We start from the raw sequence: 47,264 nt of genomic DNA, 5'->3' as shown, positions 1-47,264 counted from the left end.
GCCCGGCAGGGGGAGTGGTACCGAAGGGGGCGTCGGGTGACGTGAGCGGGGATGGGGAGGGTGGCCTGGGCGTGTGGGTTGCTGTGCGGGGTGGAGTGCTTGGTGTGGGCGCGCGGCGTGTGATGGCGCGCGGATCCCGTGACGTGGGCGCTCGGCCTTCGCGGACGGGCGCGCTGCGTGACGCGGGCGTAGGGCCTGCCCCGCCCCTGGTGGCCGCTGTGCCGGTGAGCTGTCCCGGGGCCGCGCCCGTGACACGCCTCCCGTCTGCCGGACCGACGCCTGTCGAGCACCCCCGGCACTTCCCGCATCATGCTGCGAGGAGCGCCGAATGAACCTGCCTCCCACCACCGCCTCCGAATCCGCCGGTCCCCCCGGCCGACGGCCGGCCGCCGCACGCCCTTCCCTGCTCCCGCCCGTCGTACGCCGCACCCTGGCCCCCGCTCCCGTACGCCACGCCCTGCTCCGCTGGCTCGTCCTGGCCCTGGCCGTGGCCGTCTGGCAGTCGGTCGCCCGGGCCCACGGCAGTGTCTACTTCCCGCCGCCCGCCGAGATCGCCCGGCACGCGCGCGACCTGTGGTTCTCCGGCCCCGCACGGCACGCCTTCCTCACCGAGGACGCCGTGGCCGACATCCTGCCGAGCCTCGGCCGGATGGCCGCCGGGTTCGGGATCGCCGCCGTCGCCGGGATCGCACTCGGCATCGCGGTCGGCCGCTCGCGGCGGGTGTACGCCCTGTGCAACCCCGTCCTGCAGTTCGCGCGTGCCGTCCCGCCGCCCGCCCTGGTCCCCGTCTTCGTCGTGATCCTCGACTTCGGTGCGCCGATGCAGATCGCGTCGATCGTCTTCAGCGCCGTCTGGCCGGTGCTGATCAACACGGCCGAAGGGGCCCGCGACACCGACCCGTTGCGCATCGAGGTCGCCGCCGTCCTGCGCCTGACTCCCACCGAACGACTCCGCTTCCTGATCCTGCCCTCCGCACTGCCCCGAATCTTCGCCGGCCTGCGCCTGAGCCTGTCGCTCTCCCTCATCCTCATGGTGTTCTCGGAACTGCTGCCCGGCACCGCCAACGGCATCGGCTTCACGCTCACCGACGCCCAGTCCCGCTCCGACCTGCTCACCGTCTGGGCGGCGCTGGCCCTGCTCGGCGCCCTCGGCTACCTGCTCAACACCGGCCTGCTGGCGGTCGAGAAGCGGCTCGTCGGCAGAGGGAGGACGACGACCGTATGACCCGTACGCCCGCCACCACCTTCGCCGAGGGACATCCATGCTCCGCCTAGACGCGGTCGGCCGGTACTACGGCGACCACCAGGTCCTGCACGACATCACCCTCACCGTGCCGGACGGCCAACTCCTGTGCGTAGTGGGCCCGTCCGGCTGCGGAAAGTCCACACTCCTGCGCACCATCGCGGGCCTGTTACCGGCATACGACGGCACGATCACCTTGGACGGCACCCCCGTGCGGGGCGTCCCCGACAACCTGGCCGTCGTCTTCCAGGACTACGCCCGCTCCCTCTACCCCTGGCTCACAGTCCGCGAGAACGTGGCGCTCCCGCTGCGCCGCCGAGGCCTGCCGAGAGCGGAACGCCGGGCCGAGGCCGACCGCATCCTGGCCCGGGTCGGCCTCACCGACACGGCCCGCCGCCACCCCTGGCAGCTCTCGGGTGGCATGCAGCAACGTGTGGCGATCGCCCGTGCCCTGGTCTGCCGACCCTCCCTCCTCCTCATGGACGAGCCCTTCGGCTCCCTGGACGCCCAGACCCGCGAGGACCTGGAGGACCTCCTCCTGGAGGTCCACCGCACGGACGGCGCGACGATCGTCTTCGTCACCCACGACATCGACGAGAGCGTGTACCTGGGCGACCGCGTCGTCGTCCTCTCCCCGGGGCCCGGCGCGAAGGTCGTCCTGGACCTGCCGGTCCAACTCCCCGGCACCCGGGACCAGATCACCACCCGGGGGCTGGCGGAGTTCGTCGCGCTGCGGTCGGAGGTGGGGCGGGCGGTACGCAACAGACCCAGCCCGTCCGGAGTTTGAGGACGAGGCCCCTTCGGGGGCGAGGGACCGCGCCCGCCCCATGCCGCCGTCGCTCACCCCATGCGCACGTCCTGCCACACCAGCCGGTGATCGGACGTCGGCACCGTCGTCCCGTCCCCCACCAGCCGGTACAGCGGGTCGTCGGACGTCGGCCAGAACACACCGTTCGCGCCCGGTATCAGCCCTCTGGACGGCAGGACGTAGTCGACACGCAGATTCCCGGGAGCGGTGTCGCCGAAGTCGGAGGTGTCGTACGCCGGGTCGCCGAGGTGGGAGGCGTTGGCACCGCCCTGGAGCTTCGCGGCCTCCACGCCGCCGGCGCTGGCCGGGGGAGTGGCCGGGAGGTTCACCGCCGGGTGGTCGAGCAGCTGCCGTATGGCGTGGTCGTAGCTGTCGCCGTCGTACGGATCGGCGTTGTTGTCGCCCGCGATGACGAACCGAGCCCCGGGCCGCAGCCCGCCGCGCACGCCCTTGTCGTCGTAGAGGTAGGAGCTGCGCCTGCGCCCGCCGATGTAGTCGGCCCACAGCCGGATCTCGTCGTGGTTGCGGCGGCCGTTGCGGTCCTCGGTGCCGTCGAAGGTGGGCGGGGTCGGGTGCGAGACCAGGAAGTGCACGGTGGAGTGTCCGATGCACACCGGCACGTCCCAGTGACTCTTCGACGACAGCCGGAGGATCGCGCGGGCCTCGTCGCTGTAGTAGCCCGGGGGCATGATGTGGCCCGGCATGTCCTTCCACAGGAAGCGCTGGAAGGTCCGCACCGCGCGCGTGTCGATCGGGTACTTCGACAGGACGACCATGCCGTACTGCCCGGGGAACCAGCCGTAGCCGTACGCGTCCTGACCGTACGCGTCCGAACCGGGCGTCGTGACCGCGCCGTTCTTCCCGTCGAGGTCCACACCCGTGGCGACGCCCGTGTTCACCGGGCCGGTGAAGTGGTACGGGAAGCGGATCGGCTTCGCTCCGCCCTGGCCGACGGACAGGTAGTTGCGCAGGAACAGGCGGACCGCCTGCCCCTGGTCGTCGTAGTCGAACTCGTTGATCAGCAGGATGTCCGGGTCGACCCGCTGGATGGTCTCGGCGGCGTTGCGCGCCTGGGCGTTGTCCGGCGTGGACAGGTCGCTGATCAGCGCGCCCTGGGTGGAGCGGTTCAGCGAGGCGTTGAACGTGGCGAACCGTACGGACCGGCGGCCGTGCCGCTCGGCCGCCGAGGCCGGGAACGCCGCGGTCGTGGCCAGTGCCGCCCCGGCGAGAGAGGCGAGCGCCGTGCGGCGGGAGAGAGATCCGGTGTGGTTCATCGAAGCTCCGGAGAGGGAGAGGAAGGGAGAGGAAGGGAGAGGGAGCGAGGAGGAGGGGGACACAGGGGAACACGTGAGGCTCGAAAAGTCTGCGCGCGTAGAGGTGAACGCCACAAGGCCCCGCGAGAACTCCCGGATTCACCCGCGATTCACGCGATGGTGTGATCATGTCCCGCGCGGTGGATGCCTGTTGGGGCCCGGGGGTAGGGCCCGGCCATGACGCAGCAGCCCTTCGAACTCCCGCACTTCTACATGCCGTATCCCGCGCGACTGAACCCACACGTGGACGAGGCGCGTGCCCATTCAGCCGAGTGGGCGCGCGAGATGGGCATGCTGGAGGGATCCGGGATCTGGGAGCAGGCCGACCTGGAGGCTCACGACTACGGCCTGCTCTGCGCCTACACCCACCCCGAATGCGACGGCCCCGCGCTCTCCCTCATCACCGACTGGTACGTGTGGGTCTTCTTCTTCGACGACCACTTCCTGGAGATCTTCAAGCGCACCCAGGACCGCGCCGGCGGCAAGGCCTATCTGGACCGGCTGCCCCTGTTCATGCCGATGGACCTGTCGACCCCGATGCCCGAGCCGCAGAACCCGGTCGAGGCGGGTCTCGCCGACCTGTGGACGCGCACCGTGCCCTCGATGTCGGCCGACTGGCGCCGCCGTTTCGCCGTCGCGACCGAGCACCTTCTCAATGAGTCCCTGTGGGAGCTCTCCAACATCAACGAGGGGCGCGTCGCCAACCCCGTCGAGTACATCGAGATGCGCCGCAAGGTGGGTGGCGCCCCCTGGTCTTCGGGTCTGGTGGAGTACGCGAGGGCCGAAGTACCCGCGTCCGTCGCCGAGTCGAGGCCGCTGCGGGTCCTGATGGAGACGTTCTCGGACGCCGTGCATCTGCGCAACGACCTGTTCTCCTACCAGCGCGAGGTCGAGGACGAGGGCGAACTCAGCAACGGCGTCCTGGTGCTGGAGACCTTCTTCGGCTGCACGACGCAGGAGGCCGCCGACACCGTCAACGACGTCCTCACCTCCCGGCTCCACCAGTTCGAGCACACCGCCCTCACCGAAGTCCCCGCCCTGGCACTGGAAAAGGGGCTCACCCCTCAGGAGGTCGCCGCGGTCGCGGCGTACACCCAAGGGCTGCAGGACTGGCAGTCCGGCGGCCACGAATGGCACATGCGCTCCAGCCGGTACATGAACGCGCGCGCCGAATCCACCGCGCCCTGGAAGGCTCTGACCGGTCCTGGCACCTCCGCCGCCGACGTCGGCGCGCTGCTCGCGGCGGCCGGCGCCGAACGCCTGCGTGCCTACACGCACGTGCCCTTCCAGAAGGTGGGCCCGTCCCGACTGCCCGACTTCTACATGCCCTTCCAGGTGGAGCTCAGCCCGCATCTGAACGCCACCCGAACCCGCCTCACCGGGTGGGTGCACCGCATGGGCATGCTCCAGGAGGGCGTCTGGGACGAGGACAAGCTCGCCGCCTACGACCTCCCGCTGTGCTCGGCAGGCCTCGATCCGGACGCCACACCCGAGGCCCTCGACCTCAGCGCCCAGTGGCTCGCCTGGGGCACCTACGGCGACGACTACTACCCCCTCGTCTTCGGCCACCGCCGCGACCTGGCCGCCGCCCGGCTGACCACGCAACGCCTGGCCGCCTGCATGCCCCTCGCCGGCGAGGAGGCCACCGTCCCGCTCAACGGCATGGAGCGCGGACTCGTCGACCTCTGGGCCCGTACCACGGCGGAGATGACCCCCGAGGCACGGCGTGGCCTCAAGGACGCGGTGAACGTCATGACCGAGAGCTGGGTGTGGGAACTGTCCAACCAGCTCCAGAACCGCATCCCCGACCCGGTCGACTACCTGGAGATGCGCCGCGCCACCTTCGGCTCCGACCTCACCCTCAGCCTCTGCCGGATGGGCAACGGCCCCGCCGTCCCGCCGGAGGTGTACCGCAGCGGACCCGTCCGCTCGCTGGAGAACGCCGCCGTCGACTACGCGTGCCTCCTCAACGACGTCTTCTCCTACCAGAAGGAGATCGAGTACGAGGGCGAGATCCACAACGCGATCCTCGTCGTCCAGAACTTCTTCGGCATCGACTACCCGACCGCGCTCGCCGTCGTCCACGACCTGATGACCCAGCGCATGCAGCAGTTCGAGCATGTGGCCGCGCACGAACTGCCCATCGTGTACGAGGACTTCGGGCTCTCGGACGAGGCGCGCGAGGCCATGGGGAACTACGTGGTCGACCTCCAGAACTGGCTGGCGGGCATCCTGAACTGGCACCGCGAGGTCGACCGCTACAAGGCCGAGTACTTGTCCCGCCGCGCGCACGGCTTCCTGCCGGACCGCCCGCCGGCCGTACCCGTCCTCAGCTGACGTCCCGCACCCGCGCTGTGGTCTCCTCGGCGAGCTCTCGTACGCCGCTTGCGGCGTTCTCCGAGAGCTCGCCGAGTATCGCGTCGGCGGTCGGTAGGAGCGCGCGGGCCACTGCAGTGCGTGATCGGTCATGTCACAGAACGTAACAGCGGCCACTGACAACGGACTTGCGGCCTCCCTACCAAGACCTACCGGCGCACGGCCCGGACGTTCAACGACGGCCTCGGCTTCACCGTCGCCGAGGGCAGCCACGAGCAGTGGAGCTTCCTCAACCTCGCGCCGATCGTCCACCCCATGCACATCCACCTGGCCGACTTCCAGCTGCTGGGCCGGGACGCCTACGACGTCTCGGGCTTCGACCCGGCGGTGGGCTGAACCCGCAGTCCGATCCGGCACGACGCCGGCACGCCGATCCCGCCGGCGCCCAATGAACTCGGCCACAAGGACGTGTTCCGGGTGCCGGGGAACCAGCTGCTGCGCGTCATGGGCAGGTTCGACGGGGCGTACGGCCGGTTCATGTACCACTGCCACCTCCTCGAGCACGAGGACATGGGCATGATGCGGCCCTTCGTCGTCATGCCCCCGGAGGCGCTCAAGTTCGACCACGGCGGCCACGGGGAGGGACACACAGGCTGACGCACAAGGCTCGCGCCCGTACCCGGACGACCGGACTACCGGGCGCGGGCGCGAGCCGTCGCCGGACGTCGTGTTCCTTGCCGTGACGCCTATGGCTTCCCTGTCTTGACCACTGGTCAGTCTCACTCGATCGTGGCTCGTTGTGCGCCGGTGCGCAGGGTAGTCACCAGCCGGAGGCGATCCGATGGAACAGACTGCGTTGCGACCCAAGCCCATGCCAGGTCAGCGGCCCGGCGACGGTGCCAGGTCCGACCACGGCGCACGGCGCCCGCACGCCGCGCCCCACCGCCGCGGCCAACGGCTCGCGACCTTTCTGGCCGCCTTGATCGTCGGGACGGTCCTGGTCCTGTCCGGGGTGGGACTCGGCACGGTGGGGGCCACGGTGATCGGCATGAGCAAGCTCGCCGAGCTGCAGCGGCAGACGGGGCAGGGCGCCCCGGGAAGCCCGGCACCCTCGGCGGACCGCGGTTCCTCGGCCCCGTCGTCCCCCACGCCGGCCTTGTCGCAGGCTCCCGCCGCCGCGACCCTCGGCGTGGAGGCCGTGGACGCCGAGAAGGTGGGTGCCCTCGTCGTCGGCGTCCATGTGCCCGGCCCGGGATACGCGGCCGGCCTGATCCGGGGCGACCTGATCCTCGCGCTGGACGAGACCCGCGTCGACGCGGCCGCCGATCTCGCGCGCGCCGTCGCCGAAGCCCGCCCGGGCAGCGAGGTCACCCTGACGGTGCGCCACCGCAGCGGCGGCTACCAACAGCTGACTGCGGTCCCGGGCGTCGTCACCTGACCACCTCGCATCCCCTGAGGGAGTATGCGAAAACCACTGGTCACCTTCCGCCGACAGGGCCACGATGACCCCATGCCGACCACCCTCATCGCCTTCCTGGGGGCCTGCACCCTCGTCGCCGCCTCGCCCGGCCCCAGCACCGTGCTGATCATCAAGCAGTCGCTGCACAGCAGGCGCTCCGGATTCCTGACCGTGCTCGGCAACGAGACCGGCGTCTTCCTCTGGGGTGCGGTCGCCGCGTTCGGCCTGACCGCGCTGCTCACGGCCTCCGAGATGGCGTACGACGTGATGCGGATCGTCGGCGCGGTCGTGCTCGTCGGCTTCGGCGTCCAGGCGCTGCGGCAGGCGCGCCGCGCCAAGGGGACCCGGGACGACGCGGAGGACGCATGGCAGGGCACGCAGAAGAGTGGCTGGGCCTCCTACCGGGGCGGGCTGCTGCTCAACCTCGCCAACCCCAAGGCGGCCGTCTTCGCGATGTCCTTCCTCCCGCAGTTCGTACCGGAGGGCGCCCCGCACCTGCCGGCCATGATCGGCCTCGCCGCGCTCTGGGCGATCTACGAAGTCGGCTACTACGGCCTGTACGTGTGGTTCGTGGGCCGGCTGAAGAACGTGCTGTCCCGCGCGGGTGTGCGCCGGCGCCTGGAGCAGGTCTCCGGAGGAGTGCTGCTGCTCCTGGGTGTCCGCATGGCACTGGAGGGCTGACGCCATGCCCGACCGGCCGTACGGAAGATCCGCCGAAAGCCCCGCCGACCGGCTCGCGCCGCCACCTCGGTCCGGGCAGGATGCTGACCGTAGTCCTTTCACGCGCACAGGGAGGCCCGGATGACCGGCACCGCACCCGCGCCCTTCACCGCCGACGACTACCGGGGCCGTAGGGAACGTGCCGCGCGGGCGGCAGCGGACGCCGGACTGGCCGGCCTCCTGGTGGCCCCCGGCCCGGACCTGGTGTGGCTCACCGGCTACGCGCCCCCCGCGGAGACCGAGCGGCTCACCCTGCTGGTCCTCGTCCCCGGCCAGGACCCCGTCCTCGTCGTCCCCGCCCTGGAGGCCCCGGACGCCGCGAAGGCCGTCGGCATGCCCGGCCTGGCCCTGCGCGACTGGACCGACGGCAAGGACCCCTACGCCGCCACCGCCGCCCTCCTCGACGCGAGCGGCCGGTTCGGCATCAGCGACAACGCCTGGGCGATGCATCTGCTGGCCCTGCAGAAGGCGCTGCCCGGCACCTCCTACGCCTCCCTCACCGACGCCCTGCCCATGCTGCGGGCCGTCAAGGACAGAGCCGAACTGGAGCTGCTGGCGGCCGCGGGTGCGGCCGCAGACGCAACGTTCGAGGAGATCCGGAAGGTTCCCTTCGGCGGCCGGCGCGAGTCCGAGGCCGCCGCCGACCTCGCTCACCTGCTGCGCCGCTTCGGACACTCCCAGGTCGACTTCACCATCGTCGCCTCCGGGCCGAACGGCGCCAACCCGCACCACGAGGTGGGCGACCGCGTGATCGAACGCGGCGACATGGTCGTCCTCGACTTCGGCGGCCTGAAGGACGGCTACGGCTCCGACACCTCCCGCACGGTCCACGTCGGCGAACCCACCGAGGAGGAGCGCCGGGTGCACGACCTGGTGCGCGAGGCCCAGGAGGCCGGCTACCGCGCCGTACGGCCCGGCGTTGCCTGCCAGGAGGTCGACCGGGCCGCCCGCGCGGTCATCGCGGAGGCCGGGTACGGCGAGTACTTCATCCACCGCACCGGGCACGGCATCGGCGTCACCACGCACGAGCCGCCGTACATGATCGAGGGCGAGGAGCAGCCCCTGGTGCCCGGCATGTGCTTCTCCGTGGAGCCCGGCGTCTATCTGCCCGGCCGCTTCGGGGTGCGGATCGAGGACATCGTGACGGTCACCGAGGACGGCGGCCGGCGGCTCAACGACACGACCCGCGAGATGGTCATAGTGGACTGATCCGGTGACCGATCCCGGAGCAAGGAGCCCCCGTAGACCCCCGAGCGACAACGGCGCGACCATGACCCAGGCACCGACACCCACCGCGGACATCGTCCGCCGACTGGTCCGTTCCCTGCTCAAGGACGGCGTGGACGACTCGGCCGGCCCCGAGGTCCGGCCCGCCGCCGCGGGCGCCGAGCCCGCCACCTGGTGGGTCGGCACCCGCCATGTGCTGCGCCTCGCCCCCGACCGCGCGGCCGCCGCCCGCCAGCGCCGTGAGCTGCGGCTGCGCGACCTTGTCCGTCCGCACGTCTCGGTCGCGGTGCCGACGAGCGTCGCGTACGGGGAGTGGGCGCCCGGGCTGACCTACACCCTGGACAGCAAGGTGCCCGGCGGGGCGGGCGGGGAGCACGACGTGTCCGCCCTCGGCGAGGCCGACCTGGCCGGGCTGCTCACGGGGCTGCGCGAGGTCCCGGTACGGCAGGCCGAGACACTCGGCGTGCCGCGCGCGGCGCCGCGCTCCTTGGAGGCCCTGCGCCGCGCCGCCGAACGCGCCGCCGCGCGCCTGGCCGAGGCCGACGAGTTCGACGCCGCCCGCCTGCGCCAGCTCACCCAGCCGGCCGCCGTACAGCTCGCGGCCCAGCCCGGCACCGCGGTCCTCGTCCACCACGCCCTCACCGGCGACCACCTCGTCGTCAGCGTCGACGGCCGGGTGCGCGGCGTCCTCGGCTGGGCCGACACCGTCCTCGGCGACCCCGCGGAGGACATCGCCGGCCTCGCCCTCGCCGTCGGCTCCCCGGCCGCAGTCCGCGCCGCCACCCTCGCCGGCTACGGCGCCCGCCCCTGCCTGCGTGGCCTCTGGCTCGCCCGCTGCGACTCGCTCGTCCGCCTGGCGGACCGCCTCGACGGCAAGGGCGAGACGCCGCTCCCGCTGCTCAGGGTGCAGCTCGGGCACGCGTGGGAGGCGATCCTGCTGGAGCGCGTGACGGAGTTCAGGGAGGACGAGGGGAACGAGGCGGACGAGGAGTTGTAGGGGCGGACACAGCTGACGCAGCGGACGCAGAGGTGCACGCGCGGACGCTCGCGCCCCCCCCCGGGCCCCCGGAACCTCACGCCCCCGCGCCCCGCTCACCCCTGCAACAGCACCACGCCCGACTCCCCGGGCACCTGCAGCACCCCGTCCGCACCCGGCGCCTCCACCGGCTCCCACGCGGCCAGTACGGTCCCCTCGCGGGGCCCCAGGGGGATCGCCGCCGGTTCCTTGGCGAGGTTGACGGCCACGCGTACGTCGCCGCGCCGGAAGGCCAGCCAGCGCTCCTGCTCGTCGTAGGCCACCTTGGTGTCGGCGAGGTCGGGATCCGTGAGGTCGGGCTGTTCGTGGCGCAGGGCGATGAGGCGGCGGTACCAGGCCAGCACGCGCGCGTGGGGCTCGATGTCGGGCTCGGACCAGTCGAGGCAGGAGCGGTCCCGGGTCGCCGGGTCCTGCGGGTCGGGCACGTCCTCCTCGGCCCAGCCGTGTGCCGCGAACTCCCGCCGCCTGCCGCGTCGTACGGCTTCGGCGAGCTTGGGATCGGTGTGGTCGGTGAAGAACTGCCAGGGCGTGCCCGCGGCCCACTCCTCGCCCATGAACAGCATCGGCGTGAACGGTGCGGTCAGCGTCAGCGTGGCCGCGCAGGCCAGCAGGCCGGGGGAGAGGGAGGCCGCGAGCCGGTCGCCCTGGGCCCGGTTGCCGACCTGGTCGTGGGTCTGGCTGTAACCGAGGAGACGGTGCGCCGCAACGCGGGTACGGTCCAAGGGGCGCCCGTGCCGCTGGCCCCGGAAGCTCGAGTACGTCCCGTCGTGGAAGTAGCCGCCGGTGAGGGTCTTGGCGAGGCCCGCCATGGGGGCGCGGGCGAAGTCGGCGTAGTAGCCCTGGGACTCGCCGGTCAGCGCGGCGTGCAGGGTGTGGTGGAAGTCGTCGTTCCACTGCGCGTGCAGACCGACGCCGCCCGCCTCGCGCGCGGTGATGAGCCGGGGGTCGTTGAGGTCGGACTCGGCGATCAGGTACAGCGGCCGGTCGAGGTCGGCGGCCAGGGCGTCGACGGCTGTCGACAGCTCCTCCAGGAAGTGGCACGCGCGTGTGTCCACCAGTGCGTGCACCGCGTCCAGACGCAGCCCGTCGAACCGGTAGTCCCGCAGCCAGGCGAGCGAGCTCTCCACGAGATACGCGCGCACCTCGTCCGAGCCGGGCGCGTCCAGGTTGACGGCGGAGCCCCAGGGCGTCTGGTGGGTGTCCGTGAGGTAGGGCCCGAAGACGGGCAGATAGTTCCCGGACGGGCCGAAGTGGTTGTGCACGACGTCGAGAACCACGCCCAGGCCCAGTTCGTGCGCCCGGTCGACGAAGCGTTTCAGCGCCTCGGGCCCGCCGTACGGCTCGTGCACCGCCCACAGCGAGACCCCCTCGTACCCCCAGCCGTGCCGCCCGGGGAAGGGGCACAGCGGCATCAACTCGACATGGGTGACGCCCAGTTCGACGAGGTGCACGAGCCGCTCGGCGGCAGCGTCGAGCGTGCCCTCACGCGTGTACGTGCCCACGTGCAGCTCATACAGCACCGCACCGGGCAGTGGCCTCCCCGCCCACTCGGTACGCCACTCGTAGCGCCCGTGGTCGACGACCGCGCTCAGCCCGTCCGGACCGTCCGGCTGCCGGCGCGAGCGCGGATCGGGCAGCACGGGGCCGTCGTCGAGCGCGAAGCCGTACCGTGTGCCGTCCCGCGCCTCTGCCTCCCCCCGCCACCATCCCGCGCGATCGGGATCGCGCTCCAACGCGCGCGTGGCGCCCTCGCAATGGAGCGTCACACGGTCGGCCTGCGGTGCCCACACCTCGAACTGCACGGACGGTTCCCCTTCGTCTGCTCACCGTGATGTAGCCCGTCCATGGTGCTTCAAACGAGATCAATCCGCTTCTGAATCCTCCCTTTTGCGGCAGGTGTCGTGGCCGATGTCGTCGATCATGCCTGCGTGGCGGCGGTTTCCCCGTTTTCTGGACACCGGGGGGCCACTGACCGACAATCAGCTCCGTGACGTCGTCTTTCGAGTTCAATACCTACCCCGCGCGGCTCTCCGACGCGGAGCGCGACAAGGCGCTGAAGGTGCTCCGTGACGGCGTCGCCATGGGCCGGCTGTCGCACGACACGTTCGTGCGACGCATGGAACTGGCCCTCGCCGCCCGCCGTGTGGACGAGCTCGCCGTGCTCACCGCCGACCTGCCCGTCGAGAGCCGCCTGTCACGCCTGGTGTTCGGCTCGGTCGAGGCGATCTCCGGCTTCACCGTACGGCTGCGCAGGGCCTGGCAGTCCGAGCGGCTGCCCAAGCTGCTGCTGCCCCACCCCGCGACCGGTCATCCGCTGCGCATCGGCCGTGACCCCGCCAATGGGCTGCGGCTGACCCACGAGACGGTGTCCCGGGTGCACGCCGAACTGAGCCACCAGGCCGGCATATGGGTCCTGCGCGACCTCGGCTCCACCAACGGCACCACGGTGAACGGCCGACGGGTCATCGGCGCCGTAGTGGTCCGCGAGGGCGACCAGGTCGGCTTCGGCCGGATGTCGTTCCGGCTCGCCGCGAACTGAGCCGAACCTTAGCTCTGGCCTTGGCCTTACTTGATGCGTTGACTCAAGTCCCTTTGCCCTCTGTGGTGTTGACGTAGTCGTCAACTCGTGACTGACTGTGCGTACACCGTGCACACCAGGTGAATCGACGGCACCACATTGTGGAGGTGTGCCCTGCCGCCACTCCTCCGCTACCCGACCGTCGACGAGCTGGGCGCCCGGGCGGCCGCGCTCGTCGCCCGCCGCCCTCGTGACGCGCGGCTGCGCCGCGTCGGGACGTCCCGCGCGGGCACACCGCTGTGGCTGCTGTCCGTCGGCCATGGCAGCCGCCAGGCCCTCGTCGTGGCCGGCCCGCACGCCAACGAACCCGTGGGCGGCGCCACCGTGCTGCGGCTGGCCGAACGGGTGCTGGCCGACCCCCGCCTGCACGAGGGTGCCGACGCCACCTGGAACCTGCTGCTGTGCCTGGACCCCGACGGCCTGCGCCGCAACGAGGGCTGGCTGCACGGTCCGTACGCGCTCGGCGGCTACTTCCGGCACTTCTTCCGGCCCGGCTTCCTGGAGCAGCCCGAATGGCTGCCCGACGGCGCGGACGCCGCCACGCTGCCCGAGACCCGCGCCCTGCTCGACCTCCAGGACGAACTGCGGCCCTTCCTCCAGTGCTCACTGCACGGGGTCGACGTCGGCGGCGGCTTCGTCGAGCTGACCCACGACCTGCCCGGCCTCGCCCAGCGCGTCGCGCACACCGCCGCCCGCCTCGGCATTCCGCGCGAGCTCGGCCCCTACGACACCCTGTACTGGCCGGAACTGGGACCCGCCGTCTACCGGATCCCCAGGCCGCGCCGGGGCGATCTGGCCGCCGCCATCACCGAGGCGGCCGTTGAGTCGACCTGGTTCCATCCGCACCGGCACGGCACCGTCACGGCGGTCGTCGAGGCCCCCATGTGGGGGGTGCCCGCGGTGGAGGACGGCGCCCCGCACGCCGATGAGGAAACGGTCCTGCGCATGGTGAGCCACACACTGCGTCACGACACCGGCGTCCTGGAGCGACTGCTGGCGCGCCTGCGGCCACACCTTCCCGCCGGACCGGAAACGGCCCGGCTGTTCGCCCCGGTCGACGACTATTTACTGGTCTGCCCCGGGCTCGCCGACACCTGGGACCCCGACCTCGAGGACCCGGGCGGCGAACGGCCCCTTCCGCCGCTCAGCACCGCCCACCTGGCCGCCCTGCGCATCGCCGGGCGGCGCCTCGCCCTGCGGACGGCGGGACTGCTGCACCAGCTCGTGACGGGCGCCGGGCGCGACCCGGCCCGGGTGCTGCCGGAACTGGACCGGCTCCTCGACGAGTGGTGCGAGGACTACCGCGACGGCTGCGGAGCGCGCTGGATACCGGTCGCGCGCCAGGTGGAGTACCAGTCGCGGGTGGTGCTCGCCGCGTTCGAACTCGCCGCGCGGTACGCGCCCGCGGGCTCTCGTTCGGGTGAGTCGGGGTGGAATGCCGGGGCCGCCGTGCCGATGCATCGGGAATGACGCGATGCATCACAGCCGTACGCGGCACTCTGCTCACGGCAGCCGCCGCCCTTGCCCTCGGCGCCGCCGCGCCCCAGGCGACCGCCCAGGACTCCGGCCCCGGCAACTGGCTCTTCGTCACGGTCACCCGCGGCGAGACCCCCCACAGTGAGGCGCCCGGCAGGCTGCTGCTGTGCGATCCGCCGCAGGGGCACGGCAAGGCGGCCGAGGCCTGCGAGCAGCTCGACAGGGTGGGCGGCGACATCGGCCGGCTCCGGCAGAAGGACGCCTTCTGCCCGATGATCTACGCGCCGGTGACCGCCCACGCGCGCGGATGGTGGAACGGACGCCCGGTGGAGTACCGGGAGACGTTCTCGAACGGATGCGGGATGTCGGCGCGGACGGGCGCGGTCTTCGCGCTGGACGGCTGACCCCGCCTCTACCGCACGGTGCTGCACGCGCGTGTGCCGTAGGCGTGGCTCACGTCTCTCGGTCACGTGCGTGCAGCGCTGCCGCGACGACCGTCCGGGACTGGTGCTCGACCTGGTGCTCCAGCGGCACCCAGCGGGCCCGGAAGCGCTCGGCGAAGGCGTCGCTCCAGGTCGCCACGAGGCGTTCGAGCGGCGGGGCCGCGCTGTCGCCGGTCTCGTGCAGGACACGCCGCAGCATGGCCGCCGCCCGCAGCGGCAGCCGCCGCCCGAAGGCGTCCACGCTCCCGACGTACGCCATGGTGCCGTCGGCGGGCGGCGTGTGCATCCAGTCGGCGGCCAGCCCCGGCACCAGTTCCAGCGACCACTTCGCGGCCCTCAGCAGGGGCCCGTCGGCGCCGTCCAGGCGGGGGAGCGCCTCGCTGAGCACCCGCTCCACCTCCAGCGCGTCCCGCAGCAGCCGGGCCGCCAGCCGCCGCATCGCCCTGGCCGGGGCGGGATGCGGCGCCGGGTCGTCCACCAGGTCGCTCGCCCACATCGGCACCTCGACGACCGCGGTCAGGCCGCCGTACCGGTGCACGCGATACCAGGTGCTGCTGCGCGCGTCGTCCGGCATGCTCGGATACGCCGCGCCCGCGCCCGGCGCCGGCATCACGTGCACCCCGGGTCCGGCCGCGGGCCAGCCCGCCGCGTCCGAGGCGCCGGTCTCCACCGGGATGTGCAGCTCGGCCGCGGACTTCGCGAACGGCTCGGCGAGTCCGGGGACGTCCTTCGTCAACTGCACCCAGCTGCCGCCCAGATCGGTGCCGTGCAGGGTCACCTGGAGGTAGGGGCGCAGCTCGTCGATGACCCGGATCAGCGCCCGCGTCTCGGGCGGCAGCCGGTCGGGCGGCAGGGCGGCCGGTGCCCACTCCGGCTGCTCGGGGGCTGCGGGCCTGAAGAAGCCGAGGTGGTAGTCGAACAGGCTGCGGGGTGCCGGGGTGACGTGCAGGCTCGCACCGTCGGGGTCCGCGCACAGCAGGAAGTGCCAGGCGGTGTCGGCCCGCAGCTCCCGGTCGTGCAGGACGCGTTCGGCGACCGCGAGAAGGGTGGAACTCCCCGTCGGTTCGTTGGAGTGCGCTCCCGCGACGACCAGTACGGCGCGTCGGGCGTGACCGATGGACAGCAGATGGAGGGGTCTGCCCGCCCGGGAGGCCCCCACCTGTCTGAGTACGCACAGGTCGGGCCGGTGAGCGGCCAACGCTCGGGCGGACAGGATCAGTTCGGTCAGCGTGGGGTAGCGCAGCTCCGGCAGGAGACTCACCCCCGTCACGTCCGCCCGGCTTCGCAATCCGCAGTACCCCATGGTCTCGTTTACCTGTCAAGGATTTCACGGGGGAGCCTCCAGGGGGCGCCCAGTTGCATTTGCCGCCGGAAGGTGAGGAGTGGCAGGCGGCAGGGGGAGTGCGAGCCCCGTCCTGCCGGGGCGGCGGGCCCTGTTTCACCCCTTTCGTCCCGCTTTCGAGCAGCAGGGCAGCCGCCGGCAGCCCGGGCGCGAAGAGGGCATCGACGCTCGTCACCACGCGCCGGCCGTCGTGCACGAGCCCCGGGAGTGTGCGCGGGCCCGAGCCGGTCGCCGGCAGGACGCCACGCGCGCGGGGCCGCCGTACGCGCCCGAGAGCGTGCTCCATGGGCACGCCGTACGACATTACGGCCGCTCGGCCCGCTCACATCGACTCCTCCACGCCGACCCGCTCCAGCAACGCCACGGGCAGCTGCTCGAACAGTTCCTCCACACGCGCGTGCCCGCTGAACTCCCGCTCCGGAGACAGCGCGTCGGCCCACCGCCCCGGCGGCAGCGGCAGCAGCGTGTCACGCCAGCCGCCGGACCGCGCCAGCCGCAGCGACAGCCGCGTCACGGCGGTGACCACCTCACCGGAGCGCACGAAGGCGACACAGTGCGCGGCTGACGGCCCCTCGGCGCTCAAGGGCGCGTACGACGCCGAGTCACCGAACACATCGGGGCGCCGCCTGCGAAGCCGTAGCACCGACGCCGTCAACGCACCCTTCTCGCCCGGATCCTCGTGCGGGAACCGCACGGCCCGCCGGTTGTCGGGGTCGACCAGCGCCCGGTACTCGCCCTCGGTGCCCTGGTAGACATCGGGGACGCCCGGCATCGTCAGCTGGGCCAGGGCCATGCCCAGCGTGTTCGCCCGGATGTGCGGCTCCAGGCTGCCCCGGAGAGCCGCCACGTGCGCGTACGGCGCCCCACACGGCCCCGCCGCGACGAACTCCGCCACCGCCTCCTCATACGGCGGCTCCTGCTCCGTCCAGCTCGTGAACAGCCCCGCCTCGCGCACATGCTTCAACAGGGCGCCCTGAACGCGGTCGACGGCCGCGTCGCCCAGCCCGAACACCGTCTGCCAGGCCGCCCACGCCAGTTGCGCGTCCGGTACGCCCTCGCCGTCGCGCGTCACCTCGGTCAGGACGTCCGCCCAGCGCTCCGGGCACTCGGTGAGCACGGCCAGCGCGGCCCGTACGTCGGCGCTGCGCTTGGTGTCGTGTGTCGACGCGACCGTCCCGGTCGCGGGCCAGTCGCGCTGCACGCGCGCGCAGTAGGCGTGGAATTCGTCGGGCGAGACCGCGGGGCTCCCCGGGTTCCCGCCCACTTCGGTCGCCGACAGCAGCGGCACATACCGGTAGAACGCCGTGTCCTCCACGGACTTGGCCCGCAGCGCCGACGCCGTCTGCGCGAACCGCGCCCGGAACTCCACGTGGTCCGGCCCGCCCCCGGCCCGCCCGAGCACCAGGTCGCGCACGACGTCGACCGCACCGGCCTCCTCGGGCACGACGAAGGCGAGCCGGGCCTCGGCCGCGGCCTCCTCGGTGACGACGCGGGCCGCGTCACCGGAGGCGTACGGCCGGTAGACCTCCAGCCGGACGAGGAGTTCCTGCAGCGCGGTGCGCAGCGCCCAGGGCGCGCGGTCGCGCAGCGCGGGCTCAGGGGACGTGACACACACGCGGTGCGCCACGCGCGTCAGCCGGTCGATCTCGGTGGCCAGCTCGTGCGTGAGCACCTTGTACGCCGCCCGCCGCACCGTCGCCGCCCAGTCGCCGCCCCGGTCCGTCTGCGGGGCCGCGAACCGCCGGTACTGGCCGAGGAGTTCCCCGAACCCCGCCGGGTCGGTGAAGAGGCCGTCGATGTACCGCAGGGCGTCGTAGCCGGTGGTGCCCGCGACGGGCCAGGAGGCCGGCAGGTGCTCCCCGTCCGACAGGATCTTCTCCACCACGGTCCAGCACCCGCCGGTCGCCTCGTGGAGGCGCTGGAGATACGCGTCGGGGTCGGCGAGGCCGTCGGGATGGTCGATGCGCAGCCCGTCGATCACGCCCTCGTGCAGGAGCTGGAGGATCTTGGCGTGGGTGGCCTCGAACACCTCCGGGTCCTCGACCCGCACCCCGATCAGCTCCGAGATGCTGAAGAAACGCCGGTAGTTGAGCTCCGTACGGGCCAGCCGCCACCACACCGGCCGGTACCACTGGGCGTCCAGCAGCTGCGGCAGCGGCAGCCCCTCGGTGCCCTCGCGCAGCGGGAACACATGGTCGTAGTAGCGCAGGACATCGCCGTCCACCTCCAGGCGGCCGAGCTCCTCGCCCAGCGGACGCCCCAGCACCGGCAGCAGCACCTGGCCGCCCTGCGCCTCCCAGTCGATGTCGAACCACCGCGCGTACGGCGACTTGGGGCCCTCGCGCAGTACCTCCCAAAGGGCGCGGTTATGCCGCGGAGCCATCGCCATGTGGTTGGGCACGATGTCCACCACCAGGCCCAGGCCGTGCTCGCGCGCGGTACGCGCCAGCGCGCGCAGCCCTTTTTCGCCGCCCAGTTCCTCGCGCACGCGCGCGTGGTCCACGACGTCGTAGCCGTGCCCCGACCCCGGGACCGCTTCCAGGACGGGGGACAGGTGCAGGTGCGAGACGCCGAGCGAGGCCAGATACGGCACGGCTGCCGCAGCGGCCGCGAACGAGAACGCCGGCTGCAGCTGCAACCGGTAGGTGGCGGTCGGCACCATCGGGTCAGGTCGCTCAGGGGTCATGGAAAGCTACGTACCCGCCCTGCCGCGCTTCGTGTCATCGTCCCCTCCACGTGGGCCCCCGAGCGTGCCTAGCTTCGAGCGATGGGGAAAACGGGGACGAGTGGACGAGGCGGTACGTCGGCGACCTACCGCGAGGTGATCGGCCTGACCGGTCCGCTGCTGCCGGTCATGTCCTTCCTGGCACGGCTGCCGACCGCCACCATCCAGTTCGGCAGTGTGCTGCTGGTCGCGCGGACGAGCGGTTCGCTGACTGCCGCGGGGCTGACCGGTGGCGCGCTCGCCCTCGGGCAGGTGGCCTGCGGCCCGCTCGTGGGCCGACTCGCCGACCGGCACGGCCAGCGGACGGTCGTGCTCACCTTCTCCCTCGCCAACGCCCTCGCGATCATCGGGTTGGTCACCGGAGCGCTCGCGGGGCTGCCGACGGCGGTGCCGGCCGCGCTCGGAGCGGTGGCCGGGGCGACGGTGCCGCAGATCGGACCCATGGCCCGAGCGCGTCTTGTCGCACTCGCACGTCGTGCCGGGGCTCGGGAGAGCACGGTGGGCGCGGCGCTCTCCTTCGAGAGCACGTTGGACGAGATCTCGTTCGTCCTGGGGCCGGCGCTCGTCGGTCTGGCGGCCGTGACGGCACATCCCGGGTACGCGCTGGGTGGCGCCGCGGTGCTGGTGGCCTTGTGCGGCACCGGCTTCGCGCTGCATCGGACGGCGGCGGCGACATGGTCCGGGCCCGTCGCCACGTCGGCGGAACGACGGACCGGTTCCGTCCGGACGCGCGCGGGGCGACGAGACGGTGCCGTCCCTACGCCCCCGGGACGACGGTCCAGTGCCGTCCCTACACCCCCGGCGCGACGGTCCAGTGCCGTCGCGACGTCCTCCACGCGACGGACCGGTGCCGTCCCGACGTCCCCAACGCGACGATCCGGTGCTGTCCCAACGCCCCCAACGCGACGATCCCGTCCCGTCCCGACCCCCATCCCCCCCTCCATCCACGCCCTCCGGGCCGCCCTCGCCCTCCAAGGCGCCATGTTCGGCGCCTGCCAAGCCGGCATCACCGCCCTCACCCAGCGTCTCGGACAGCCGGATCAGGCAGGCCTCGTGTACGCCGCCATGGGAGTGATGAGTGCTGTCGCCGGGCTCTCCATGGCCGCGGTGGCCGCCCGCGTCGGACTGAACGCCCGCTGGCGAGCCGCCACCGCGGCCGCATTCCTGCTCTCGCTCCCCCTCCTGTGGACCGACAGCCTTCCCACCCTGTACGCCGTCGTCACCGTCCTCGGCCTCGCCTACGCCCCGCACCTCATCACGGTGTTCGGGCTGACCGAGCGTGTGGTGCCGGCGGAGCGGCTCGCGGAGGCGATGGCGTTCGCGACGAGCGCGCTCGTCGGAGGGCAGGCTCTCGCGGTCGCCGTCACCGGCCGCCTGGCCGAGTCCTACGGCCCCGCGGCGGCCTTCGGGGCGGCGAGCCTCGCCGCCGCGCTCGCCTGCGCGACAGCGCTGACGGCGCGCCCGGCGTCGTACACCGGACGCGCCGCCGCAAGCCACCTCCACGCGCGCGTGCCCGACGAGACCGGGCAGGCACGCACCGACACGCTGTCCTAGACGGGCCGCTGCAGCACCGTCATGCTGCGGTCCACCAGCGTCAGCCGTTCCCCGGCCTGCACCTTCGCTCCGGCCCCCGGCGGCACTCCGTCCGGGCGGGCGGTGTCGACGACCACCTCCCACTGGCGGCCGTGGTTGACCGGCACGACGAAGTCGAGGGTCTTGGGGGAGGCGTTGAACATCAGCAGGAAAGAGTCGTCGGTGATGCGTTCCCCGCGCGCCCCCGGCTCCGAGATCGCGTTGCCGTTGAGGAACACCGTCAGCGCCGACGCCTGCGTCCGGTCCCAGTCCCGCTGGGTCATCTCCTTGCCCTGCGGTGTGAACCAGGCGATGTCCGACAGGTCGTCGTGGGTGCCCTCCACGGGCCGCCCGTGGAAGAAACGTCGCCTGCGGAAGACCGGATGGTCCCGCCGCAGCCACACCATCGCGCGCGTGAAGGCGAGCAGCTCACGGGGCAGCGCGTTCGCGCCCTCTCCGACCGAACCGTCCTCCGCGCCCGCGGCGCCCTCCTGCGGCCACTCGATCCACGCCAGCTCACTGTCCTGGCAGTAGGCGTTGTTGTTCCCGCGCTGCGTGCGTGCGAACTCGTCGCCGTGGCTGATCATCGGCACGCCCTGGGACAGCATCAGCGTGGCGATGAAGTTGCGCATCTGGCGGGCGCGCCGCTCCAGCACGGCCGGGTCGTCGGTCTCGCCCTCCACCCCGCAGTTCCAGGACCGGTTGTGGCTCTCGCCGTCCCGGTTGTCCTCGCCGTTGGCGTGGTTGTGCTTGTCGTTGTACGAGACGAGGTCGTGCAGGGTGAACCCGTCGTGGCAGGTCACGAAGTTGATGGAGGCCAGCGGGCGCCGCCCGTCGTCCTGGTACAGGTCGGAGGAGCCCGTCAGCCGGGAGGCGAACTCCGCCAGCGTGCGCGGCTCACCGCGCCACAGGTCCCGTACGGTGTCGCGGTACTTGCCGTTCCACTCGGTCCACAGCGGCGGGAAGTTGCCCACCTGGTAGCCGCCCTCGCCCACGTCCCAGGGCTCGGCGATCAGCTTCACCTGGGAGACCACCGGGTCCTGCTGCACCAGGTCGAAGAACGACGACAGCCGGTCCACCTCGTGGAACTGCCTCGCCAGCGTGGCCGCGAGGTCGAAGCGGAAGCCGTCGACGTGCATCTCGGTGACCCAGTAGCGCAGCGAGTCCATGATCATCTGCAGGACGTGCGGGGACCGCATGAGCAGGGAGTTACCGGTGCCCGTGGTGTCCATGTAGTAGCGCGGGTCGTCCGTCAGGCGGTAGTACTGCGGGTTGTCCAGGCCCCGGAAGGACAGCGTGGGGCCCAGGTGGTTGCCCTCGGCCGTGTGGTTGTAGACCACGTCGAGGATGACCTCGATGCCGGCCTCGTGCAGTGCCCGCACCGCCGACTTGAACTCCAGGACCTGCTGGCCGCGGTCGCCCCAGGAGGCGTACGCGTTGTGCGGGGCGAAGAAGCCGATCGTGTTGTAGCCCCAGTAGTTGTTCAGGCCCATGTCGACCAGACGGTGGTCGTTCACGAACTGGTGGACCGGCATCAGCTCGAGCGCCGTCACGCCCAGCTCGGTGAGGTGCTCGATGACCGCCGGATGCGCGAGGGCGGCGTAGGTGCCGCGCAGTTCCTCGGGCAGCCCCGGGTGCCGCATCGTGAGGCCCTTCACGTGGGCCTCGTAGATCACCGTGTGGTGGTACTCGGTGCGCGGCCGCCGGTCGTCGCCCCAGTCGAAGTACGGGTTGACCACGACCGACGACATCGTGTGCGGCGCCGAGTCCAGGTCGTTGCGCCTGTCGGGTTTGTCGAAGTGGTAGCCGTACACCTCCTCGCCCCAGCGGATCGAGCCGCTGACCGCCTTGGCGTACGGGTCGAGCAGCAGCTTCGCGGAGTTGCAGCGCAGACCGCGCTCCGGGGCGTACGGGCCGTGCACCCGGAACCCGTACCGCTGACCCGGCATGACGCCCGGCAGGTACGCGTGCCGTACGAACGCGTCGCTCTCCCGCAGTTCCACCGCCGTCTCCGAGCCGTCGTCGTGCAGCAGACACAGCTCTACTCGGTCCGCGGCCTCCGTGAAGACCGCGAAGTTGGTGCCGGCGCCGTCGTAGGTGGCACCGAGTGGATATGCCTCTCCAGGCCAGACCTGCATGGACACGACTCTTTCAGCTGGAGCGCGCCGTCGGGGGCGCCTTGGCGTCGAGTCTCCCCGAAAGTGATGGAACCACCTATGACTTACGTCCCTCTTACCGGTCGACCAGTGCATACGAGGTATGCCGAAACCAGTGGGGCAGACACGTACTCCCGGGGACGTACGGGGAGTAGGGGGAAGATGTGCGCAAGATAGTGCACCGCCATCTGGGCAAGGTGGTGGCAGGTGCGGCCATTGCGGTGGCCGGAACGGCCGTGATGGTCGGGATCACCCTGCCGGGGACGGCGGGGGCCGACGACACGGCAGGAGACAACGCGAGCCAGGCCGCTCAGCAGGCGGCCCAGGGACAGGGGGCCGCTGCGGTGCCTCCGGGCGTCGTCGAGGAGGCCCCGAGCGAGGGTGACAAGGGAACGGGCAACGACCCGCTGACCGACGACGAGATGGACCGGGCCGCGAAGCTCGCGGCGAGCCCGCAGATGCGCAACGCCGGCGAGAACGTCGAGGGCGACCGCGGTCCGCAGCGCGTCGGCGTCGACCTTGCCGAACCGGAGGCCGACGAGCTGGACGCCCCGAGCGCGCCGCGCCGGGCCGAGGTGACGTTCTACGACTACAAGGCCGACGCGCTCGTCACCAGGACGGTCAACCTCGACACCGGGAAGATCGAGCAGACCGTCACCGAGCACGGCGTCCAGCCGCCGCTGAGCCGTGCCGAGTACACGGAGGCGGCCAAGCTGCTGATCGCCGACCCGCTGGGCGCGGGCATGAAGGCGGACTTCAAGGACGCCACCGGCAAGGAGCTCACCTCCCCGGACCAGCTGCTGCTCAACGGCGCCGTGTACCGGGCGGCTCCGGGCGCCCAGCCCGCCGTACTCGACAAGTGCGGCGAACACCGGTGCGTGCGGCTGTTCCCGAAGGTCAAGAACGGGCCCTGGATCGACGCCCGGTCCTTCGTGATCGACCTGAGCGCCCGCAAGGTCGCCAAGCTCGACATCGGCTGAGCGGCCGTCCGTTCACCTTTCCAACCCACACCCTTGTACTTGCACCTCCCGTAAGAGGAGTCACTTCTTCATGCGCGTGAACAGAATGAGCCGTGCCCGTAAGGGCGCGGCCGTGGGCCTGTCCGTGGCCGCTCTGGCCGCCGGTGCGACGACCGGCGCGGGGCCGGCCAACGCCCAGCCGAGGAACGCCGCCGCGGCGGCCGCCGAGTGCAGCGCCAACTACCGCATCGAGCAGAAGCTCACCGGCGGCACGACCTGGCGGATGTGCTGGCGTTACGACGGCAAGGCAGGGCTCGTCCTGGAGAACATCTCCTACCAGCCCAAGGGCGAGACCAAGCCGATCAAGGTCCTCAACAGCGCCAGGCTCGGCCAGATCCACGTCCCGTACGACGACGGCAGCGTCGAGTACGACGACCTGACGGGCTTCGGCTTCGCCCAGGGGCTGATGAACCTGGCGCCCGGTGAGTGCCCCGGCGGCACCATCAAGACCGTCAAGGTCCCGGAGGCCTGGCAGGACCCGAACGTCAAGGGCCTGTGCACCACCACCCGCGCGCGCGGCCACGCCTACCGCATGCAGGGCGACACCGCGAACAAGGTCTACCAGGCCCAGAGCAAGGACCTGCTCGTCTACACGGTCAACCAGGTCGGCTGGTACGAGTACATGACCGAGTGGCGCTTCCAGGACGACGGCACGGTCACCATGAACGTCGGCGCGACCGGCAGCCTCTCCTTCGACGACTACGACGCCGGTGACGGCCGTGGCTGGCCCATCGGCAAGGGCAACGCGGCCAAGGCCACCAGCCACAGCCACAACGTCTTCTGGCGGCTCGACTTCGGCCTCGACGGCTCCTCCAAGAACCGGATCGAGCAGTACGACTCGGCCGTGACCGCGCCCGCCGCCGGTGACCAGGCCTCGAAGATCAAGACGACCCGCACCAAAATCACCAAGGAGCTCGCGGGCGACGCCAAGGCCTACCGCTGGTGGCGCATGGTCAGTGCGACCGGCAAGAACAAGGACGGCCACGCACGGTCGTACGAGATCGTCCCCGGCGCCACCACGAAGTACCCGGGCCGCAGCTTCACCAAGCACGACATGTACTTCACCGAGTACAACAAGTGCGAGAAGTTCGCCACGAACAACCCGGGTTGCGCGAACACCCATCCGAAGAATGTCGACAAGTGGGTGGGCGGCCAGAACCTCACGCATCCGATCGTGTGGATGAACGTGGGCTTCCACCACATCGCGCGCGACGAGGACCAGCAGCCCATGCCGGTCCACTGGCAGGGATTCTCCATCGTCCCGCGGGATGTCACCGCTATGAATCCGCTCACTCCCAGCGAGCTCGCCTGGCAGAACGGGCACTGGCGGCCCCGTAGTTGAGAAACGACCCTGTCCATCCGGCTGCACCGCCGACCGCTCCCGGAGTACCCTTCCTTGATCGTTGGGACGGGGAGTGCTCGGGGGAGCGGAAGGCGGTGCGCGGGTGGGCTCGGGAGGGCTGGAGTTGCCCCCTGGTGACGAGAGTCACGAGGGGAACTCCACAGACGTCCCACCCGGTGCGGTGTCCCTGGCCAGGCCGATGGAGACCAACTCCATCGGCCCGGAGCTGGACTGGGACACCGACGCCTGGCGCGAGGTGCGTACGCGCGCCCAGCGGGCCGGCCGGGCCTACATCTGGCTGAACCTCGTCGAACAGCGGCTGCGCGCGGTCGTGGCCGCTGTTCTGCGCCCCATCTATGAACCCGTCCACGGCGACGAGTGGGTCGTGGCCGCGGCCGGACCGGCCGGCCAGGAGTGGGTCCAGCGCGCGGTCGCCGTACGCGAAGTCAGCCGCCGCAAGGGCTACTTGCTCGACCCGGCCGACGACAACGTCCTCAGCTTCCTCACGCTGCCGCAGCTGCGCGAGCTGATGGTGCAGCACTGGCCGTGCTTCGAGCCGTACATCGACGACCGCCGGGACGTCGAACTCGCCCTGGACGAACTCGAAGTGACCCGGAACGTCGTCTCGCGCAACCGCGCCCTGTCCGAGGCGGTCCTGAACCAGGCCGAGCGGGCCTCGGCACGTCTGCTCGAGATTCTCGGCGCGGGCGGAGACGTACCCTCCGCGCGCCGGCTGCCCGTCGACGCGGTCGAGGACCTGGTCGGCGACCGGTACGCCGACGTGGTCGCCGTGCACCCCGACCGGGTACGACTGCTGCGCCAGTTCCCGGCCGAGGACATCTTCGGCGGCGCACGCCGGCTCGACGCCATCGGTATCGGCCTCAACCTGCTCGTACAGAACTTCTCGGGGCGACGCCTGGTGCGCCTCGCCGAGTCCGGCTGCCGGGTGCGGCTGCTGTTCCTGAACCCGGCCTCCAGCGCGGTGAAGCGGCGCGAGCGCGAACTCGGCATCAAGCGGGGCGAGCTGAGCCGGGCCGTCGAGATGAACATCCTGCACATGCGCCGGGTGCGGTCCCGGCTGCGGGATCCCGGTGCCTTCGAGATCCAGGTCTTCGACGAGACGCCCCGCTTCACCGCGTATCTCGTGGACGGCGACGGCTCCGACGGCATCGCGATCGTGCAGTCCTATCTGCGGCGCACACGAGGGCTGGAGGCGCCGGCCCTGGTGCTGCGCAACGGCAGCAGGGTGGTCAAGTCGGAGGAGATCGACCCAAGTGGGCTTTTCCCGACATACCGCGAGGAGTTCGAGCTGATGTGGGCTGATTCGCGGCCGGTGTCCTGAACTGTCCCCCTGCGGAAGCGCTGTCGCGTCGCGGAAGCGGAATGCGGTCCTCTGATTGTCAGTGGCGCATGGGAGGGTGGAGACCACTGGGGGAAAGCACCACCAAGAAGGGGGACCGCCCATGGGCTGGCACCGGGAGCTGCTGATCGGCTTCGACCTGGAGACGACCGGGACCGATCCGCGCGAGGCGCGCATCGTCACGGGGGCCGTGATCGAGGTCAGGGACGGGCAGACCCTAGGGCACAAGGAGTGGCTGGCGGATCCGGGCGTGGAGATCCCGCCGGACGCGGTCGCGGTCCACGGCATCAGCAATGAGCGTGCGGCCGCCGAGGGCCACCCGGCCGACCAGGTGGCGGACGCCATCGCCGACGTCCTCGTGGCGTACTGGAGGACAGGCGTACCGGTCGTCGCCTATAACGCGGCCTTCGATCTGAGCCTGCTCTCCGCCGAACTGCGGCGGTACGGACTGCCGTCCCTGCGCGACCGCCTGGGCGGCCTGGATCCCGCCCCGGTCATCGACCCGTACACCATCGACCGCTGGGCCGACCGCTACCGCCGAGGCAAGCGCAACCTCGAAGCGGTCTGCCGGGAGTACGGCATCTCGCTCGACTCCGCGCACGACGCCTCCGCCGACGCGCTCGCCGCGGCCCGGCTGGCCTGCGCGATAGCCGCCCGCCACCCCAAGGTCGCGGCCCTCGGCCCGGCGGAGCTGCACCGCCGCCAGATCGAGTGGTACGCCGAGTGGGCGGCGGACTTCCAGAACTTCCTGCGCCGCAAGGGCGATGCGACAGCGGTGGTCGACGGGACGTGGCCCTTGCGGGAGCATGCCGACGAGACGGTCTGATCCCGGGCGGGACATGTGCCGGTCCTGGGCGGGGCTCGGTGCCGACCGTCACGCGGTCTCGCCGGGCGGGCCGCAGGCAAGTCAGGGCGTGGCTGCTCGTCATCCGAGTTCTGCCGGGCGGTGTCGTCCACCACGCCGCTGCGGGGAGCTGCCGTTGGCCGCGCACCGGTCCACCCCCTGCGGCGTCCTGCGTCACGTCGTCGCAGGGCTCGCGATGCGCTCGATGCGGGGCTTGGCCAGCCGCTCGTAATCGGCGCCCGAGATGCACAGCGAGCGGTCGAGCCGGGCCGCGTTGAAGTACAGCTTCGGCTGGGCCACGACATCCGGATCGGCGACCAGTTCGAGGTCGGGGTCGAAGCTGAACGGCAGGACGGTGCCGGGGACGGCGCGGGCCAGCCGCTCGGCCGTCTCCGGCTCGCTGAAGCCGACGTAGCGCGCGGCGAACAGCGCCCGGACGGCGTCCAGATCCACCCGTCGGTCTCCGGGGACGACCGCGAGGACGTGACGCGTTGTGCGGCGGTCCACCTTGACCCGCAGCACGATGCACTTCGCGGCCTCGGAGGCCGGGTGCCCGCGCAGCGCGCAGACGGCCTCGGTGGCGCCCTCGGGCTCGTGGTCGATGAGGCGGTGGTCGACGGAGGAGGAGTCGAGCAGGGAGATCAGGTGGTCGTAAGTGTCGTGCTGGGTGGGTTCGTGCTGGGTGCCGTCGTCGTGGGTGTCTTCGTCGTGGGCGCGGTCGGACATGCGGAGTCCTTGTCTGCGGAGCCCCCGTCGAGGGGGTGGGCCGGGAGATGGGGTGAGGCGTGGGGTGAGGGAAGCCGGGGTTCCGGTGCGCTGCGGTGCGCCCGTTCCACCGCCTGCCCCCAGTACGTGCCGGCGACCATCAGGGCCGCCCCGAGGCCGGTGAGCGCGGTGAGGTGCTCACCGCCGAGCGCGATGCCCACCGCGACGGCCCAGACCGGCTCCGTGCCCAGCAGCAGGCTGGCCCGGCTGGCGGAGGTGCGCTGCACGGCCCAGGTCTGGGCGAGGAAGGCGAACACACTGCAGAACAGGGCGAGATAGACCAGCTGGGCCCACGTGGCCGGGGCGGCGTGAGCCAGCGCCGGCAGGTCGTGGGCGGCGGCAGGCAGGAACAGGGCCGTGCCGACGAGGGTCTGCACGGTCGTCAGGTGCAGGGGGCGGATCGCCCGCCCGGTGGTGAAGCGGCCGACCAGTACGACATGCCCGGCCCGGATCAGCGCGGCGCCGAGCATCAGCAGGTCGCCGAGGCGGGGCGCGTGGAAGCCGTTGCCGGACATGAGCAGCCCGACCGCCAGGACGCACACGCCGGTCGCGGCGAAGAAGGAGCCGGGCAGCGTGCCGCGGTGGCCGCCGCGATCGAGGAGCGGGGTGAGGACGATGGTCAGGCTGATGATGAGCCCGGCGTTGGCGGCACTGGTGTGGGCGACGCCGTACGTCTCCACGAGCAGGACCGCGGCCTGGGTCAACCCCAGGGGCACACCGGCCCGCAGTTCGGCCCGCGTCCACCGGCGCGGCCCGCGACCGCGGGAGGCGACGACGCCGAGGCAGGCGAGCGCGGAGAGGGCGTAGCGGGCGAACAGCACCAGCAGGACGGGGAGCGCGGCAGTGGCCGTCTGGGCCGACAGATAGCTGGAACCCCAGACGAGCGCGACAAGGAGGAGTACCGCATCGGTACGGCGGAAGTCGGACACGCACCCACGGTGCACCGAAGGCGTTCCTGAAGCCCAGTACCACTTTCTAAAACGATCATTTAGAAGCCCTACATCGTCCCTACACTGAGGCGATGGACGAACGCCAGCTGAGGATCCTGCGGGAGCTAGACGAACTGGGCAGTGTGACGGCGGTCGCCGAGGCGCTGCTGGTGACGCCGTCGGCGATCTCCCAGCAGCTACGGCTGCTGCAGCGCGCGATCCCGGTGCCGCTCACCGAACGCCAGGGGCGTCGGCTGGTGCTCACCGACGCCGGACGGGCGCTGGCGGGAGCGGCCGTCGAGGTGGAGACGGCGCTGGCGCGGGCGCGGCACACGGTCGAGGAGTTCCTCGAGCGGCCGGACGGCGAGGTGTCGGTGGCGGCGTTCGACAGCGCGGCCACGGCCTTCTTCCCGCTGCTGATCCGTGCGCTGGCCGGGCCGGGCAAGCCGGTGCCGAGACTGGCCGACGAGGACGTACCGCAGGAGGGCTTCCCCCGGCTCACCCGGGAGTACGACATCGTCCTGGCCCACCGCCTGGAACACGCCCCGCCGTGGCCGGACACGGTGACCGCGACGACCTTGCTGCGCGAGCCGCTGGACGTGGCGATGCCCGTCGATCACCCGCTCGCGGCCAAGCGCCGCGTCACCCCACGCGACGTGGCCGAGGAGCAGTGGATCACCGTGCACGACGGCTTCCCGGTCCTGGCGGTCATCGAAGCCATCGCCGCCGCGGCCGGACGCCGACTCCATCTGGCCCACCGCATCAACGAGTTCGCGGTGGTGGCCGAGGTCGTGGCGGCCGGCGGGGGCCTGGCCCTGATGCCACGCTGGACGATGCGCCCGCATCCGGCGCTGGCCCTGCGGCCCCTCAGCGGAGTCCAGGCAAGACGCCACATCGACGCCCTGTACCGCCCCGAGCGCACGGCCAGGTCGGCCGTCCGTGCTGTACTGGCCGAGCTGGGCCGCGCCGCGCGCAGCGTCCAGAGCCGAGAAACCGGCGATACGGTGACGCCCTGAAGGGCGCGGGGCTGTATCGATCTGCGGCTCCGCCGCGTGGGCGCGACCAGCCACGTCGGACCCGCAGTCGCCCGGCAACGACCAGTCCCCCGGACCATAGGCGTCAGAACGAATACCACCGCACCGACTCGTCCCCCTCACGCAAAGACGCCACCCGCCGCTCGAACTCCACCAACGCCTTCGGATTGCTCGGCGCATGCTGAGCTACCCACGCACAACTGGCGGTCTCCCGAGCCCCCCTCAGCACCGAGCACCCCTCCCACTCCCGCACATCCCAGCCGTACGCCTCGACGAACGAGTCGTAAGCCGCCGCAGGCAACCCGTACCGATCCCGCGAGAGCGCCATCACCACCAGGTCGTGCTCCCGCAGATCCGCGGAGAAGGTCTCCAGGTCGACGAGAACCGGTCCGTCCGGGCCGACGTGGACGTTGCGAGGGAGGGCGTCACCATGAATCGGCCCCGGCGGCACATGCGGCGTCAGCCTCGCCGCAGCCGCCGCGAACCCGTCCCGCCGCTCCCGCAGATACGCCGCGTCGGCGGGATCGATCGCGTCCCCCGCCAGCCGCAGCCACCGCTCCACGCCACCCAGCAACTCACGGGGCGGCAGTTCGAAGGAGGGCGCCGGCAACGCGTGTACGACCCGTAGCAGTTCGGCCAAATCCCGTGGCTCGGCGGGCCGTACCTGATCGGGCAGCCGGTGCCACACGGTCACCGGGTGCCCCTCCACCAGCAGCGCCTTGGGCTCGGCCGCCCGCACCGCCGGTACGTCCGCCTCGGCCAGCCACACCGCGATATCCAGTTCGCGCCGCGCCCGGTCCAGGAGTTCGGCGTCACGGCCCACCTTGACGACCAGGTCACCGGCGGCGAACACCGCGTTCTCGCCCAGGGCGAGCAGTCGCGCGTCCCGCGCCGGGACGGGCACCACTCCCGCCGCGGCCAGTACGTCCCGCGCCCGTGCCTCGTCCATCGCCCGCCTCCGTGTGGTCGTACGCCTCCGTGGACGGCGTCGGATTCCCGCCATCCGCCGCTCAGTCTCGCATTCGCACAGGTCGGACCGCGTGCGCACGGCCTTGACGGGGCAGAGCGCCTTCACGACCATGACGGGGCCATCCCGAGCAGTGCAAAGGGGCTGATTCCGTGACAACGGTGACGGAGGCGGAGAGATCCGTGAGACGTGCGCCGGGCGGCACGAGGCGGCGGCGCGTCACGGATCACGGCGCCTGGTTTCTCGTACTCCCCGCGCTGATCCCCATCCTGATCCTGAGCGTCGGCCCGCTACTCTACGGCGTCCTGCTGTCCTTCACCGACGCCCAGTCCGGACGGACCCAGCCCACCCAGTGGATCGGTGGTCTCAACTTCCGGGATCTGCTGCACGACACGCTGTTCTGGGAGTCGTTCCGGATCGGCCTGGTGTGGGCCGTCGGCGTCACCGTGCCGCAGTTCCTGCTGGCGCTCGGCCTCGCCCTCCTCCTCAACCAGGACTTACGGCTGCGCTGGCTGGCCCGCGCCCTCGCGATCGTCCCGTGGGCGATGCCCGAGGTCGTCGTCGGCGTCATGTGGCGGCTCGTCTACAACCCCGACGCGGGCATCCTCAACGAGACGCTGCGCGACCTGGGCCTCGGCGACGGCCGCGACTGGCTCAGCGGGCTCGGCACCGCCCTGCCCGCGGTGATCGTCGTGGGCATCTGGGCGGGCATGCCGACCACGACGGTCGCCCTGCTCGCCGGCCTGCAGAACACCCCGCGCGAACTGCATGAGGCGGCGGCCGTGGACGGCGCCGGCGCCTGGCGCCGCTTCCGCACGGTCACCTGGCCCGCACTCAGACCGGTCGCCCTGTCCATCACGGCGCTCAACCTCATCTGGAACTTCAACTCCTTCGCCCTGGTCTACGTCCTCACCAGCGGCGGCCCCGGCGGCCGCACCCGCCTGCCCATGCTGTTCGCCTACGAAGAGGCCTTCCGCTACGGCCAGTTCGGCTACGCGGCGGCCATGGGATGCGTGATGGTCGCGGTGATCTCGATACTCCTCGCCGTCTTCCTCGTCGGCCGGCTCAGGGGAGGCGACGACGCATGAGGACCAGCCGAACCGGCCGTATCGGCCAGTACGTCGCCCTGCTGGCGTACCTCGTCTTCCTCGCCTTCCCCTTCCTCTGGCTGATCTCCACCGCCTTCAAACCGCCCCGCGAGCTCGGCAGCCTGCACCCCACCTGGATCCCGAAGGACCCCACCCTCGCCAACTTCCGCCAGGCCTTCGACGAACAGCCCCTGCTGCACGCCGCCCTCAACTCCCTCATCGCCGCACTCGGCGCCGCCCTGATCGCCGTACTGCTCGCGACCCCGATGGCCTACGTCATGGCCCGCCGCCGCACCCCGCTCGCACGGGCGGCGACCGGCTGGGTGGTCGTCAGCCAGGCGTTCCCGCTCGTGCTGGTGATCATCCCGCTGTTCCTGGTGCTGAAGAACCTGCGGCTGATCAACTCGGTGCCGGGGCTGGTCATGGTGTACGTGGTGTGGGCGCTGCCGTTCGCGCTGTGGATGCTCGTCGGATACGTCCGGGCGGTGCCGCCCGAGCTGGAGGAGGCGGCCGCGGTCGACGGGGCCGGGCGGGTGCGGACGCTGGTGTCGGTGACCGCGCCGCTGCTGGCGCCGGGGATCGTGGCGACGGCGCTGTTCGCGTTCGTCACGGCGTGGAACGAGTTCTTCTTCGCGCTCGTTCTGCTGAAGACCCCGGAGAAACAGACCCTGCCGGTCGTCCTCGCCCACTTCATCGGCGCGGAGGGCGTCGCGGACCTCGGCCCGCTGGCGGCGGCCGCCTTCCTGGCGACCCTTCCCTCACTGGTCGTCTTCGCGATCATCCAACGGCGTATCACGGGCGGCATGCTCGCCGGGGCGGTGAAGAGCTGATGCGTACGAGAGTGCTGTTGCCCCTGGTCGTCCTGGCGCTGCTGCTCGCCGGGTGCAGCGGCGACGACGGTGGCGGCTCCGACGGACGTGTCACCCTGCGCTTCCAGTCCCTGGCCTGGCAGGAGGAGTCCGTCGAGGCCAATCAGGAGCTGGTGAAGGAGTGGAACGCCTCTCATCCCGACGTCAAGGTCGAGTACATACCGGGCAGTTGGGACAGCGTCCACGACCAGCTCCTGACCTCCTTCGAGGGCGGTGAGGCGCCCGACATCATCCACGACGCCTCGGACGACCTCGCGGACTTCGCGTACGGCGGCTACCTCGCCGATCTCACCGACCTGCTGCCCGAGCGGCTCAAGTCCGACATCCCACGGCGCAGTTGGGACACGGCGACCTTCGGCGACGGGATCTACGGCGTCCCCTTCCTGCAGGAGCCGCGCGTCCTCATCGCCAACGCGAAGTGGCTGAAGGAGTCCGGCGTACGGGTCCCCACCCCCGAACGCCCTTGGAGCTGGCCGGAGTTCCGCAGGATCACCGAACAGCTCAGCGGCGACGGCAAGTACGGCGTGGCCTGGCCGCTGAAGGAACCCGTCTCCGCCACCCTCAACCTGTCGCTGTCGGCGGGCGGACAGCTCTTCCACCGGGGCGCGGACGGCAAGGTCACCATCCGGTTCGAAAAGGCGGACGAGACCGTGCCCCGCACGATCCACGACCAGGCCGGCACCGATCACAGCGCCTCGCCCACCACCCTCGGCAGCGGCGGCTCGGACACCCTGCCCGGCTTCTTCGGCGGCAAGTACGCGATGGTGCCGCTCGGCTTCTCGTACCGCCAGCAGATCGTCCAGCAGGCGCCGAAGGGCTTCCAGTGGCAGGTGCTGCCCGCCCCGGCCGGCGCCGACGGGCTCACCCAGGGCGTCAGCCCGCAGACCCTGTCCATCGCCGAGGACAGCCCGCACAAGAAGGAGGCCGCCGAGTTCATCGACTTCCTGCTCCGGCCCCCGAACATGGTGCGGCTCGCCCTGGGCGACTGGATGCTGCCCACCGGCACCCAGGCGCTGAAGGACCCCGCCCTGCACACCACGAAGGACGGCTGGGCGACCGGGACCGCCCTCGCCGCCCACCTGCGTTCGGCGCCCGCGCAGTCGGTGCGCGGCTACCCGGAGTGGAAGGACAAGGTCGCCACCCCCGCGCTCCAGGAGTACTACAGCGGGGCCATCGGCCTCGGTGAACTGCGCGAACGCCTGGAGGAGGACGGCAACTTGGTGCTGGCCCGCTACCAGCGCTGACCATAATCAAGTTGTACGAGACGGTTCGTCTCGCTTACGGTGTGGCTCATGACCAGTCGCCCCGCCCACATCGCCATGTTCTCCATCGCCGCCCACGGCCACGTGAACCCCAGCCTCGAAGTCATCCGCGAGCTCGTGGCGCGCGGGCACCGGGTCACGTACGCGATTCCGCCCCTGTTCGCCGAGAAGGTCGCCGAGACCGGTGCCGAGCCGAAGCTCTGGAACTCGACACTGCCCGGACCCGATGACGACCCGGCGGCGTGGGGCACCACCCTCCTGGACAACGTGGAGCCCTTCCTGGCCGACGCGATCCAGGCCCTGCCGCAGCTGATCGAGGCCTACGACAGCGACGAACCCGACCTCGTGCTGCACGACATCACCGCCTACCCGGCCCGCGTCCTGGCCCACCGCTGGGGCGTCCCGTCGATCTCCCTGTCGCCGAACCTCGTCGCCTGGACGGGCTACGAGGAGGAGGTCGCCGAGCCGATGTGGGCCGAGCCGAAGAGGACCGAGCGCGGCCGCGCCTACTTCGCCCGCTTCCAGGCCTGGCTGGAGGAGAACGGCATCACCCTGCACCCGCATTCGTTCTACGGCCACCCCGAGCGCTCCCTCGTGCTGATCCCCAAGGCGTTGCAGCCGAACGCCGACCGGGTCGACGAGAGCGTGTACACCTTCGTCGGCGCCTGCCAGGGCGACCGTTCCGCACAGGGGGACTGGCAGCGGCCGGCCGGCGCCGAGAAGGTCGCCCTCGTGTCGCTGGGGTCCTCGTTCACCAAGGAGCCGGCGTTCTACCGGGAGTGCGTCAAGGCCTTCGGCGACCTGCCGGGCTGGCACCTGGTGCTGCAGATCGGCAAGCATGTCGACCCCGCCGAGCTGGGCGACGTACCCGACAACGTCGAAGTGCGCTCCTGGGTACCGCAGTTGGCGATCCTCAAGCAGGCCGACCTGTTCGTCACCCACGCCGGCGCCGGCGGCAGCCAGGAGGGCCTGGCCACCGCCACGCCGATGATCGCCGTACCGCAGGCCGTGGACCAGTTCGGCAACGCGGACATGCTCCAGGGGCTCGGCGTCGCCCGCCACATCCCCGGCCAGGAGGCGACCGCCGAGGCCCTGCGCACGGCGGCCCTCGCCCTCGTCGACGACCCCGAGGTCGCCCGGCGTCTGCAGGAGATCCAGGCGCAGATGGCCCAGGAGGGCGGCACCATGCGGGCCGCCGACCTGATCGAGGCCGAGCTGACCGCCGTACGCGACGCACGAGAACACGCGTAAGTGAGTGTTTTTGATCCTGAGCTCGGATGACCGCATGGTCGGCCGCGCGGTGTAACCGGCCAGGTTGCGGCTGTCGGGCTTGGAAACTCGGTATCGCTGTCACCGGTGACCAGTTGAAGATGGTGGCATGGACGTGCAGAAGGTGACCTTGCGGAAAATGACGCCGTCGGAGTACGAGGTGGCGACTGAGCATCGTGAAGCCGAGACGGCTCGTGAACTCGGCAAGTTCATGCCCCAAGAGCTGGCGCGAGAGCGGGCTCATCAGGGCACGGCTCAGTTCCTTCCGGACGGGCTCGACACGGCTGGTCATCATCTCGTGGTGGCGGAGAACGGTTCAGGCGAGGTTGTGGGGAACGCATGGATTGGCCCGGATCCACGTCAAGCTTCTTCGGGCACCGCTAGCTCAGCCTGGCTGTACGACATCAACGTCTTCGCGCCGTTCCGGCGCCGCGGATACGGATCCGCCATCCTCGCCGCTGCCGAGGAGCTCGTTGCCCACGAGGGCATGACGTCGCTCAATTTGAACGTCGCTGGGGACAACGAGGGAGCTATGGCCATGTATCAACGCAATGGCTATGGAGTGTCGTCAATGTACCTATCCAAGAGCGTGCAGCGATAGATCAGCCGGTGGGTGTCCGCTTCTTCGTCCAGTCGGAGACGGGCTTCTTCCGGGTCAGCCGCCTGGCCATGAGGGTGATGAGTGCCCAGTTCAGGTGTGCTTCGCTGTGCTGGGGCAGGCGTTCGTAGTCCCTCGCGTTGCGGCGGGCGTTCATGATCCAACCCAGGGTGCGTTCGACGCGCCAGCGGCGCGGTAGGACGACGAACCTCGTTGCAGTTCGGCGCCCGTCCGGCGAACTCCCAAAGCATGTCTCGTTGGTGACGCAGTCGCCTGCTCTGCACAGGCCGTCCCCGGCCACTTCCGCGTTGTCATGGCCACCTGGACGGGAGCTCTGGTCCATGAGCGCTATGTAGAGGCCTTCGGGTTTCCGCCTGACCCTGTGCACGTGACTGCCACCCGACCGGCTCTGGGCTGGCGCGGTCCCCGTGGCCGGAGTGGTGTTCAACATGCTGTTGGCTGTGGCGACCGCGGGGTGGCTGCGCCGGAAACACAAGCTGAGGTCCACCGAGTCCAGCGAACTGCTGGGCTACTCGAGCGCAGGCGTGTGGATCGGCCTGCTGGTCATGTTGTTTCCGCTACTGACGGAGCTGTCCACAACCGGCTAGGTGCGCGACGCCAAGGCCGCCGTACACACTGGCGAGCAGCCAGCAGAGACATGGTGGAGGAGGACACCCGCTGCCAGTTCGCTCTGGGGGACGAGGCTCTGGAGCTGGAACCGCTTCGCGGGCACGGCGGTCACATGTCGCTCGATGAAGGTGACCAGGTGTGCACGCGAGACACCGACCCGGCCACCGCGGCCGCGTTCGACTACGCCCCGGCGACCTTGGCGGCATAACGGAGCGATGCGGCAGCTTCTTCGACACTGCGACGCTGCGTCCGTGGCAGCATCCGCTTTCATCAGTGCCAGTTGAGGGAGGATTGTTGAGCAGTGACAACGGGAGGGGCGGGGTATGGCTGACGATGAGGTGCCGGACGATCTGACGCCGGCCGAGCTGGGCATGTGGCAGGCGTTCCGTAACGGGTCCGTGTACGACCTGCGGATCGGGGATGCGGAGCAGGACGACGCCAACGGCCAGCCAGCCTGGGGGTCTGAGCGCACCGTGCGCGCCAGGATCGTCGCTCTTGTGCTGCTGAGCGGTCCACCTCCACTCCCTGGTAGAGCCGCAGCATTGAAGCTCACAGGGGTACAAGTTTCCGGCCCGCTCGACTTGTCGAACTCGCAGATCGACGTTCCTGTCGAGCTGTGCGGCTGCCGTTTCGAGAAGCCTGTCCGTCTCGTCGACTCCCACATGCGCACGGTCATTCTCAGGGACTGCGCGATACCTGCCCTGGAGGCGGCCCGGCTCGTTACGACGGGAGACCTGCAGTTGAGCGGCTGCACGGTCTACGCCGGCATTTCCATGCCCCAGGCGCAGATCGGCACTGACCTCACGGCCAACCTGCTACGCCTGCACTCCGACGACCGGGCCAAAGCGTGGAACGGCGACGGAATGAACGTCGCGCAGGACCTCAACGGCGAGGGGCTCAGTGCCAACGGGGAAATCTCGCTGAGAGGTGCACGCATCGGCGGACAACTCAGCTTGCGTGGCGCTTGGTTACGGCACCGGTACAGTCGGTGGGCGCTCAATGCCCTCCGGCTTGTCGTTGAGGAGAGCCTGGTCATCTCCGCAATGGCGGAGCTGGACCCATCCGAGGCGGGTGCCAGAGTCCCGGCCCGCATGATCCGAATGCGGCGGCCCGAAGTGCACGGCGGGATCATGTTGGACGGAGCCACCTTCGGCAGCAGCCTCGTCGTGGAGCATGTCAGGCTCCATCTCGCCGATGATCAGGAGGTGTCGCTGCGAAGCATCCAGGCACCCGAACTGCGCTTCATGCCAGAACGACCGGAGGGCGGCCGCATCATCCTGGCCAATGCCACGGTGGGCCGTCTGGTCGACAGGGCGGACAGCTGGCCTGGCCCGGGCAGGCTCGATGTGACGGGCTTCAGCTATGAGACTCTCGCTCCTGGAGGTCCGTTCCCGTTGGCTGCCCGCCTGGCTTGGTTGGCCGATGCGACCCCCGAGTACTCACCCGAACCCTACGACCGTCTGGCAGCGTCGCTTAGGGTCGCCGGCGAGGACGTTTCCGCCAACGAGGTTGTCCTGGCCAGGCTCCGTCGGCGAAGAGAAACCCTGCCACTGGTGCTACGAGCGTGGGACGGCTTTCAGGACATCGTCCTCGGATACGGCTACCGCCCCGCACGGGGGTTGTTCTGGCTCGTCTCACTGTGGGTAGCCGGATCGCTATGGTTCGCCTACTATCCGCCTCCCCCACTGAGTGCGGAGCAGGCGCCGCACTGGCAACCCGCCATCTACACCCTGGATCTCCTTCTGCCCGTTCTCGATCTCGGCCAGGAGGCAGCGTGGCGTACGTCTGGTGCCTCCCAATGGATAGCTCTGTCGCTTGTCATCCTTGGCTGGCTCCTGGCCACCATCCTCACAGCCGGCGCGGCAGCCGTCATTCTGCGTCGCAACTGAGCTTGTTCTTTGAGGTCTTGTCGGTCTGAGGTGTGCTCACCGGTGCGCCTATGTCTCGTCCAGTGCTGCGGCGGCTGTGTCAACGAAGGGCCTGATCAGCCGTATGTAAGAGCGCAAGGTTTCTTGGAACTCGCGACGGTTCTCTCTGCTGGCGTTCTCGGCCGTGGCCGCCAGCGCGGTGCCGAGTGTGCCCGACATGATCAGCAGGTTTGATGCTGCGACTTGGGCTGCCGGGGGGCCTTCCAGATCGATCAGTGTCACTGCCCGGCGCAGTCGCTGATGACGGTCGCGGTGAGCGGCCAAGGCAGCTTCGTACTCGGTGGTTGAGAGACCGTTGACTCCGCGAAGCCCGTCAGCGACGGCCTGGGCGTGGTCGATGAGGTCTAGGTAGGCGGCCCGTCGGGTCTGCCGGATACCTTCGCGGCGCTGAGCGGCCGACGCGTCATTGACTTGGATCCGAGCAGCGTGGGCGTTGCCTCTGCTGGTCAGCCAACTCGCCAGTGAGCTGGCCGTGATCGCAGTCACGCTAGTGAGGGCGGCGACGATCAGCGAGTTGTCAGGCACATCGAGGAGTCTCTCCGAGAAGATCCGCGACAGCCACTGCTTCTGTCATCAATACGTACTTGCGCCCCTGTGTTGTGCCCGCTTTGGTCTCGAACGACTCCGAACATGATCACCCGAACGGGCTTTTGCCGGACGCTGGGGCGGCCTTCGTCCGATCATGTGCTCCGACCAAGGTGCACCGATCGAGACGAAGGCCGTGAAGGTGAGTCTGCTGCCTGGCGCCGGTCCCGGGGAGGCGTTCGTGCCGGCGTCACGCTTCCGGGACGACTTGTTCGACTGCCTGACCGCGCGCGGGGACGAACTGTTCGAGCTGGTTGACGCGTTGCTGTGTGCGGATGGTCCGGTGATCTCGCCGGTGGACCTGACGCTGGTGGCCGAGCACCGGCGCGGGCACGGCGCGATGTGCGAGGCGTTGAACCGCGGGAACGTGGACGTGCCCCGGCTGCGCCAGGTGCTGGCTGGTCTGCCGATGCCCAGGGCCGCCGACGGGCGCCTGGTCCTGGCGGTCGACGTCAGCAACTGGCTCCGCCCCGACGCGCCGACCAGCGCGGACCGTCTGTTCTGTCACGTCTATGGCCGCAGCGGACGGTCCTCGGACCAGTTCATCCCCGGCTGGCCGTACTCGTTCGTCGCCGCCCTCGAATCGGGCCGGACGTCCTGGTGCCAGCTCCTGGACGCCGTCCGTCTCGGGCCCGAGGACGACGTCGCCGAGGTGACCGCTGCCCAGGTCCGCCGTGTGGTCACCGACCTGATCGAGATGGGCCGCTGGCATTTCGGCGACCGCGACATCCTCATCGTCTTCGATGCCGGCTATGACGCCCCGCGCATGGCCCACCTCCTCGACGGCCTCCCGATCGAGGTGCTGGGACGGATGCGCTCCGACCGCGTCATGCGACGGCCGACGCCCTCGCTGAAGGAGTACGCCCTGTCCTATCCCCAGGGCGGGCGACCGCCGAAGCACGGCAAGGAGTTCCGCTTCGCCAAGCCGGAAACCTGGGGCGAGCCGGACGCGGCCACGACGCAAGTCACCGACCGGTACGGCACCGCCCGCGCGATGGCCTGGGACCGCATCCACCCCCGGCTGACCACCCGCTCCGCTTGGATCGACCACACCGGCGAACTCCCCATCATCGAAGGCACGCTGATCCGCCTCCAGGTCCATCGCCTGCCCGGCGGAGGCGACCCGCTCCCGCTCTGGCCCTGGTCGTCCGCCACCGGCCTGCACAGCGAGGACGTCGACGTGCGCTGGCAGGCGTTCCTACGGAGATTCGACCTGGAGCACACCTTCCGGCTGATGAAACAGACCCTCGGCTGGACCCGTCCGAAGCTGCGAACCCCCGAGGCCGGCGAGCGCTGGACCTGGCTGATCATCGCCGCGCACACGCAGATCCGCCTCCTGCGCGGAGCCACCGCCGACTTGCGGCGGCCGTGGGAGAAGCCCGCCGAGCCCGGCCGGCTCACCCCAGCCCGAGTCCGCCGGGGGTTTCGGAACCTCCGCCCGCACCTGCACTGTCCGGCCCGTGCACCGAAACCCTCAACTCCCGGCCCTGGGAGGCCACTTGGATCGAAGAACCGGCGGCCCACCACCCGCTACGACGTGGGCAAGGCCGTGAAACGCCCCGAGAGCATCATCGAACGAAACCGACCCAGACCTTAAAGAGCAAGCTAAGGACCCACAGGACCCACAGGAAACCCAAAGGGCCCACCGGAGAACTCGTCAAAGAAGCAGGGCCCGTTGGCTCCCCCGGAGTCAACGGGCCCTGCTCGTCGGGCGGGATGGGGTCAGACGGGCACCCGCTCGCCCTCGTCGTCCCGGGCCGCGCTCCGCGTCACGGCCTCGGGTGCCTCGTCGTGCGTCATGTCCGGCAGCCGGTTCAGCCACTTCGGCAGGTACCAGTTGCGCTCGCCGAGCAGAGCCATCACCGCCGGGAGCAGCACACCCCGGATGATCGTCGCGTCGATGAGGACCGCGGCCGCGAGGCCGACGCCCATCTGCTTCATGGACTGCATGGACAGCGTGCCGAAGATCGCGAACACGGCGACCATGATGACCGCGGCGCTGGTGACGACCCCGGCCGTGGTGACCACGCCGTGCTGGATCGCGTCCTTCGTCGTACGGCCGCGCAGGCGCGCCTCGCGGATTCGCGAGACCACGAAGACGTGGTAGTCCATCGACAGGCCGAACAGGATCACGAACAGGAACAGCGGCAGCCAGGTGATGATGGCCCCGACGCCCTCCGCGCCCACCAGGGACGCGCCCCAGCCGTGCTGGAAGACGCCGACGAGGATGCCGTACGCCGCGCCCACCGACAGCAGGTTCAGCACGATCGAGGTGATCGCGACCGTCAGTGAGCGGAAGGACAGCAGCATCAGCCCGAAGGCGAAGACCACGACGAACGCGAAGACCGGGACGACGGCTCCGGCCAGCTGGTCGTTGAAGTCCTTCGAGCCGGCGACCTGTCCGGTGATCGGCGCCTCGACGCCGTCCACCTTCCCGAGCGTGGCCGGGCGCACCTCGTCGCGCAGCTTGTCCAGGCTGGCGCCCGCCTTGTCGAGGTCGGAGCCGCCGACCAGCGGCACGTACACGAAGGCGACGTTCTGGTCGTCGTGCAGCTTGATCTCGACCGGGCCGCGCGAGGCCCCCGAACTGACCGCCCGCTCACGGAAGTCGGCGAGCGCGGAGCGCACCTCGGGGGCGTTGATGTCGTCCGCCTTGACGACGACCTCGGCCGGGTCGGAACCGCCCGGGAAGGCCTCGTTGAGCCGGTTGTACGTCTGCACGATGGGCAGCGAGTCGCCGAACTCCTGGTCCAGCGTGAGGTTCTGGGTCTTCATGCCGACCGCGGGAGCCGCGATGGCGAGCAGCGCACCGGCCGCGACGACGACCGAGATGACCGGCCGGGCGAGCACTCCCTTGAGCACGGCCGTCCAGAACCGGCTCTCGCGGTTGCCCCGCCCACGGTTGCGGCGCAGGCGGCTCTGCGGGTGCAGGAAGGGAATCTTGCCCTTCTCGACCCGCTCGCCCAGCAGCGACAGCAGAGCCGGCAGCACCGTCACCGACCCGACCATGGCGACCGCCACGACCATCAGCGAGGCCAGGCCCATCGCCTCGAACTCGGCAAGCCCGGTGAACAGCATGCCCGCCATCGCCACGCACACCGTGACACCGGAGACGATGATCGCGCGGCCACTGGTGGCGGCGGCGACCCGCAGGGCCGTCTGCGCGTCCCGGCCGGCCTCGCGCTCCTCGCGCTCACGGCGCAGATAGAACAGGCAGTAGTCGACGCCGACGGCCAGGCCGACCAGCAGCATCACGGAGTTGGCGGTGTCGCTCATCGGCATGACGTGGCTGACGATGCCCATCAGGCCCATCGTCGCCATGATCGCGGTGACCGCCAGCAGCACCGGCAGCAGGGCCGCCACCAGGGCGCCGAAGGCGATGAGCAGAATGCCGAGGGCCACCGGCACCGCGGAGTACTCGGCCTTCTGGAAGTCGTCCCCGAACGCGTCGTCGAACGTCTTCATCATGCTCGCGCCGCCGATCTCCTCGATCCGCAGCGACTCGTGGTCCTTCTGGACGTCCTCCACGGCCTTCAGCACGGGCTCCACGCGCTCGCCCGCGGTGTCCGACTCGCCGCGCATGTCGAACTGCACGAGCGCGCTGCGGCCGTCCTTGGAGATCGTCTGCGTGTCGTACGGCGACGTCACGTCCGTGACCTTGCCGGTGCCCTCGACCGCCTTCACGACCGCGGCGACCGCCGACCTGAACTCGGCGTCCGTGGCCTTGAGGCTGCCGTCCTTCCCCTGGATCAGGACGGTCTCACTGGCCGGTTCCTCGATCCCCGCGTCCTCGATGATCTTGGCTGCGGTGTGCGTCTCGCCCTTCAGCTGGTCGCTGTCCTTGACGTCGACCCGGCCCGCCGCCGAACCGAGCCCCATCGCCAGGACGACGAACAGCACCCAGATGCCGACGGCAGCCCATCGATGGCGGGCGCTCCAGCCGCCGGCGCGGGCGGCGAGTCCCCGCACACGTGTGTCTCCGTTCCCCATGACGGGCTTGCCCCCTTGATTGCGGTGGCGGCCCCCTGCCGCCCCCTTTCGTTTCGAAGGTATGGGCCGGATAAAGCCATCTCCTCGTGCTGCCCGGTGAAGTAGGGCGGCCGGATCTCATCCCCTCGGCCCCCGGGCTCTCCCCATTGGGGAGGATGGGGGTCCCCTACATCTATCCGGGCCGGTCGGGGAAGCGTCTCGGGGACGAGGCCCGGCGGCATGGATCAGCGGGATGAGCTTGTGCTTCATGCTGACCGGTAAGTAACTTACAGGTCGGGCCGTCGTGCCCACCCCCACGGGGCACGACGGCCCCGTCAGTGTCAGTAGGTCGCCTTATGGTGGCCGGATGACGACGACGTATGCGGCGCTGCTGCGCGGGATCAACGTGGGCGGCAGCAGAAAAGTCCCTATGGCCGACCTGCGCGCCCTGATGACCGGCCTCGGCCACGACGGCGTACGCACCTACCTGCAGAGCGGCCAGGCGGTCTTCGCCGCCGACCATGGCGACGAGGAGTCCCTGGCCGCGGAGCTCGCGTCGGCGATCGAGAAGCACTTCGGCTTCGCCGTGGACGTGATGGTGCGCGACCACGCCTATCTCAAGGCCATCGCCGACAACTGCCCTTTTCCCGCAGCCGAGTTGGAGCCCAAACAGCTCCATGTCACCTACTTCTCCGCCCCGGTCGACGCCGAGCGCTTCGCGGAGATCGACCAGGCCGCCTACCTCCCGGAGGCGTTCCGGCTCGGCGACCGGGCGCTGTACCTGTACGCCCCGAACGGCCTCGGGCGCTCCAAGCTCGCCGAAATTCTGTCGCGACCCCGGCTCAACAGGGGTTTGATCGCTACCAGCCGCAACTGGAACACCGTCGTGAAACTAGTGGAGATGACAGGTGACTGACGTCCGCACCACTGCCGTGGAAGCCGCCATCGAAGGCGAACTGCGCCTGCTCGGGCCGGAGGTCCGGTCCTCGCCGGAGCTGCTCGAGAAGTTGCTGCACCCCGAGTTCCGTGAGTTCGGCGCGTCGGGACGGTACTGGGACCGGACGTCGATCATCGAGTCCCTGCTGGCGGGCACCGACCCGGGGCCCCGGCCCGTCGTCGTCTCGCAGATCGAGGGTGTCCAGCTCGCCTCCGACGTGGTCCACCTCACCTTCGACACGGAGAACAACGGCCGCCGGGTGCACCGCAGTTCGCTGTGGCGGCGCACGGACGACGGATGGCAGATGTACTTCCATCAGGGGACGCCGTTCAGCGCTGGGGAAGAGTGACCCTGCGCAGATGCAGGGAGAAGATCTCGCGGGGCGGGGCCAGCCGCGGGTCCGCGCACAGGCGCCGCACCTCCTCGTCGGTCTGCGCGTCCGCGACGGCGTCCAGGAGGGCGAGATCGTCGACGCCGAGTGAGCCAAGGCCGGCGAGACCGGCCAGCGGCTCCCACATGTCCCAGGGCAGCGTCTCGACGCCGCCCCGGCAGGCCAGATCGAGGACGAGGCTGCCCCGGACGAACCACATCCCCCGCAGGCCTTCGACGGACCAGAACCCGAACGTCCCCGGATCCGCCTCCCCGGCCCGGCACGCCCGCCAGGCGTCGCCCGACACGAGGAACCGATCGCGCGGCACGTCCAACGGGTCGAAGTCGAGACGGTCGTACGACGGATGCAGGACCTGCGGGTCGATCAGGCGCCAACTCCCGTCCGGCAGGCGGTACTCAGTGACCCAGTGGTCCTCGTGGAAGCCGTCGACGAAGTAGGTGGCGAAGCCACCGCGGACCCGTGCAGGCGTGCCCGTCGCCCGAAGCAAGGACACGTGCAGCAACGCGAAGTCCCGGCATGTGCCCACGAACCGCTCCTCCGGCTCCCGCGCCTCGGTCAGCGGGGCGTCCCCGCGCTCGCGCAGGATCCGCAGGATCTCGGTGACGTACCGGGACTCGGCGTCCTCGTGCAGCCGTTGCTCGGGGATGACGTACTCCAGACGCTGCCCGTCGCCCTGATGGATGATCACATTCCGTACGAGAAGGGCGAGTTGGCCCGGATCGCGCGGTAGTCCGGTGACGTCCAGGTCCCCCGGATCGCTGTACGGCGTCTGCTTCAAGTAGAAGTCGTCCATACCGCGGGACCCTGAAGCCTGCCCCAGGGGCAAGGTCAACCGGGCGGAACGGCTGTGCGAGGCTCGTCCCATGCGCTACATCATCATCGGGGCAGGGGCGGTCGGCGGCGTCATCGGCGGCCGGCTCGCGGGTTCCGGGCACGAGGTCGTTCTGGTCGCGCGGGGTGCGCACTTCGAGGCCCTACGGGACCACGGACTGCGGCTCAGGGTGCCGGAGGGCGAGCTTACCCACCGGCTGCCGGTCGTCGACGGGCCGGCCGCGCTCGGAGAGCTCCGCCCCGACGACGTCCTCGTCCTCGCCGTCAAGACGCAGGACAGCACGGCCGCGCTGCAGACCTGGGGCCCGGTCCCGGTCGCGGGCGGCGGTACGGCCGCCGAGCGGTTGCCGCTGGTCTGCGCCCAGAACGGCGTCGAGAGCCAGCGCCTCGCCCTGCGGCTCTTCCGACGGGTGTACGGGGTCTGCGTCTGGCTGCCGTCGACGTACGTCGAACCCGGCGTCGTCTCCGCCGCCGGCAGCCCCCTCACCGGCATCCTGCACCTCGGGCCTGTCTGGCAAATCCCCGCCTGCCCGCACGGCACCGACGAGACCGCCCGCCTCATCGCCGCCGACCTGGAGAAGTCGCACTTCGAGGCGCCGGTCGTGGCGGACGTGGCGCGCTGGCAGTACGCCAAGCTGCTGGGCAACCTGGCCAACTCCCTGGAGGCGGTGACCGGTCCCATCGACAGTGAGGAGGCCGTGGCACTGTTCCGGCGGGTGCGGGCCGAGGGCATGGCCGTGCTCGACGCCGCCGGGATCGCGTACGCGAGCGCCGAGGAGCAGCAGGCCGTACGGGGCGACAAGGTCACCCTCGTACCCCTGGACGGCGCCCGGCGCGGCGGCGGCTCCTCCTGGCAGTCCCTCACCCGCGGCACCGGCACCATCGAGGCCGACTACCTCAACGGCGAGATCGTCCTCCTCGGCCGCCTGCACGGCGTACCGACCCCGCTCAACGAGCTCCTCCAGCGCCTTGCCAACACCTTCGCAAGGGAGAGGAGGGCGGCGGGCTCGATGCCGCTGGGGGAGCTGGTGCGGCTGGCCGACGAAGCGGGCCGACCCACGGACACTGCGTAAAACCGGATCTGCGGACACCGCGTAAAACGGATCTGCGGACACTGCGTAAGACGGACCGTCGCTCTCAGGCGCCCACGGCCGCCAGCGCCGGCACCCCGGCCGCGTCGTACCGCTCCAGCAGCACCCGCGCCACCTCGGGTGCCGCCCCGAGCACGTCCGCCAGTACGTCCGCCTCGGCCGCGCCCCGCGCGATGCGGTCCGGGAGGAAGCCCGGGGCCAGGACGTACGGTGCCACGGCCACGCGTGCGCAGCCGAGCGCCCGCAGTTCGCGGACGGCATCTTCCGTGCGGGGAAGGGATGCGGAGGCGAACGCAGGCCGCACGGCGCACCAACCGGTGTGCCGCCACTCCCGCGCGATTTCTGCGATCACTGCGATCGCCTCCGGGTCGGTGGACCCCGCCGAGGCCAGCACGACCCCGGTCGAGGACTTGTCGGCGGGCGTCAGTCCCGCCTCGTACAGACGCCGCTCCAGGGCAGCCAGGAGCAGCGGCGACGGCCCCAGCACCTCGGCCTGCCGGATCCGCAGCTGCGGTGGCGCGTCCCGCAGCACCGCCGGGATGTCGGCTTTCGCATGGAACGCCCTGGTCAGGAGCAGAGGCAGCGCTACGACGTCGCGGACGCCCTCCGCCGCCAGAGACTCCAGCACTCCCTGCACCGACGGGATGTTGAAGTCCAGGAAGCCGGTCTCCACCCGTACGTCCGGGCGCAGCGAGCGCACCCGGCGTACCAGGGCATGCACCGTCGCGGCATGCCGCGGGTCACGGCTGCCGTGGGCGATGACGAGAAGAACCGGCTTCTTGAACACAGGACTTCAGCTCCTTGCCAGCAGACCGCGGCTGCGCAGCACCCACCGCTCCAGCGGGCTGAAGATCAGCAGGTCGATGGCGATGCCGACGACCAGGATGAGCAGGATCGCGAAGAAGACCATGGACATGCTGCTGTTGTTGCGGCCGTTCTCCAGGAGCTGGCCCAGGCCCACGCCCAGGTCGGGGTGGGAGGCGATGATCTCGGCGGCCATCAGTGAGCGCCAGGAGAAGGCCCAGCCCTGCTTCAGGCCTGCAAGGTAGCCGGGCAGCGCGGCCGGCATCACGATGTGCCAGGTGCCCTTCAGGCCCGTCGCGCCCAGCGTGCGGCCCGCTCGCAGGAACAGTGGCGGCACC

At 70.8% G+C, this 47,264-nt stretch carries 40 protein-coding genes and 3 pseudogenes; 29 read left to right on the top strand and 14 right to left on the bottom strand.

The annotated features are described in order from the left end of the window. The first annotated feature begins 328 nt into the window (after positions 1-328). Together ADL12_RS38410 and ADL12_RS38405 are read left to right on the top strand one after the other, a co-directional pair. Entirely contained in the window at positions 329-1,225 is an 897-nt protein-coding gene (locus ADL12_RS38410) for an ABC transporter permease (protein ID WP_079052501.1), read from the top strand. Positions 1,226-1,262: 37 nt separating this feature from the next. Then, positions 1,263-2,030, top strand: a complete 768-nt coding sequence (locus tag ADL12_RS38405; protein WP_062711714.1) for an ABC transporter ATP-binding protein — start codon at positions 1,263-1,265, stop codon at positions 2,028-2,030. Between the two features lie 53 nt (positions 2,031-2,083). On the opposite strand, the gene ADL12_RS38400 is transcribed toward ADL12_RS38405, so the two are convergent. After that, on the bottom strand, positions 2,084-3,325 hold the full coding sequence (locus ADL12_RS38400) for an endonuclease/exonuclease/phosphatase family protein (RefSeq protein ID WP_062711711.1): 1,242 nt from the start codon (positions 3,323-3,325) through the stop codon (positions 2,084-2,086). Between the two features lie 216 nt (positions 3,326-3,541). On the opposite strand from ADL12_RS38400, the gene cyc2 reads away from it, so the two are divergent. From cyc2 to ADL12_RS38370, 6 genes and pseudogenes are all read left to right on the top strand, one after another. Next, a complete protein-coding gene (gene cyc2 / locus ADL12_RS38395; RefSeq protein WP_062711709.1) occupies positions 3,542-5,701 on the top strand; it encodes a germacradienol/geosmin synthase Cyc2 in 2,160 nt (719 codons plus the stop codon). 180 nt (positions 5,702-5,881) lie between these two features. Next, positions 5,882-6,337 (top strand): annotated as a pseudogene (locus ADL12_RS51620) (multicopper oxidase domain-containing protein); the annotation flags it as partial. Positions 6,338-6,521: 184 nt separating this feature from the next. Continuing rightward, the gene (locus ADL12_RS38385; protein WP_062711703.1) at positions 6,522-7,118 is read left to right on the top strand and encodes a PDZ domain-containing protein; all 597 of its coding nucleotides are present in this window, start codon (positions 6,522-6,524) and stop codon (positions 7,116-7,118) included. 72 nt (positions 7,119-7,190) lie between these two features. Beyond that, on the top strand, positions 7,191-7,820 hold the full coding sequence (locus tag ADL12_RS38380; protein ID WP_062711699.1) for a LysE family translocator: 630 nt from the start codon (positions 7,191-7,193) through the stop codon (positions 7,818-7,820). A gap of 120 nt (positions 7,821-7,940) precedes the next feature. After that, positions 7,941-9,068 carry an aminopeptidase P family protein gene (locus ADL12_RS38375; RefSeq protein ID WP_062711696.1) on the top strand — a complete coding sequence of 376 codons (1,128 nt, stop codon included), beginning with the start codon at positions 7,941-7,943 and terminating at the stop codon, positions 9,066-9,068. Positions 9,069-9,129: 61 nt separating this feature from the next. Continuing rightward, positions 9,130-10,083, top strand: coding sequence for an aminoglycoside phosphotransferase family protein (locus ADL12_RS38370; RefSeq protein ID WP_062711693.1), 954 nt, complete (start codon positions 9,130-9,132; stop codon positions 10,081-10,083). Between the two features lie 95 nt (positions 10,084-10,178). Here ADL12_RS38370 and treZ read toward each other — a convergent pair whose 3' ends face one another. Then, positions 10,179-11,924, bottom strand: coding sequence for a malto-oligosyltrehalose trehalohydrolase (treZ, locus tag ADL12_RS38365; RefSeq protein ID WP_062711690.1), 1,746 nt, complete (start codon positions 11,922-11,924; stop codon positions 10,179-10,181). 185 nt (positions 11,925-12,109) lie between these two features. Between treZ and ADL12_RS38360 the strand changes: the two genes are divergently transcribed. The 3 genes from ADL12_RS38360 to ADL12_RS38350 all read left to right on the top strand — a co-directional run bounded on the left by ADL12_RS38360 (position 12,110) and on the right by ADL12_RS38350 (position 14,580). After that, positions 12,110-12,661 carry a DUF1707 and FHA domain-containing protein gene (locus tag ADL12_RS38360; protein WP_062711687.1) on the top strand — a complete coding sequence of 184 codons (552 nt, stop codon included), beginning with the start codon at positions 12,110-12,112 and terminating at the stop codon, positions 12,659-12,661. A 138-nt stretch (positions 12,662-12,799) separates the two neighbouring features. Further along, the gene (locus ADL12_RS38355; protein WP_062711684.1) at positions 12,800-14,170 is read left to right on the top strand and encodes a M14 family zinc carboxypeptidase; all 1,371 of its coding nucleotides are present in this window, start codon (positions 12,800-12,802) and stop codon (positions 14,168-14,170) included. After that, a complete protein-coding gene (locus ADL12_RS38350) occupies positions 14,167-14,580 on the top strand; it encodes an SSI family serine proteinase inhibitor (protein ID WP_062711681.1) in 414 nt (137 codons plus the stop codon). The genes ADL12_RS38355 and ADL12_RS38350 overlap by 4 nt, the downstream gene beginning before the upstream one ends. Before the next feature lie 49 nt (positions 14,581-14,629). On the opposite strand, the gene ADL12_RS38345 is transcribed toward ADL12_RS38350, so the two are convergent. Next, complete coding sequence (locus ADL12_RS38345) at positions 14,630-15,880, bottom strand: M14 family zinc carboxypeptidase (RefSeq protein WP_062711678.1); 1,251 nt, start codon at positions 15,878-15,880, stop codon at positions 14,630-14,632. 403 nt (positions 15,881-16,283) lie between these two features. Next, the gene (gene treY, locus ADL12_RS38340) at positions 16,284-18,647 is read right to left on the bottom strand and encodes a malto-oligosyltrehalose synthase (RefSeq protein ID WP_062711675.1); all 2,364 of its coding nucleotides are present in this window, start codon (positions 18,645-18,647) and stop codon (positions 16,284-16,286) included. Between the two features lie 81 nt (positions 18,648-18,728). Here treY and ADL12_RS38335 point away from each other — a divergent pair, with 81 nt between their 5' ends. Next, entirely contained in the window at positions 18,729-20,240 is a 1,512-nt protein-coding gene (locus tag ADL12_RS38335; protein ID WP_244188202.1) for an MFS transporter, read from the top strand. On the opposite strand, the gene glgX is transcribed toward ADL12_RS38335, so the two are convergent. Next, on the bottom strand, positions 20,237-22,396 hold the full coding sequence (gene glgX, locus ADL12_RS38330) for a glycogen debranching protein GlgX (RefSeq protein WP_062711723.1): 2,160 nt from the start codon (positions 22,394-22,396) through the stop codon (positions 20,237-20,239). The two genes, ADL12_RS38335 and glgX, sit on opposite strands and share 4 nt — an antisense overlap. 182 nt (positions 22,397-22,578) lie before the next feature. On the opposite strand from glgX, the gene ADL12_RS38325 reads away from it, so the two are divergent. The 4 genes from ADL12_RS38325 (at position 22,579) to ADL12_RS38310 (ending at position 26,961) form a co-directional block, all read left to right on the top strand. Continuing rightward, positions 22,579-23,394: a hypothetical protein gene (locus tag ADL12_RS38325; protein WP_062711672.1), complete on the top strand. Its 816-nt coding sequence runs from the start codon at positions 22,579-22,581 to the stop codon at positions 23,392-23,394. A 70-nt stretch (positions 23,395-23,464) separates the two neighbouring features. Continuing rightward, positions 23,465-24,775, top strand: a complete 1,311-nt coding sequence (locus tag ADL12_RS38320; protein WP_062711669.1) for a copper amine oxidase — start codon at positions 23,465-23,467, stop codon at positions 24,773-24,775. Positions 24,776-24,878: 103 nt separating this feature from the next. Beyond that, positions 24,879-26,117 (top strand): SAV2148 family HEPN domain-containing protein, encoded by a 1,239-nt coding sequence (locus tag ADL12_RS38315; RefSeq protein WP_062711666.1) that lies wholly within the window; start codon positions 24,879-24,881, stop codon positions 26,115-26,117. 121 nt (positions 26,118-26,238) lie between these two features. After that, a complete protein-coding gene (locus tag ADL12_RS38310; RefSeq protein ID WP_062711663.1) occupies positions 26,239-26,961 on the top strand; it encodes a 3'-5' exonuclease in 723 nt (240 codons plus the stop codon). A 192-nt stretch (positions 26,962-27,153) separates the two neighbouring features. Here the strand turns inward: ADL12_RS38310 and ADL12_RS38305 are convergent, their stop codons facing one another. After that, positions 27,154-27,705 carry a YbaK/EbsC family protein gene (locus ADL12_RS38305; RefSeq protein ID WP_079052500.1) on the bottom strand — a complete coding sequence of 184 codons (552 nt, stop codon included), beginning with the start codon at positions 27,703-27,705 and terminating at the stop codon, positions 27,154-27,156. Further along, a complete protein-coding gene (locus tag ADL12_RS38300) occupies positions 27,621-28,673 on the bottom strand; it encodes a DMT family transporter (RefSeq protein ID WP_062711660.1) in 1,053 nt (350 codons plus the stop codon). The genes ADL12_RS38305 and ADL12_RS38300 overlap by 85 nt, the downstream gene beginning before the upstream one ends. A 92-nt stretch (positions 28,674-28,765) precedes the next feature. On the opposite strand from ADL12_RS38300, the gene ADL12_RS38295 reads away from it, so the two are divergent. Beyond that, positions 28,766-29,689, top strand: coding sequence for a LysR family transcriptional regulator (locus tag ADL12_RS38295; protein WP_062711657.1), 924 nt, complete (start codon positions 28,766-28,768; stop codon positions 29,687-29,689). A gap of 103 nt (positions 29,690-29,792) precedes the next feature. On the opposite strand, the gene ADL12_RS38290 is transcribed toward ADL12_RS38295, so the two are convergent. Further along, a complete protein-coding gene (locus ADL12_RS38290; RefSeq protein WP_062711654.1) occupies positions 29,793-30,656 on the bottom strand; it encodes a phosphotransferase enzyme family protein in 864 nt (287 codons plus the stop codon). A gap of 170 nt (positions 30,657-30,826) precedes the next feature. Here ADL12_RS38290 and ADL12_RS38285 point away from each other — a divergent pair, with 170 nt between their 5' ends. The 5 genes and pseudogenes from ADL12_RS38285 to ADL12_RS38265 all read left to right on the top strand — a co-directional run bounded on the left by ADL12_RS38285 (position 30,827) and on the right by ADL12_RS38265 (position 35,763). Beyond that, complete coding sequence (locus ADL12_RS38285; RefSeq protein WP_062711652.1) at positions 30,827-31,762, top strand: carbohydrate ABC transporter permease; 936 nt, start codon at positions 30,827-30,829, stop codon at positions 31,760-31,762. Further along, positions 31,759-32,592 (top strand): carbohydrate ABC transporter permease, encoded by an 834-nt coding sequence (locus ADL12_RS38280; protein ID WP_062711649.1) that lies wholly within the window; start codon positions 31,759-31,761, stop codon positions 32,590-32,592. The genes ADL12_RS38285 and ADL12_RS38280 overlap by 4 nt, the downstream gene beginning before the upstream one ends. Beyond that, positions 32,592-33,875 (top strand): ABC transporter substrate-binding protein, encoded by a 1,284-nt coding sequence (locus tag ADL12_RS38275; RefSeq protein ID WP_062711636.1) that lies wholly within the window; start codon positions 32,592-32,594, stop codon positions 33,873-33,875. Before ADL12_RS38280 ends, ADL12_RS38275 begins: the two co-directional genes overlap by 1 nt. After that, a pseudogene (gene mgt / locus ADL12_RS38270) lies at positions 33,872-35,144 on the top strand (macrolide-inactivating glycosyltransferase). Before ADL12_RS38275 ends, mgt begins: the two are co-directional and overlap by 4 nt. Before the next feature lie 127 nt (positions 35,145-35,271). Continuing rightward, positions 35,272-35,763, top strand: coding sequence for a GNAT family N-acetyltransferase (locus ADL12_RS38265; protein WP_062711630.1), 492 nt, complete (start codon positions 35,272-35,274; stop codon positions 35,761-35,763). Position 35,764: 1 nt separating this feature from the next. Here ADL12_RS38265 and ADL12_RS57225 read toward each other — a convergent pair. Next, positions 35,765-35,968, bottom strand: a pseudogene (locus ADL12_RS57225) (IS5-like element IS4811 family transposase); the annotation flags it as partial. A 241-nt stretch (positions 35,969-36,209) separates the two neighbouring features. On the opposite strand from ADL12_RS57225, the gene ADL12_RS54490 reads away from it, so the two are divergent. The 3 genes from ADL12_RS54490 to ADL12_RS38250 all read left to right on the top strand — a co-directional run bounded on the left by ADL12_RS54490 (position 36,210) and on the right by ADL12_RS38250 (position 38,279). Continuing rightward, on the top strand, positions 36,210-36,368 hold the full coding sequence (locus ADL12_RS54490) for a hypothetical protein (protein ID WP_159053413.1): 159 nt from the start codon (positions 36,210-36,212) through the stop codon (positions 36,366-36,368). A gap of 50 nt (positions 36,369-36,418) precedes the next feature. Next, complete coding sequence (locus tag ADL12_RS38255; protein ID WP_062711624.1) at positions 36,419-36,598, top strand: hypothetical protein; 180 nt, start codon at positions 36,419-36,421, stop codon at positions 36,596-36,598. Between the two features lie 115 nt (positions 36,599-36,713). Continuing rightward, on the top strand, positions 36,714-38,279 hold the full coding sequence (locus tag ADL12_RS38250; protein ID WP_062711621.1) for a hypothetical protein: 1,566 nt from the start codon (positions 36,714-36,716) through the stop codon (positions 38,277-38,279). A 48-nt stretch (positions 38,280-38,327) separates the two neighbouring features. On the opposite strand, the gene ADL12_RS38245 is transcribed toward ADL12_RS38250, so the two are convergent. Further along, on the bottom strand, positions 38,328-38,843 hold the full coding sequence (locus ADL12_RS38245; protein ID WP_062711618.1) for a hypothetical protein: 516 nt from the start codon (positions 38,841-38,843) through the stop codon (positions 38,328-38,330). 202 nt (positions 38,844-39,045) lie between these two features. Here ADL12_RS38245 and ADL12_RS38240 point away from each other — a divergent pair, with 202 nt between their 5' ends. Continuing rightward, positions 39,046-40,500, top strand: coding sequence for an NF041680 family putative transposase (locus ADL12_RS38240; RefSeq protein WP_062711717.1), 1,455 nt, complete (start codon positions 39,046-39,048; stop codon positions 40,498-40,500). Between the two features lie 125 nt (positions 40,501-40,625). On the opposite strand, the gene ADL12_RS38235 is transcribed toward ADL12_RS38240, so the two are convergent. Then, complete coding sequence (locus tag ADL12_RS38235; RefSeq protein ID WP_062711615.1) at positions 40,626-42,893, bottom strand: MMPL family transporter; 2,268 nt, start codon at positions 42,891-42,893, stop codon at positions 40,626-40,628. 346 nt (positions 42,894-43,239) lie between these two features. On the opposite strand from ADL12_RS38235, the gene ADL12_RS38230 reads away from it, so the two are divergent. Both ADL12_RS38230 and ADL12_RS38225 read left to right on the top strand, forming a co-directional pair. Beyond that, positions 43,240-43,788, top strand: coding sequence for a DUF1697 domain-containing protein (locus ADL12_RS38230; RefSeq protein ID WP_062711612.1), 549 nt, complete (start codon positions 43,240-43,242; stop codon positions 43,786-43,788). Beyond that, the gene (locus ADL12_RS38225; RefSeq protein ID WP_062711609.1) at positions 43,781-44,158 is read left to right on the top strand and encodes a nuclear transport factor 2 family protein; all 378 of its coding nucleotides are present in this window, start codon (positions 43,781-43,783) and stop codon (positions 44,156-44,158) included. The genes ADL12_RS38230 and ADL12_RS38225 overlap by 8 nt, the downstream gene beginning before the upstream one ends. Here ADL12_RS38225 and ADL12_RS38220 read toward each other — a convergent pair. Continuing rightward, positions 44,139-44,993, bottom strand: a complete 855-nt coding sequence (locus ADL12_RS38220; RefSeq protein WP_062711607.1) for a transglutaminase-like domain-containing protein — start codon at positions 44,991-44,993, stop codon at positions 44,139-44,141. The genes ADL12_RS38225 and ADL12_RS38220 overlap by 20 nt on opposite strands. A gap of 70 nt (positions 44,994-45,063) precedes the next feature. On the opposite strand from ADL12_RS38220, the gene ADL12_RS38215 reads away from it, so the two are divergent. Then, positions 45,064-46,104 carry a ketopantoate reductase family protein gene (locus tag ADL12_RS38215; protein ID WP_062711604.1) on the top strand — a complete coding sequence of 347 codons (1,041 nt, stop codon included), beginning with the start codon at positions 45,064-45,066 and terminating at the stop codon, positions 46,102-46,104. A 64-nt stretch (positions 46,105-46,168) separates the two neighbouring features. Here the strand turns inward: ADL12_RS38215 and ADL12_RS38210 are convergent, their stop codons facing one another. Together ADL12_RS38210 and ADL12_RS38205 are read right to left on the bottom strand one after the other, a co-directional pair. Beyond that, positions 46,169-46,909, bottom strand: coding sequence for a sirohydrochlorin chelatase (locus tag ADL12_RS38210; RefSeq protein ID WP_062711602.1), 741 nt, complete (start codon positions 46,907-46,909; stop codon positions 46,169-46,171). Positions 46,910-46,915: 6 nt separating this feature from the next. Next, on the bottom strand, positions 46,916-47,264 hold a 349-nt coding region (locus tag ADL12_RS38205; protein WP_159053412.1), incomplete at its 5' end, for an ABC transporter permease.

Source organism: Streptomyces regalis (genome assembly GCF_001509475.1).
In the GTDB taxonomy this organism is placed as follows: Bacteria; Actinomycetota; Actinomycetes; order Streptomycetales; family Streptomycetaceae; genus Streptomyces; species Streptomyces regalis.
This window is presented reverse-complemented; position numbering and strand designations above follow the sequence as displayed.

Bases quoted from the DNA above. Each gene is read 5' to 3' on its own strand.
- ADL12_RS38410 (WP_079052501.1), top strand. From the start codon at position 329: ATGAACCTGCCTCCCACCACCGCCTCCGAATCCGCCGGTCCCCCCGGC.
- ADL12_RS38405 (WP_062711714.1), top strand. From the start codon at position 1,263: ATGCTCCGCCTAGACGCGGTCGGCCGGTACTACGGCGACCACCAGGTC.
- ADL12_RS38400 (WP_062711711.1), bottom strand. From the start codon at position 3,325: ATGAACCACACCGGATCTCTCTCCCGCCGCACGGCGCTCGCCTCTCTC.
- cyc2 (WP_062711709.1), top strand. From the start codon at position 3,542: ATGACGCAGCAGCCCTTCGAACTCCCGCACTTCTACATGCCGTATCCC.
- ADL12_RS38385 (WP_062711703.1), top strand. From the start codon at position 6,522: ATGGAACAGACTGCGTTGCGACCCAAGCCCATGCCAGGTCAGCGGCCC.
- ADL12_RS38380 (WP_062711699.1), top strand. From the start codon at position 7,191: ATGCCGACCACCCTCATCGCCTTCCTGGGGGCCTGCACCCTCGTCGCC.
- ADL12_RS38375 (WP_062711696.1), top strand. From the start codon at position 7,941: ATGACCGGCACCGCACCCGCGCCCTTCACCGCCGACGACTACCGGGGC.
- ADL12_RS38370 (WP_062711693.1), top strand. From the start codon at position 9,130: ATGACCCAGGCACCGACACCCACCGCGGACATCGTCCGCCGACTGGTC.
- ADL12_RS38350 (WP_062711681.1), top strand. From the start codon at position 14,167: ATGACGCGATGCATCACAGCCGTACGCGGCACTCTGCTCACGGCAGCC.
- treY (WP_062711675.1), bottom strand. From the start codon at position 18,647: ATGACCCCTGAGCGACCTGACCCGATGGTGCCGACCGCCACCTACCGG.
- ADL12_RS38335 (WP_244188202.1), top strand. From the start codon at position 18,729: ATGGGGAAAACGGGGACGAGTGGACGAGGCGGTACGTCGGCGACCTAC.
- glgX (WP_062711723.1), bottom strand. From the start codon at position 22,396: ATGCAGGTCTGGCCTGGAGAGGCATATCCACTCGGTGCCACCTACGAC.
- ADL12_RS38320 (WP_062711669.1), top strand. From the start codon at position 23,465: ATGCGCGTGAACAGAATGAGCCGTGCCCGTAAGGGCGCGGCCGTGGGC.
- ADL12_RS38310 (WP_062711663.1), top strand. From the start codon at position 26,239: ATGGGCTGGCACCGGGAGCTGCTGATCGGCTTCGACCTGGAGACGACC.
- ADL12_RS38305 (WP_079052500.1), bottom strand. From the start codon at position 27,705: ATGTCCGACCGCGCCCACGACGAAGACACCCACGACGACGGCACCCAG.
- ADL12_RS38295 (WP_062711657.1), top strand. From the start codon at position 28,766: ATGGACGAACGCCAGCTGAGGATCCTGCGGGAGCTAGACGAACTGGGC.
- ADL12_RS38290 (WP_062711654.1), bottom strand. From the start codon at position 30,656: ATGGACGAGGCACGGGCGCGGGACGTACTGGCCGCGGCGGGAGTGGTG.
- ADL12_RS38280 (WP_062711649.1), top strand. From the start codon at position 31,759: ATGAGGACCAGCCGAACCGGCCGTATCGGCCAGTACGTCGCCCTGCTG.
- ADL12_RS38275 (WP_062711636.1), top strand. From the start codon at position 32,592: ATGCGTACGAGAGTGCTGTTGCCCCTGGTCGTCCTGGCGCTGCTGCTC.
- ADL12_RS38265 (WP_062711630.1), top strand. From the start codon at position 35,272: ATGGACGTGCAGAAGGTGACCTTGCGGAAAATGACGCCGTCGGAGTAC.
- ADL12_RS54490 (WP_159053413.1), top strand. From the start codon at position 36,210: ATGCTGTTGGCTGTGGCGACCGCGGGGTGGCTGCGCCGGAAACACAAG.
- ADL12_RS38255 (WP_062711624.1), top strand. From the start codon at position 36,419: ATGGTGGAGGAGGACACCCGCTGCCAGTTCGCTCTGGGGGACGAGGCT.
- ADL12_RS38250 (WP_062711621.1), top strand. From the start codon at position 36,714: ATGGCTGACGATGAGGTGCCGGACGATCTGACGCCGGCCGAGCTGGGC.
- ADL12_RS38235 (WP_062711615.1), bottom strand. From the start codon at position 42,893: ATGGGGAACGGAGACACACGTGTGCGGGGACTCGCCGCCCGCGCCGGC.
- ADL12_RS38230 (WP_062711612.1), top strand. From the start codon at position 43,240: ATGACGACGACGTATGCGGCGCTGCTGCGCGGGATCAACGTGGGCGGC.
- ADL12_RS38220 (WP_062711607.1), bottom strand. From the start codon at position 44,993: ATGGACGACTTCTACTTGAAGCAGACGCCGTACAGCGATCCGGGGGAC.
- ADL12_RS38215 (WP_062711604.1), top strand. From the start codon at position 45,064: ATGCGCTACATCATCATCGGGGCAGGGGCGGTCGGCGGCGTCATCGGC.